64 protein-coding genes and 1 riboswitch (1 of these 65 running past the window's edge) are annotated in these 57671 nt (G+C 42.9%); of the genes, 5 read left to right on the top strand and 59 right to left on the bottom strand.

Annotated features, from left to right (window positions below; translation table 11 throughout):
• The 34 genes from HFA01_RS10700 to prsW all read right to left on the bottom strand — a co-directional run.
• Window positions 1-311, bottom strand: the 5' portion of a protein-coding gene (locus tag HFA01_RS10700; protein ID WP_146816064.1) for a ReoY family proteolytic degradation factor. It extends 250 nt beyond the left edge of the window; only the first 311 of its 561 coding nucleotides appear in the window; it begins with the start codon at window positions 309-311; the stop codon falls past the left edge of the window.
• Between the two features lie 32 nt (window positions 312-343).
• Complete coding sequence (locus HFA01_RS10695; protein WP_146816062.1) at window positions 344-1597, bottom strand: tetratricopeptide repeat protein; 1254 nt, start codon at window positions 1595-1597, stop codon at window positions 344-346.
• 17 nt (window positions 1598-1614) lie between these two features.
• Window positions 1615-2487, bottom strand: a complete 873-nt coding sequence (locus tag HFA01_RS10690) for a hypothetical protein (RefSeq protein ID WP_146816060.1) — start codon at window positions 2485-2487, stop codon at window positions 1615-1617.
• A 65-nt stretch (window positions 2488-2552) separates the two neighbouring features.
• A complete protein-coding gene (gene aroA / locus HFA01_RS10685) occupies window positions 2553-3842 on the bottom strand; it encodes a 3-phosphoshikimate 1-carboxyvinyltransferase (RefSeq protein WP_146816058.1) in 1290 nt (429 codons plus the stop codon).
• 12 nt (window positions 3843-3854) lie between these two features.
• On the bottom strand, window positions 3855-4955 hold the full coding sequence (locus HFA01_RS10680) for a prephenate dehydrogenase (RefSeq protein WP_146816057.1): 1101 nt from the start codon (window positions 4953-4955) through the stop codon (window positions 3855-3857).
• The gene (gene hisC, locus HFA01_RS10675; RefSeq protein WP_146816055.1) at window positions 4952-6049 is read right to left on the bottom strand and encodes a histidinol-phosphate transaminase; all 1098 of its coding nucleotides are present in this window, start codon (window positions 6047-6049) and stop codon (window positions 4952-4954) included. The genes HFA01_RS10680 and hisC overlap by 4 nt, the downstream gene beginning before the upstream one ends.
• 13 nt (window positions 6050-6062) lie before the next feature.
• On the bottom strand, window positions 6063-6425 hold the full coding sequence (aroH, locus tag HFA01_RS10670; protein WP_146816151.1) for a chorismate mutase: 363 nt from the start codon (window positions 6423-6425) through the stop codon (window positions 6063-6065).
• Window positions 6425-7504 (bottom strand): 3-dehydroquinate synthase, encoded by a 1080-nt coding sequence (gene aroB / locus HFA01_RS10665; RefSeq protein ID WP_146816053.1) that lies wholly within the window; start codon window positions 7502-7504, stop codon window positions 6425-6427. Before aroB ends, aroH begins: the two co-directional genes overlap by 1 nt.
• The gene (aroC, locus tag HFA01_RS10660; protein WP_146816051.1) at window positions 7504-8673 is read right to left on the bottom strand and encodes a chorismate synthase; all 1170 of its coding nucleotides are present in this window, start codon (window positions 8671-8673) and stop codon (window positions 7504-7506) included. The genes aroB and aroC overlap by 1 nt, the downstream gene beginning before the upstream one ends.
• Before the next feature lie 117 nt (window positions 8674-8790).
• Complete coding sequence (locus tag HFA01_RS10655) at window positions 8791-9591, bottom strand: CheR family methyltransferase (protein ID WP_146816049.1); 801 nt, start codon at window positions 9589-9591, stop codon at window positions 8791-8793.
• A gap of 282 nt (window positions 9592-9873) precedes the next feature.
• Window positions 9874-10320, bottom strand: a complete 447-nt coding sequence (ndk, locus tag HFA01_RS10650; RefSeq protein WP_089652579.1) for a nucleoside-diphosphate kinase — start codon at window positions 10318-10320, stop codon at window positions 9874-9876.
• Window positions 10321-10411: 91 nt separating this feature from the next.
• Window positions 10412-11383, bottom strand: a complete 972-nt coding sequence (hepT, locus tag HFA01_RS10645) for a heptaprenyl diphosphate synthase component II (RefSeq protein WP_146816047.1) — start codon at window positions 11381-11383, stop codon at window positions 10412-10414.
• Window positions 11384-11399: 16 nt separating this feature from the next.
• Window positions 11400-12107 carry a demethylmenaquinone methyltransferase gene (locus HFA01_RS10640; RefSeq protein WP_146816045.1) on the bottom strand — a complete coding sequence of 236 codons (708 nt, stop codon included), beginning with the start codon at window positions 12105-12107 and terminating at the stop codon, window positions 11400-11402.
• 2 nt (window positions 12108-12109) lie between these two features.
• Window positions 12110-12913, bottom strand: a complete 804-nt coding sequence (locus HFA01_RS10635) for a heptaprenyl diphosphate synthase component 1 (protein ID WP_146816043.1) — start codon at window positions 12911-12913, stop codon at window positions 12110-12112.
• Window positions 12914-13004: 91 nt separating this feature from the next.
• Window positions 13005-13229 carry a trp RNA-binding attenuation protein MtrB gene (gene mtrB / locus HFA01_RS10630; protein WP_146816041.1) on the bottom strand — a complete coding sequence of 75 codons (225 nt, stop codon included), beginning with the start codon at window positions 13227-13229 and terminating at the stop codon, window positions 13005-13007.
• A gap of 184 nt (window positions 13230-13413) precedes the next feature.
• Window positions 13414-13686: a non-specific DNA-binding protein Hbs gene (hbs, locus tag HFA01_RS10625; protein ID WP_008638574.1), complete on the bottom strand. Its 273-nt coding sequence runs from the start codon at window positions 13684-13686 to the stop codon at window positions 13414-13416.
• Window positions 13687-13747: 61 nt separating this feature from the next.
• Window positions 13748-14086 (bottom strand): hypothetical protein, encoded by a 339-nt coding sequence (locus HFA01_RS10620; protein WP_146816039.1) that lies wholly within the window; start codon window positions 14084-14086, stop codon window positions 13748-13750.
• 120 nt (window positions 14087-14206) lie between these two features.
• On the bottom strand, window positions 14207-15685 hold the full coding sequence (gene spoIVA, locus HFA01_RS10615) for a stage IV sporulation protein A (protein WP_146816037.1): 1479 nt from the start codon (window positions 15683-15685) through the stop codon (window positions 14207-14209).
• Window positions 15686-15929: 244 nt separating this feature from the next.
• Window positions 15930-16658, bottom strand: coding sequence for a YphF family lipoprotein (locus tag HFA01_RS10610; RefSeq protein ID WP_146816035.1), 729 nt, complete (start codon window positions 16656-16658; stop codon window positions 15930-15932).
• 17 nt (window positions 16659-16675) lie between these two features.
• A complete protein-coding gene (locus tag HFA01_RS10605) occupies window positions 16676-16873 on the bottom strand; it encodes a DUF2768 domain-containing protein (RefSeq protein WP_146816033.1) in 198 nt (65 codons plus the stop codon).
• A gap of 644 nt (window positions 16874-17517) precedes the next feature.
• Window positions 17518-17775 (bottom strand): stage VI sporulation protein F, encoded by a 258-nt coding sequence (locus tag HFA01_RS10600; RefSeq protein WP_089652586.1) that lies wholly within the window; start codon window positions 17773-17775, stop codon window positions 17518-17520.
• A gap of 61 nt (window positions 17776-17836) precedes the next feature.
• Complete coding sequence (locus HFA01_RS10595; protein ID WP_146816031.1) at window positions 17837-18877, bottom strand: NAD(P)H-dependent glycerol-3-phosphate dehydrogenase; 1041 nt, start codon at window positions 18875-18877, stop codon at window positions 17837-17839.
• A 25-nt stretch (window positions 18878-18902) separates the two neighbouring features.
• On the bottom strand, window positions 18903-20213 hold the full coding sequence (gene der, locus HFA01_RS10590; protein WP_146816029.1) for a ribosome biogenesis GTPase Der: 1311 nt from the start codon (window positions 20211-20213) through the stop codon (window positions 18903-18905).
• Between the two features lie 177 nt (window positions 20214-20390).
• Complete coding sequence (locus tag HFA01_RS10585) at window positions 20391-20576, bottom strand: capping complex subunit for YIEGIA (protein WP_146816027.1); 186 nt, start codon at window positions 20574-20576, stop codon at window positions 20391-20393.
• Complete coding sequence (locus HFA01_RS10580; RefSeq protein WP_146816025.1) at window positions 20573-21457, bottom strand: YIEGIA family protein; 885 nt, start codon at window positions 21455-21457, stop codon at window positions 20573-20575. Before HFA01_RS10580 ends, HFA01_RS10585 begins: the two co-directional genes overlap by 4 nt.
• The gene (locus HFA01_RS10575; RefSeq protein WP_146816023.1) at window positions 21454-22047 is read right to left on the bottom strand and encodes a YphA family membrane protein; all 594 of its coding nucleotides are present in this window, start codon (window positions 22045-22047) and stop codon (window positions 21454-21456) included. Before HFA01_RS10575 ends, HFA01_RS10580 begins: the two co-directional genes overlap by 4 nt.
• Before the next feature lie 354 nt (window positions 22048-22401).
• The gene (fni, locus tag HFA01_RS10570) at window positions 22402-23424 is read right to left on the bottom strand and encodes a type 2 isopentenyl-diphosphate Delta-isomerase (RefSeq protein ID WP_146816021.1); all 1023 of its coding nucleotides are present in this window, start codon (window positions 23422-23424) and stop codon (window positions 22402-22404) included.
• A 72-nt stretch (window positions 23425-23496) separates the two neighbouring features.
• Window positions 23497-24639, bottom strand: a complete 1143-nt coding sequence (gene rpsA / locus HFA01_RS10565) for a 30S ribosomal protein S1 (RefSeq protein WP_146816019.1) — start codon at window positions 24637-24639, stop codon at window positions 23497-23499.
• Window positions 24640-24742: 103 nt separating this feature from the next.
• Complete coding sequence (locus HFA01_RS10560; RefSeq protein WP_146816017.1) at window positions 24743-25324, bottom strand: lysophospholipid acyltransferase family protein; 582 nt, start codon at window positions 25322-25324, stop codon at window positions 24743-24745.
• Window positions 25321-26007 carry a (d)CMP kinase gene (cmk, locus tag HFA01_RS10555; protein WP_146816015.1) on the bottom strand — a complete coding sequence of 229 codons (687 nt, stop codon included), beginning with the start codon at window positions 26005-26007 and terminating at the stop codon, window positions 25321-25323. The genes HFA01_RS10560 and cmk overlap by 4 nt, the downstream gene beginning before the upstream one ends.
• 122 nt (window positions 26008-26129) lie before the next feature.
• Window positions 26130-26792: a flagellar brake protein gene (locus HFA01_RS10550; protein ID WP_167506222.1), complete on the bottom strand. Its 663-nt coding sequence runs from the start codon at window positions 26790-26792 to the stop codon at window positions 26130-26132.
• Window positions 26793-26900: 108 nt separating this feature from the next.
• Entirely contained in the window at window positions 26901-28241 is a 1341-nt protein-coding gene (gene ypeB, locus HFA01_RS10545; protein ID WP_146816011.1) for a germination protein YpeB, read from the bottom strand.
• Window positions 28242-28252: 11 nt separating this feature from the next.
• Window positions 28253-29104: a spore cortex-lytic enzyme gene (gene sleB / locus HFA01_RS10540; protein ID WP_146816009.1), complete on the bottom strand. Its 852-nt coding sequence runs from the start codon at window positions 29102-29104 to the stop codon at window positions 28253-28255.
• 218 nt (window positions 29105-29322) lie between these two features.
• The gene (gene prsW, locus HFA01_RS10535; protein WP_146816006.1) at window positions 29323-29982 is read right to left on the bottom strand and encodes a glutamic-type intramembrane protease PrsW; all 660 of its coding nucleotides are present in this window, start codon (window positions 29980-29982) and stop codon (window positions 29323-29325) included.
• Window positions 29983-30073: 91 nt separating this feature from the next.
• Here prsW and HFA01_RS10530 point away from each other — a divergent pair, with 91 nt between their 5' ends.
• A complete protein-coding gene (locus HFA01_RS10530) occupies window positions 30074-31042 on the top strand; it encodes an asparaginase (protein ID WP_146816004.1) in 969 nt (322 codons plus the stop codon).
• Between the two features lie 73 nt (window positions 31043-31115).
• On the opposite strand, the gene HFA01_RS10525 is transcribed toward HFA01_RS10530, so the two are convergent.
• The 7 genes from HFA01_RS10525 to HFA01_RS10495 all read right to left on the bottom strand — a co-directional run bounded on the left by HFA01_RS10525 (window position 31116) and on the right by HFA01_RS10495 (window position 38607).
• Entirely contained in the window at window positions 31116-32090 is a 975-nt protein-coding gene (locus HFA01_RS10525; RefSeq protein ID WP_146816002.1) for a YpdA family putative bacillithiol disulfide reductase, read from the bottom strand.
• 233 nt (window positions 32091-32323) lie between these two features.
• The gene (locus HFA01_RS10520) at window positions 32324-33604 is read right to left on the bottom strand and encodes a Glu/Leu/Phe/Val family dehydrogenase (RefSeq protein ID WP_146816000.1); all 1281 of its coding nucleotides are present in this window, start codon (window positions 33602-33604) and stop codon (window positions 32324-32326) included.
• A 153-nt stretch (window positions 33605-33757) separates the two neighbouring features.
• The gene (locus tag HFA01_RS10515) at window positions 33758-34678 is read right to left on the bottom strand and encodes a D-alanine--D-alanine ligase (RefSeq protein WP_146815998.1); all 921 of its coding nucleotides are present in this window, start codon (window positions 34676-34678) and stop codon (window positions 33758-33760) included.
• A gap of 373 nt (window positions 34679-35051) precedes the next feature.
• The gene (locus tag HFA01_RS10510) at window positions 35052-35633 is read right to left on the bottom strand and encodes a genetic competence negative regulator (protein ID WP_146815996.1); all 582 of its coding nucleotides are present in this window, start codon (window positions 35631-35633) and stop codon (window positions 35052-35054) included.
• Between the two features lie 332 nt (window positions 35634-35965).
• Entirely contained in the window at window positions 35966-36868 is a 903-nt protein-coding gene (locus HFA01_RS10505; RefSeq protein ID WP_146815994.1) for a MerR family transcriptional regulator, read from the bottom strand.
• 95 nt (window positions 36869-36963) lie between these two features.
• Complete coding sequence (locus HFA01_RS10500) at window positions 36964-37731, bottom strand: metallophosphoesterase (RefSeq protein WP_167506221.1); 768 nt, start codon at window positions 37729-37731, stop codon at window positions 36964-36966.
• A gap of 237 nt (window positions 37732-37968) precedes the next feature.
• Complete coding sequence (locus tag HFA01_RS10495) at window positions 37969-38607, bottom strand: CBS domain-containing protein (protein WP_146815990.1); 639 nt, start codon at window positions 38605-38607, stop codon at window positions 37969-37971.
• 124 nt (window positions 38608-38731) lie between these two features.
• Here HFA01_RS10495 and HFA01_RS10490 point away from each other — a divergent pair, with 124 nt between their 5' ends.
• From HFA01_RS10490 to HFA01_RS10480, 3 genes are read left to right on the top strand one after another with little or no spacing between them, the layout of a single operon-like run.
• Window positions 38732-38953: a spore coat associated protein CotJA gene (locus HFA01_RS10490; RefSeq protein WP_146815988.1), complete on the top strand. Its 222-nt coding sequence runs from the start codon at window positions 38732-38734 to the stop codon at window positions 38951-38953.
• Window positions 38950-39219 carry a spore coat protein CotJB gene (locus HFA01_RS10485; protein WP_146815986.1) on the top strand — a complete coding sequence of 90 codons (270 nt, stop codon included), beginning with the start codon at window positions 38950-38952 and terminating at the stop codon, window positions 39217-39219. The genes HFA01_RS10490 and HFA01_RS10485 overlap by 4 nt, the downstream gene beginning before the upstream one ends.
• A gap of 33 nt (window positions 39220-39252) precedes the next feature.
• Window positions 39253-39822 carry a manganese catalase family protein gene (locus tag HFA01_RS10480; protein WP_146815984.1) on the top strand — a complete coding sequence of 190 codons (570 nt, stop codon included), beginning with the start codon at window positions 39253-39255 and terminating at the stop codon, window positions 39820-39822.
• A gap of 3 nt (window positions 39823-39825) precedes the next feature.
• Here HFA01_RS10480 and HFA01_RS10475 read toward each other — a convergent pair whose 3' ends face one another.
• The 4 genes from HFA01_RS10475 to HFA01_RS10460 are packed head-to-tail and all read right to left on the bottom strand — an operon-like array spanning window position 39826 to window position 43294.
• Window positions 39826-40137, bottom strand: coding sequence for a hypothetical protein (locus HFA01_RS10475; RefSeq protein WP_146815982.1), 312 nt, complete (start codon window positions 40135-40137; stop codon window positions 39826-39828).
• Window positions 40130-40726 carry a CPBP family intramembrane glutamic endopeptidase gene (locus tag HFA01_RS10470; RefSeq protein WP_146815980.1) on the bottom strand — a complete coding sequence of 199 codons (597 nt, stop codon included), beginning with the start codon at window positions 40724-40726 and terminating at the stop codon, window positions 40130-40132. Before HFA01_RS10470 ends, HFA01_RS10475 begins: the two co-directional genes overlap by 8 nt.
• Window positions 40723-42234, bottom strand: a complete 1512-nt coding sequence (locus HFA01_RS10465) for a RecQ family ATP-dependent DNA helicase (protein ID WP_146815978.1) — start codon at window positions 42232-42234, stop codon at window positions 40723-40725. Before HFA01_RS10465 ends, HFA01_RS10470 begins: the two co-directional genes overlap by 4 nt.
• The gene (locus HFA01_RS10460; protein WP_146815976.1) at window positions 42224-43294 is read right to left on the bottom strand and encodes a YpbB family protein; all 1071 of its coding nucleotides are present in this window, start codon (window positions 43292-43294) and stop codon (window positions 42224-42226) included. The genes HFA01_RS10465 and HFA01_RS10460 overlap by 11 nt, the downstream gene beginning before the upstream one ends.
• A gap of 132 nt (window positions 43295-43426) precedes the next feature.
• Here HFA01_RS10460 and HFA01_RS10455 point away from each other — a divergent pair, with 132 nt between their 5' ends.
• Entirely contained in the window at window positions 43427-43678 is a 252-nt protein-coding gene (locus tag HFA01_RS10455; RefSeq protein ID WP_146815974.1) for a ferredoxin, read from the top strand.
• 40 nt (window positions 43679-43718) lie between these two features.
• Here HFA01_RS10455 and HFA01_RS10450 read toward each other — a convergent pair whose 3' ends face one another.
• From HFA01_RS10450 to HFA01_RS10385, 14 genes are all read right to left on the bottom strand, one after another.
• Window positions 43719-44168: a helix-turn-helix transcriptional regulator gene (locus HFA01_RS10450; RefSeq protein WP_146816149.1), complete on the bottom strand. Its 450-nt coding sequence runs from the start codon at window positions 44166-44168 to the stop codon at window positions 43719-43721.
• A 220-nt stretch (window positions 44169-44388) separates the two neighbouring features.
• Window positions 44389-45609 carry a hypothetical protein gene (locus HFA01_RS10445; protein ID WP_146815972.1) on the bottom strand — a complete coding sequence of 407 codons (1221 nt, stop codon included), beginning with the start codon at window positions 45607-45609 and terminating at the stop codon, window positions 44389-44391.
• Entirely contained in the window at window positions 45596-46138 is a 543-nt protein-coding gene (gene sigX / locus HFA01_RS10440) for an RNA polymerase sigma factor SigX (protein ID WP_146815970.1), read from the bottom strand. Before sigX ends, HFA01_RS10445 begins: the two co-directional genes overlap by 14 nt.
• 637 nt (window positions 46139-46775) lie before the next feature.
• Window positions 46776-47288 (bottom strand): ECF transporter S component, encoded by a 513-nt coding sequence (locus HFA01_RS10435; RefSeq protein WP_146815968.1) that lies wholly within the window; start codon window positions 47286-47288, stop codon window positions 46776-46778.
• A 6-nt stretch (window positions 47289-47294) separates the two neighbouring features.
• Window positions 47295-47696 (bottom strand): DUF4430 domain-containing protein, encoded by a 402-nt coding sequence (locus HFA01_RS10430; protein ID WP_146815966.1) that lies wholly within the window; start codon window positions 47694-47696, stop codon window positions 47295-47297.
• 209 nt (window positions 47697-47905) lie between these two features.
• A riboswitch (cobalamin riboswitch) is annotated at window positions 47906-48086 on the bottom strand.
• A 45-nt stretch (window positions 48087-48131) separates the two neighbouring features.
• A complete protein-coding gene (locus HFA01_RS10425) occupies window positions 48132-49916 on the bottom strand; it encodes an ATP-binding protein (RefSeq protein ID WP_174787821.1) in 1785 nt (594 codons plus the stop codon).
• Entirely contained in the window at window positions 49916-50632 is a 717-nt protein-coding gene (locus HFA01_RS10420) for a response regulator transcription factor (RefSeq protein ID WP_146815963.1), read from the bottom strand. Before HFA01_RS10420 ends, HFA01_RS10425 begins: the two co-directional genes overlap by 1 nt.
• Window positions 50633-50736: 104 nt before the next feature.
• Window positions 50737-51924, bottom strand: a complete 1188-nt coding sequence (gene ccsB / locus HFA01_RS10415; protein WP_146815961.1) for a c-type cytochrome biogenesis protein CcsB — start codon at window positions 51922-51924, stop codon at window positions 50737-50739.
• A 17-nt stretch (window positions 51925-51941) separates the two neighbouring features.
• The gene (gene resB / locus HFA01_RS10410) at window positions 51942-53573 is read right to left on the bottom strand and encodes a cytochrome c biogenesis protein ResB (protein ID WP_146815959.1); all 1632 of its coding nucleotides are present in this window, start codon (window positions 53571-53573) and stop codon (window positions 51942-51944) included.
• Window positions 53574-53601: 28 nt separating this feature from the next.
• Window positions 53602-54153, bottom strand: coding sequence for a thiol-disulfide oxidoreductase ResA (gene resA, locus HFA01_RS10405; protein ID WP_146815957.1), 552 nt, complete (start codon window positions 54151-54153; stop codon window positions 53602-53604).
• 54 nt (window positions 54154-54207) lie between these two features.
• A complete protein-coding gene (locus HFA01_RS10400) occupies window positions 54208-54936 on the bottom strand; it encodes a pseudouridine synthase (protein ID WP_146816147.1) in 729 nt (242 codons plus the stop codon).
• Window positions 54937-55072: 136 nt separating this feature from the next.
• Entirely contained in the window at window positions 55073-55588 is a 516-nt protein-coding gene (locus tag HFA01_RS10395; RefSeq protein ID WP_146815955.1) for a spore maturation protein, read from the bottom strand.
• Entirely contained in the window at window positions 55585-56175 is a 591-nt protein-coding gene (locus HFA01_RS10390) for a nucleoside recognition domain-containing protein (protein WP_146815953.1), read from the bottom strand. The genes HFA01_RS10395 and HFA01_RS10390 overlap by 4 nt, the downstream gene beginning before the upstream one ends.
• Window positions 56163-57224, bottom strand: coding sequence for a D-alanyl-D-alanine carboxypeptidase family protein (locus HFA01_RS10385; RefSeq protein WP_146816145.1), 1062 nt, complete (start codon window positions 57222-57224; stop codon window positions 56163-56165). Before HFA01_RS10385 ends, HFA01_RS10390 begins: the two co-directional genes overlap by 13 nt.
• Window positions 57225-57671: the final 447 nt, after the last annotated feature.

Genomic DNA, 57671 nt, shown 5'->3' with positions numbered 1-57671 from the left:
TCAAAGTTCATTTGGATATAGACAGGTTCTCCTTGATTCATCCTTAAGTCATGAAACGATTTCTCGGCATCATTTGTCATAACCTGGCCTTTATAAAAACGGAAAGGTGGGTCAGAAACACCCTGTGCACTGATTTCCATACCACGCGGACAAAACTTCACTTCCTGGACAAAATGGACACTAGACAAAAGAGATTCATGGTTCATTAAATAATTGAGAATCCATACACTCTCTCGCTTTTTCAACTGAAAGTGATTTAAAAACCAGCGGACAAAGTCTTTTTTCTCATCCACAGAGATTGGTGTTTGCATATGGGCGCCCCTCCTGCGCTTTTTTAATCAGCTCATTGTTCTTTCAGCCGCTCAACGAAGTCCTCAATTTCTGTATCTGTAGGGTCAATAGCCAGGTATTCTTCAAAGATCTGTCGTGCTTCAGACATCCTTCCTTCTTCTACAAGGAAATAACCGTAAGATTTCAAGAAATCTGTATCTTCCTTCAATGAAGGGTACGCTTGTTGATACTGCTCATAAGCCTCCTTGAATTTCTCTTCCTCTTCATAAGCTTGAGCAAGTTCCCACAAGTAATTCGGATCTTCCTCTCCAAGAGAGATCAACTCGTTGATCAAATCAATGATTTTGTCATTCATATCATCAGACTTGTAATTTTCAATAAGGAAAAGAATGGCTTCTTTATAACCTGGGTCCAATGCAACCGCTTCTCTCATCCACTTGTATCCCTCTTCTTTGTTTCCCTGTCTATGAGACAAGGTACCGGCGAGATGATAAAGTTCCTTATTGAATTCATCTTTGGCAAGACCATTTTCAGCCATATCCAATGCTTCCTTTGGCATACCTTCTGAATCATAAGCCTGTGCTAAGTGTGGGTAAACAGACTGGAAGTAAGGGTCCTTTTCAATCAACTCTTCCCAGACATGGATCGCAATGTCGTTACGGTTTGCCTGGTAAGCTACGAAACCGTAGCGAAACATTACATCTGGATTATCTTCTTCGACTTTTTGGAAATACTCAAGCGCTTGTTCAAATTCACCATTTGCCGCATAAGCTTCGGCAAGTCTTGTAGCCACTTCAATATCACCTATGACCGGTTGATGATGCATCGCATTTTCATAATAGGGGATACTCTTCGAATATTCCCCATTGGAGAAGGCAAGCTCACCTAAGGCAAAGTCAATGATTGCCGAATTCGGCTCCACTTGTTTAGCCATTAGTAACTTCTGTTCAGCTACTTCATAAAGTCCCTGGGCTTGATAAAGATCGGCAAGCTGCACAAGCGCTTGCAAGTAGTCTTCATCTTCCGGCCCAAATTGGTCAAGCAGTTCAATCGCTTCGTCGTCTTCATCAAGGTCAATGTGGATCTCTGCCATCATGACTTTCAGTTCTTGTTCTTTAGGATAGCGTTGAATGAGTTCGTGCAACACCATTTTCGCTTCCTCGAGCATCCCCCATTGCATGTATAGTTCAGCAATCGTGAATTTCTCTTCTTCGTCAGCCTCTGGTAAATATTGTGTTAGAGTTTTTATAGCATCTTCCGTCTTGTGGGCTTCCATTTGACGGATGGCTTTTTGTATTTCCTCCATGATGACATCCTTTCCATTTAAACAAAATGCTTGTGAATCTTCACTTGTATGTTGGATCCAGGCTTTTCATCGATGACCTTCTGGTTCACCTGTTTCACCTGTCCATTCATAACCGTTACATTCGGAACAGAATCATGATATCTAAAATCGTCTGCCTCTTCAAACGTTCGGTCTTCTGAAAGGCGATAGAGGTTATAATCCGCATGCCCTCCAGGGACGATTCCACCTTTGTGAGGATAGATCCCGCTGTCTTTTAAATTTTTCAGAGAGAGCCTTTCATCATCCTGTACATCTGTTAGCTTTATGATACCATACTGTTCGCAAAGTGAAGACCACAATTCTGCGTAGTTGTTCGACGTATTCTCTGTATCTTTGACGAACATCGTCAACGGCATTCGTTTATAAGCCTGCGCCTGAGCTACCCATTCCCAACAAACCTCGGTAAGGTCTTCTACGGACTGCACTTCCACACATAAAAAGGGGCTTCCTTTTCTGGCAAAAAAACGGACCATTTCAGGCCGAAGAATTTTTGCCGGCACAACAGGGATGACCATATAATCGAGAGGCAGTGATTCACATCGATTTAAAAATTGGTCATATTGACTTCGGTAGTGACGTAAACTAGTCACTAGGTGTTGTGTGAGTAACAAGGTACACCCTCTTTTTATGTAATGATTTCCTGTGTCGGTCACCGAGGGTGAAAAAGCAAGCGGTTCTCTCATATCTACCATCACATGGCCAGGACTGACATGAAATCCATCCACCACCATCAACGTATAGGGCCCTTTTCCGGTTCGATCTCTGACGAACTTTTCTTCTTTAACTGTACATTCGCTAAAACAGGGACCATTGTCATTTTCAACATACCCTTGAAACCAATAAGCTCCCATACGACGAAACCTCCAAATAGGCTTTTTATATCGTATGAGAGCTTTACATAAACTATGAAGTTAATTTAATTCAAGACTTGATTTAAGTCGGTGAAAAACGAAGGATAAGAAATGTTAATGCATTCTTTGTTTTGAACGGTCACTTCTCTTTCACAAATTAAGGAAGCAATTGCCCCCATCATCCCTATACGGTGATCTCCATAAGAATCGATGGTTCCACCATTTAAAGGTGTGCCTCCCTGGATAATCATTCCATCTTCTTGAGCTTCGATATCTGCTCCTAATAAAGAGAGGGTCTCTACCACAGCTTTAATTCGATCCGTCTCCTTGTAACGGAGTTCCTCCGCATCTTTAATGATTGTTTTTCCTTCAGCTTGCGTCGCTGCAAGAGCAAGGATCGGGATTTCATCAATTACATTCGGTATAAGATCGCCTTCTAATGTCATTCCTTTTAGAGGACTGTGACGAACAACAATGTCACCGACAGGTTCACTTCCAATATGAGTATGTACCTGGACTTCTATATTTGCTCCCATACCTTTCAATGCTTTTACGATCCCATCACGGGTCGGGTTGAGCCCAACATCTCGAATCACTAATTCACTATCAGGCACGATTGAAGCGGCTACTAGGAAAAAGGCTGCGGAAGAGATATCACCAGGAACCTTAATATCGGAAGCACTCGGTTCTTGTCCACCCTTGATTTTGATAGATCTGCCTTCCACTTCTACATCCACTCCGAATTCAGGAAGAAGCATTTCCGTGTGGTTTCTTGTTTCCCCAAGCTCTATCACTTCTGTTTCACCCTCTGCAAGCATCCCGGCTAAAAGTAAAGCAGACTTCACTTGAGCACTTTTCACTGTCAATTCGTGCCGTGCCCCCTCAAGCTTTTTACCTCGGAAGGCAAGTGGCAGCAAAGAGTCATGTTCACGCCCCTGGATGTCCGCTCCCATAACACGAAGTGGCTGGATAACCCGGTCCATGGGACGCTTGGACAATGATTCATCACCAAATGCGGTCGTAAATAAAGGAAGTCCTGCAAGCACTCCGCTCATTAATCGTGCCGTTGTCCCTGAATTTCCAAAGTTGATCGGTTGAGAAGGTTCTCTTAAATGGGAAAGGCCTTTTCCATGAACCGTAATCTTATTTCCTGCCTGCTCGATATTTACTCCCATAAGACGGAAGGCTTCAACGGTCCTCAAGCAATCTTCACCCGTAAGAAAATTCGTAATGACAGACGTGCCTTGGGCTAAGGCTGAAAATATCACGGATCGGTGGGAGATGGATTTGTCTCCTGGAACAGATAAGTCTCCGTTCAGTCGTTTATCTGTTGGTTTTAACTCAATGCTAGACATAGGAATCCTCCTTTACTGTTGGATCATCACCTCATATTGGTAGTGATCTAAAATTTCTTTACTCTTCCATTGTTCTTCACTTGTAGCAAAGCTGATTCTCAGCACACCAGTAATCCCTTCTCGAATTTCGAGGATTTGAATATTCTTAATGCTGATGGCTTCTTCTGCTAAAATTCCTATCACATCACGGATCGCACCTGGCTGGTCATGGATATCAACATAGATATCATAGAAAGAAGGAATGGCTCCTTTATCTTTCGTTGGAAGTCCGTCTCTGTACAATTTAGCATCAGATAGATACTGGTATGTCTTCTCTTTCTCCCCTTCGGAAAGGTAGGTCCTGATCCTCTCCATCTCACCAATCCAGTCATCCAGCATAGCAATGAGGAGTTTTTTATTTTGGAAGAAAATATCCTGCCACAATTTAGGGTTGCTGGAGGCGATCCTAGTAATGTCTTTGAACCCTCCCGCAGCCATCTGCTTAATATATGGATGTGTGCCTTCCCACTCTTTTGCCTGATGGACAAGAGAGGAAGCAATCAGATGCGGAAAATGAGAGATGACCGCGGTCATCTCATCATGTTCTTGCGTAGTAAATGTTACGAAACGTGCCTTCGTTTCTGATAACAAATCCTTAATCACATCCGCTTCCTTTTCATCTGCATGAACGGAAGGAGTCAACACATAAATCGCATTCTCGAACAGGTGGGGTTTAGCAGCGGTATAGCCATGTTTGTGTGAACCTGCCATCGGGTGCCCTCCTACGAAGGAGAGAAAAGGATGGGATAATCGGTTCGCCGCTTCCAGCACTTGATTCTTAACAGAAGACACGTCTGTCACAAGTAAAGGTTTGTTTAAATCCATAGATTCAAGTTGATGGATATAGTCGATAGTAATGGAAATGGGTGTAGCAAGAATGCAGATATCGGCTTCCTGCGCGGCTTTTTCAAAATTGAAAGAAGCCTGATCGATGACCCCTTGCTTCAAAGCCATGTTGAGGGTTTCTTCATCCCCGTCCATTCCGATGATAAATACATCTTCTTTTTTAGAGACGTTCATAGCTATAGAACCACCGATGAGTCCTAAACCAACGATCAGAATTTTCTGTTTCATTGTTCACCGACGGAAGCAAGCTTTTGTTTCATCGCTTCCTGGATCTCCTGCATGTCTTCTTTTTTCCCAATCGTCAACCGGATGGTGTTCGGCAAACCTAACGCTTCCCCGGAGCGTACGATAAACCCTTTAGTCAACAAGTATTCAAACATCTCATCACCACTGCAAGGCAAATGAATCAATAAGAAATTGGCCTGGGTATCAAAATAACTCAATCCTTGATCCTCACAAAATTGCATCAAGGCTTTTTTATTTTTTTGGTTTTCTTGAACGGTTTCTTCAATGAACTTTTGGTCATCCAAGGCTAAGAGAGCAGCGGCTTGTGCAACCGTTGAAGTGTTGAATGGCTCACGCGATGGTTCAAGGATTTGAATGACCTCTGGATGGCCGACACCATAGCCGATTCTTAAACCTGCCAAACCGTACGCTTTAGAGAAAGTGCGGAGCACCATCAGGTTCGGGTAGTGATCCAATGCTTCTATAGAATCAAAAGCATCATCCGCTTCCAAATATTCGTAATACGCTTCATCAATGACAACTAGAACGTGATCAGGAGTACGTTCCAGGACTGACTGGAGTGTCGCCTGGTCGATATGGACACCCGTCGGATTATTTGGTGTACAAATCCATAGGACACGTGTTTGTTCATCGATATTTTGAAGCATGCCTTCTAAATCGTGGTGACCATCGACCAGTGGGACTTCCCGGACTTCTGCACCTTCAATTAAAGCATTGTGGCGGTATTGCGGAAACGTCGGTGTCGCCATGACGGTATTAGCACCCGGCTCCAGGAATGTACGGCAAATGATCTGGACCACTTCATCTGAACCATTTCCGAAAATTAACTGGTTCTGTTCCACGCCGATGAAATGTGCGACTTTTTTTCTAATTTCTGCACCATATCCATCAGGATAGATTTCTAAATTTGAAATAAGCTTTGGTAATTCTTTTTCTACCACGGGAGAAAAACCGAATGGATTTTCATTAGAAGCAAGTTTCACGATCCGATCCAAACCGAATTCCTTCTTTACTTCCTCAATCCCTTTCCCTGGCTTGTATGGTTTCATATTTTTTAGAATGTCTTTGGCTTTCATTGGGATGCTCCTCTCAACTCTTTAAATCTGGTCTCAATTGTTTTGCATGATTATGATAGATATGATGGATATCTTTTTGTGCGATCTCTGTCTGTACAGTCACCATAACTCTGATACACTTCTCAAGACTACCAGGAACCGGAATTTCACGCATACACATGACTGGAACATAGGTCCATCCATCTAATTTTCTTAATGACTTTGCAGGAAAGGCATCATTCAAATCCTCTGTCACTGTAAAATAGACGGAAACAACGTCCGTTGCTTCAATATGATTGGAATCTATGACATCTCGAAGCAGTTGATAGGATTGTTCTACAATTTCATCATGTTCATTACGTTCGACCGTTGTCGCTCCCCTTACTCCTCGAATCATCATTCTCCACTCACCTCATTCATTAAAAGAGACATATGTTCTACCAGCTGGTTCTCCTCGATTTCCACAACATAAGGATCACTCAGTTCATGAAGAAGGACAAAATTAATCTTCTGCCGAAGGGTTTTCTTATCCAACTTCATTTTCTCCACCATTTGTTCAGGGTGGATTCTGTTTAAGACGGAAATGGGATAATGATTTCTAATCAGCCACTCCTTATAGTCTTGTAGAGGAAGCTCGGCACCTTTCAGGTCGTTACTTAACTTCATCATCAATAGCAGCCCTACAGCGACAGCTTCCCCATGGGTAATTTCACCGTAACCAAGCTCCGCTTCAATGGCGTGGGCAAGGGTGTGACCTAAATTTAAATATTTCCGGATCCCAGCTTCTCTTTCATCCTTCTCTACAATCGAAGCTTTCACTTGGATTCCTCTCATTAAATCGTTCTCTAACTGATCAACTGAGAGTTCAGAAAGTTTCCCTTTCAACAAGCGGTGCGCCCATTCTGCATCACTGAGAAAAGCATGTTTTATTACTTCCCCATACCCTGAGCGGATTTCACTCTCCGGCAGGGTTTCGATCGTTTCCATGTCATAGATGACTTTCACTGGATGATAAAAGGAACCAATTAAGTTTTTCCCTTTAGGATGATTGATCGCCACTTTCCCACCTACACTACTGTCGTGGGCTAAGATGGTTGTAGGCATCTGAATGTAATCAATCCCACGTAAATAGGTCGATGCCACAAATCCGGCCAAATCCCCGATCATCCCTCCACCTAAAGCGATGATGAGGGAATTGCGATCCAATTTTAGTTCTACACATCGGTCGAGAAGATCTTCATACCGGCCCATGCTTTTCGAAGACTCTCCTGCCGGAACGACTGCCGAAAATACAGGAGCTGCCTCTGCTAAGCTTTCTTGCACATCTTGCAAGTAATAATCCTGAACCGTACTGTCTGTAATGACTAATATAGATGTGTAACCGGATGAGATCACTTCACCCAAATTACGTCGTAGACCTTTTCCAATCAAAACTTCATAGTCATGACTACTGGATCGGACTGTAACAGAGGCCATTAAAATTCACGTACTTCCTTGCGGTAATCATCAACAGCACGTTTTAGGCGAGGGAAGTAGTCAGCTGGAAATTCATCAGTAATGGCTTTAGCCAGCTCAAAAGCTACAATATGCTCCATCACAACAGAAGCTGCCGGGACAGCGCATGAATCGGAGCGTTCGATACTTGCATTAAACGGCTCTTTGGTTTCGATATCCACACTTTGCAACGGTTTGTACAACGTAGGGATTGGTTTCATGACCCCTTTAACGACGATCGGCATCCCCGTTGTCATTCCGCCTTCAAATCCACCAAGGCGATTCGTGCGACGGTAATACCCTCGTTCCTCGCTCCATAAAATCTCATCATGGACTTCACTTCCGTTTCTACGAGCCGCTTCAAAACCGATTCCGAATTCAACCCCCTTATAGGCGTTGATGCTCATAACAGAGCCAGCGATTTTCGCATCCAGCTTTCGATCATACTGTACATAAGAACCGATTCCAGGTGGCATTCCTTCCACATAAACCTCTGTAACCCCACCAATAGAGTCTCCTTCTTTCTTCGCTTCATCGATGGCATGCATCATTTTCTCTGCCGCTTTTTCGTCAAAAGTACGGACAGGTGATGCCTCTGATATTTCTCTCCGTTGCTGCAATGTCAAATTTTCATCAACATCTGACACAATGCCTGCAATTTCACGTACGTAACCTGTCACTTCGATTCCAAGTTCTTTTAAAAGCACCTTGGCAACAGCGCCGGCCCCAACACGAGCTGCTGTTTCCCTTGCTGACGAACGTTCAAGTACGTTCCTCATATCTCGATGACCGTACTTCATTCCACCATTCAAATCCGCATGACCTGGACGAGGCTTCGTCACTGTTCGACGAATTTTTTGTGTGTCCTCAGGTAGAGGATCTTCACCCATAATGTCTGTCCAATGTTTAAAGTCATCATTGCTTACGACGAGAGTGATGGGAGAGCCAAGAGTATATCCATGACGAACCCCACTCGTAATTTCTACTAAGTCTTTTTCGATTTGCATACGTTTCCCACGCCCATATCCGCCTTGACGTCTGATCAGTGATTCATTTATTTGCTCTCTCAATAAAGGAAGATGAGAGGGGATTCCTTCGATAATTGTTGTCAATTGCTTTCCATGTGATTCACCAGCGGTTAAGTAGCGCATAAACGTACCTCCTATGTATTCATCCCCTTGAAGGGGGTGTTCTAAATTTTAGATACTACTATATCATATGGATGTAAGTTTGTGTCGTTAAAATATCGGAATTTTTATAAAATAAGATTAGAAAGCGTTTCCTGTCACTTGTTTCTGCCCTTTTTGATAGAAAAATGCGTCATAAACTTCAAATCCGTGTCTTTGTGGTGAAAAGATCTGCTCTGTACTTCCAACGAAGAAGATCCCCCCATCTACCAGAGAATGGTTGAAGTTTTGATAGATGGTCTTCTTCGCATCTTCTGTAAAATAAATCATCACATTCCGACAGACGATAAGATCAAAATCCTTTTCATAACGGTCAGATAAAAGGTTGTGCTTTTTGAAAGTGACACTTTTTCTTATATCATCAATCACTCGATAAGAGCTTCCTTCTTTTCTAAAGTATTTGCTAAGGATATCAGGTGATACTTCCTTCAACGATCTTTCGTGGTACAAGGCTCCCTCAGCCTTCCTCAACGCATTTACGTCGAGGTCTGTCGCAAGGATCTCCACTTGATGGAGGGGAATATATGGCTGCAAGATCATGGCTAACGTGTACGGTTCTTCGCCCGTGGAACATGCGGCACTCCAAATCCGTAACTTCTTCTTTTTTTGTAATAGATACGGAAGGACTTTATGTTCGAGTACCTCGAACCTCTTTCTGTTCCGGTAAAATTCAGACACATTGATTGTCATACGGTCTAATAATTCCTCCAACAACCATGAATCGCCTTCTAAAGCATCATAATAACTTTTGAAATCATGATGACCGCGCTTCTCCCTTAACGAAGTCAACCGTCGTTTCATTTGAGCTTCCTTGTACTGTGATAAATCGATTCCTGTCTTACGATGGACTTTCTCTATGAATTGTATGTAATCCTGACTCATCCCCAAAACTCCTTCTGCTTATTCCATATAAGCGTACTCTAGCATCGTCAGGTTGTAAACGAAGAACCACCGTGATGTAACAAAGCCTCCCGTTCGTGGAGGACTCCGTTTCGAGACTTTCATGTTAGGAAATGGTGGGTGCGGAAAGCGAGTCATCCCCCTAGCCCTCATGTACTCACACAGATATCTCGCAATTAACTATTTCTCAACCCTCTATATTGTGAATAGCCATTATTATGTTTATAAAATGAAAAAAGCCACCTTTGGAAGGTGGCTTTTTCATTAGTAGATCCAGTTTAGTGAATCTTTTTCGTAATCGACGAGTTCTTTTTCATCAAAGAACAAACCAATTTCTCTTTCAGCACTTTCTTTCGAATCAGAGCCATGGATGACGTTTTTTCCTACTGTTACACCATAATCACCACGGATGGTTCCCGGAGCAGCCTCAGCAGGCTTTGTAGCTCCCATCATTGTACGAGCAGTTGCGATTACATCTTCGCCTTCCCAAACCATAGCGAATACAGGACCTGATGTGATGAAGTCTACGAGCTCACCGAAGAATGGTTTTTCCTTATGTTCACCATAATGCTCCTCTGCAAGTTCTGTAGGAATGGCCATCAACTTGGCCCCTGCCAGTTTAAACCCTTTGCGTTCAAATCTTGCTGTAATGTCACCGATCAAATTGCGTTGTACACCATCTGGCTTAACCATCAAAAATGTCTTTTCCATGACAAACACCTCATCTTATGTATAGTGTGAAAGCGCTTTTAATAAGTGCCATAAAAAAGTCTATCAAACAAAGGGAAGAAAGGCAATAGATTTATGCCCTTCTTTTACCAATATACTTCGCAATTCCTTTGAGTGTCTGTTTGGCACGGTTGGCCGGTAATTTGTCCAAAGCTTCATAAGCTTTTTTCAGATAACGATCACTCAGCTGCAGGGAGCGTTCAATTGAACCATTGGATTGGACGTTCTCAATCAAGGGTTGAAGTTGATCCGCTGTCAAATCTTCTTTCTGCTGGAAAACTAGGTCCAACTCCCTTTTGAACTCATGATTTTCCATTGAAAATAGTACAGGTAAAGTAATATTCCCTTGAAACAGATCACTGCCGGCAGGTTTGCCTAATTCTTTTTCAGATGCCGTGAAATCAAGCACATCATCAATGATTTGGTAAGACATTCCTACATAGTACCCGTACTGATAGAGCGCACGCTCCTGAGCTGGGTCAGCATTCGCGGCTATCGCCCCAAGTCTGCAGCTCGCAGCAATAAGCAGAGCGGTTTTCCTCTTGATTCTCCGTAAGTAGGTCCGGAGATTTTGTTCAATATTATACTTATCCCTGATTTGTTCAATTTCCCCTAAACATAGTTCAACCATTGTACCAGCAAGAATCTGGTGAGCACGTGGGTTTTCAAGCACAGACAAGTTTTCAAGGGATCTTGCAAAAATATAGTCCCCTGTGTACATAGCAATCCGGTTATCCCACCGTGATTTGATCGTAGGTTCCCCGCGTCTCAATTCCGCTTCGTCGATGACATCATCATGAACAAGGGATGCGGTATGTATGAGCTCTAAAGAAACAGCTACTGCCTTCATCCGTTCGATATCATAGTTTCCAAATTTACCTCCAAGCAACACAAAGACAGGACGGATCCGTTTCCCTCCTGCTTGTAACAATTGGCTGGATGCTTCTCTGAGTACTGGATTATCCGATTGAATGGTATCGTTTACAGCCTCTTCGATTACCGCCAGGTCATTTTTAAGAAAAGAGTAAATCATTGCTAGTTTCATGGCATTTCATCCTTAGTTATTGCTTTTCCCCCATATGCATGGCTGCAACGCCGCCCGTATAGGATTTCACTTTTACATTCTTAAATCCGACTTCTTCAAACATCGATTTCAGTTCCGTTTTTCCAGGAAAATCTTTCGCTGATTCGTGGAGCCAGCTGTATTCTTGATAACTTTTGGCAAATAGCTTACCAAATACAGGCATAACCTTCCCAAAATAAAAATAATAGAGCTTCTTGAAGACTGGATTGGTCGGTTGTGATGTTTCTAAACAGACCACTCTGCCGCCAGGTTTTACTACACGATGCAACTCTTTTAGTACTTGGTGGTAATCAGGTACATTCCTTAAACCAAAGCCGATTGTCACAAAGTCGAACTGGTGATCTTCGTACGGCAAGCTCATGGCATTCCCATGTTGAAATTCCACTTGCTTTACACGACCGGCAATTTTTTTCTTAATTCCGACCGATAACATGTTTTCACTGAAATCAAGACCGATCACTTTTCCCTCTGTACCGACTGCATTTGCTAATGCCATCGTCCAGTCACCCGTCCCACAACAGACATCAAGCGCATGGTCACCCTTTTTAACATTCATTCGTTTCATAACGTCTTTTCGCCATAAACGATGTTGTTGGAAGGAAATGATTGAATTCATACTGTCATATCGTTCATAAATCTTTTCAAATACGTGATGTACTCGTTCTTCTTTTGATTGTGGTTCCATGTTCACCCTTCTTCCGCTATCTTTCTATGGTTGAATTGATGGTGAATGGCCGCATGCATATAAGACTTGAGCCAGTTAAAGTGGACGGGAAGCTGAGTAATTGTCATTTCCAACCGATGCATATGGGATTGGAGCATTTGCTCAATGTTCACCAATATTTGTCCACTATTTCCAAGCAAAGCCGGGCGCTTGATGAGTGCATCAATAAGTGGTGAGAAATTCCCTTCCTGATAGCTGCGCTTTTCTTCCAGTAACTTTTTCGCTAATAACCATTCACCTGCCATATCATTAATGGCTGTTTTTTGGACATATGAAGCGACCCTTTGAATAAGAAGGGATTCGATCTTTTTCAAACCTTCTAAGAATTCCTGGAAGGACTCCACATCTTTATAATAAAGTTCCATTTTCAATTCATTGATTTCCTTAATCGCGCCCGCAAGCGTATGAATCATTGGAATGTCGTCTAGCTGGGAGAGCAGATAATAATATAGACCGCTATAATAATCTCCGGCAAGGACCGTCAATTGACGGCTGCGGACGATTTCGCGATCATCGTCTTCATCCGATAAAGTAACGAGATCATGTGTATCAAGGGCAATCTGAACAAGCATGGTCGTAATGATGTATTGTTCTTTTTTCACCGCAGACAAATTCGTGTGATCCATGATTGAAGACAGAATCACGAGCTTGTCTTCATCTATCGTCGGCTCAGGGATAAAACGTACCAAATAAGGGTGGCGAACTTTCGATGCAATTTTTCGTTTGAGTTGTTTGATGTCATTATCTGAAGAATTCAACTTGATCACCTTGTCCCTTCCTGAACACTATTAAACCATTCTTATTATAGCATAATTGACCTACTGCTGTTTATTATGTATACGTTCGCAGAGCGAATAGTCACTCTGCATTGTTCGTCATTTCCCCGTGGCTCGTTTGGATGACAGCTTTCCCACGTACTTTAACGGCCGAAGTATGCTCGGTAAACTGAGCGATCATTACTTCTCCGCTGTCAAGCTTTTCTGAGTGGTGGAAACGCGTATCCGTACCTCGGGTCAAACCGATGACATTCACGCCATCTTCAAGCGCTTTTATGACGAAGAAATCATTGTTGGATGTAGTCATAAGGATCGCCTCCTTCTAGTATCATTACTATCTCTTACAAAGGGGACTTTTGTCAAAACATCCACCTTGTTGAACACTGAAAATAAACGGCCTTTCCATCATTATGGCCTCATTGCAGGTTTTTTAATAAAAATAAAAAGAAAAAGGGTGCACATGCACCCTTTTTCGAAGCCCTATGTAGCTATTATTTAACCGCATCTTTAAGGGCTTTACCAGGTTTGAAAGCTGGTACTTTGCTCGCGGAGATTTCGATTTCTTCTCCAGTTTGTGGGTTACGGCCTTTACGTGCCGCGCGCTCACGTACTTCGAAGTTACCGAATCCAATTAGTTGGACTTTGTCACCGTCTTTAAGTGAATCCATGATAGATTCGAATACAGAATCCACAGCTTGTGTAGCATCTTTCTTAGAAAGATCAGCTTTTTCAGATACAGCGTTGATTAGATCTGTTTTATTCATGCCATTCACCTCCTCCCAAGAAGGTTTAACTCATTCAAGTGGTTTCATCCACTTCAAATGTTTATTTAGGTGCCATCTTTTGATGACAAGCCTTATAATAAACGAGTTTAAAGCGAAATTCAATAGACAATCGTGTTAAAAACGCGTAACAACGCGACTTACGGGCTGAATTCCGCTTCATTTCCGGTGTAGCCTGCCATAATCTTCTTCCAGTGGCAAACCCTCTAAAACCTTGATATGACGGGGTTTTCACAACTTTTTTGATCTCCACATAGGTAATTACGACATCTACCTTGAAAAATCCTTTAAACTTCGCAATTTTTTTCTTGAAAACACTGAAAAATAAGCATTTCTGGTGTTTTTGAAAATGAAAACCAAGAGAATCATGCACTTTTCTCAAGTGAAAATATCACCCATATTTTTCTCCATCACACCCATCAAGTGTCAAGAAAAACCCTTGGAAACTTGCGGATGTGCTTTGGTCAAAAAAACAAAATTAAAAACGGCTCACACGGAGCCGTTATAAAATAATTGCGATCATACCACCTGATCCTTCATTGATGATACGCTCGAGCGTTTCTTGAAGTTTGTACCTTGCATTTTCCGGCATGAGTGCCAGTTTGGCCTGGATGCCCTCACGAACGATTGAACTTAAGGACCTGCCAAAGATATCTGAATTCCAGATAGACAGTGGATCTTCTTCAAAGTCCTGCATGAGATATCTGACAAGTTCTTCACTCTGTTTTTCTGTTCCAATAATCGGTGAAAATTCAGATTGAACATCCACTTTCACCATATGGATCGACGGTGCGACAGCTTTCAACCTTACTCCAAACCTCGAGCCCTGCCTAATGATTTCCGGCTCATCTAAAGTCATATCCTCTAAGGTCGGTGCAGCGATTCCATACCCCGTCTGTTTGACCATCTGTAAAGCGTCTGCCACTTGGTCATACTCTCTCTTCGCATGTGAGAAATCCTGCATAATCTCAAGCAAATGATCTTTCCCTCGGATTTCTTCACCGACAATTTCTTTTAACACATGATCATATAAATGTTCCGGCGCTTGAAGATCGATTTCAGCAATGCCTTCCCCAAGGTCCATCCCTGAAATATGAGCACCCGTAATGTATTCATATTGATCGAAGTTCCCTACGACGGTATCCACATCTCGTAAGCGTTTGATGTCCTTAACCGTATCTTCAATCGCCTCTTGAAGGTTGTTTCTTAACCAGTGTCGTGAATCAAGGACCATCACCCAGCTCGGTAAATTCACATTCACTTCCAGCACAGGGAATTCGAATAATGCTTCTCGCAAAACATTCTGTACATCATTTTCCCGCATGCTTTCAACGGATAGTGCAAGGACGGGAATATCGTACTTCTCAGACAGGTTCGCTCTCAGTTTTTCCGTATTCGGATGATGAGGCTGTGCGGAGTTCACAATCATGATGAAAGGTTTTCCGACTTCTCTCAACTCTTCCACGATTTTCTCTTCGGCTTCCACATAATCCGACCGGGCGATTTCACCGATGGTCCCATCTGTAGTCACAACGATTCCAATGGTCGAATGCTCCTGGATTACTTTTTGCGTACCGATTTCCGCTGCTTCATGAAAAGGAATGGCCTCTTCATACCAAGGTGTATGAATCATTCTTGGTCCGTGCTCATCTTCATACCCGACCGCCCCATTCACAGCATAGCCAACACAATCGACCATTCGGACGCGGATATCGAGGTGATCATCAATATTGATGTTTGCCGCTTGATTAGGGACAAACTTAGGTTCTGTTGTCATAATCGTCTTTCCAGCCGCACTTTGAGGCAGTTCATCTAACGCACGCTCACGCTCTGATTCTTCCTCCATATTGGGTAAAACAACGAGCTCCATGAATTTTTTTATAAAAGTAGATTTCCCAGTACGAACAGCCCCCACGACTCCTAAATAAATATCTCCATTTGTCCGTTTGGAAATATCACTGAAGATATCAACCTTTTCCAAAGGATCCCCTCCCAAATAAAATTTCACCTTCATACAAGCCTAGACAATCTAATTCTATGACGTTGTCCTAGTGAAATATGCAAGAAATTATAAGTACCGAAACTCATAATGGACGAACAATCATAGATGATTCGCATAAACAGGAGAAGAGAAACGCTGGATAGGTATGGTGTAATCAAGTATAGTTTATGCTCATTAAAAATCTATGAAAAAAACCGTCCCTCTATGCAGGAACGGTTCACAATCATGTCGATGGTTGAGCTTTTGAAAACACAGGCTCACCATTTTCCACTGTATAAGTCGTCGAATAGGCAGGAACAAAGGGGGTATGATCAGTCAGTAAGTAACGGATATCTTCTCCTTGCTCGTAACTATGCTCTTCTTCTCTTAAATACGTGTATAAGTCTTTTCGGTAATCAATATACACTCTCCCCAGTTCATCAAGGTACACGGGAAGTTTCTGGTCGGAATATGGACTATTGACCATGGGAGGCTCGTCCATTCCAATTTTCTCATGATCCAATTCATACACCCCGGGAGCTACGAAATCCCCGAACGGAGGGTATTTATTGTTATCTCTGTAAAACTTCACTTTGACCTGTAAGGAACGAACCTCTTCTGTCGTACGGAGGTCCAGCACTTTTACGGTCGGATCTGTTTCTGGATGGATGATGACGTATTGATAATGACCGCCGTTCTCAAAGGATGTACCCGGTAAATCACTAAGAAGGTTCATTTCCTTCAACTTACTGAATTCAATAGGATACTTTTGAAAGATCGGCGTATCTTGATCTTTTGTTTTGATTGGCAGGAGACCGTTCTTCTTCTCCTGATAGGCGTCCACAGCATTTTGAACCATCTCAAGCTGCTGATCATTCGGCACCTGATTCTTAGCCAAGTTACTCTGAGGATATAGACATCCGGAAAGCAGCAATGCCGTAAAGGGCAATAATATGAATAAAAAGCGTTTCATGTTGTTTCTCCCTCCTGTTATGCTGTCGGTCCGCTCAGGACGATATAAAGAATGATGATTCCTCCGAAAATCATAAATAAATAAGCGAAAACAGCAATCAATATTGATAGAAAACCCTTTATTTTATACCTGCTTAAGTAAATTAAACCAACAGCCAGGAACAACGAAATAATCCCTGCGAAGGATATGTACATTTTGAGCATGGACTCTGACACAGCTCTTCCTCCTTCAAACACACTTTGCTGATGGTATTATACCACAAGTATCCATAAACGGACAGATGAGAAAACAGAGTCTATCAGTCTTTTTATTCATTCTTACTACCTTTTTTAAGATGTCTCTGTCTAACACTGTGTCGATGATAAATGATTAAAGTATATGTCAAGGTTGTTGAGAATTCTATTATGAGATGTATGCGGGTTTCGAAGCCTTGTTGAGCTTCAGGGGTGGTTGGGAAGCTACTCGTCTAGCTCCATCGCCCACGGGAGTCTCGCAGCTTCAAAATTCCCCCATTCCATGATTGTGAGAAATGACAGCAAGAGTCGTTTCCCATTTTGTGGCTATACTGAAAAAATAAGGAAGATCACCGCGCTCCCGCTGAAAGCGAGCCACTCCCCGGAGCCCCATTCACTCAACAAAAGTCTCGAAATGGAGTCTTAAACATTTATGCGCTTATATGAAATGGACATTGAGAGTTACCAAGCCATTCAACTGAAAATAAGCATAAAAAATCCGGGGCAAAATGGTTTGCCCCGGGTGACTAAACAATTCCCTGACCAGCTCATGTGTAATGATTGCTGCGTAATATCTTATGCATACGAATGAAGGACCGCCTCCTCAGGCGCCTATTGGTTCGTAATCATTTTAAAAACTTACCTAAGGTATTCATATCCAGAGGCATGTTTTGTTTGGTGATTGCTTCAACGATTTTATCTTCCTTCGATTTTGACACGTTTTTATTAGCAACCTTTGCGAGCTGGCGAACAAGACGTCTGACCGTCTTCTCATCACTGAAATCAGCATTCTGTACAGAATTCGCCACTTTGAAGACATCTTCTGGGTCGATGTTTGCTTTTTTCTTCAGATGATCAAAAATATTCTTTTGAAAATCATTCATGAACAATTGACCTCCTCGTGCGTTAGGTTCTGTGTAGTATATGCACGAGAGTCGATATGTGTCAGTCATTCATCTTTTCATCAAGAATATTTGTCAAATCCTCCATTTCATGACGACGAATCCTTGTCATCAGTTCGTCCACGACATCTCTCGGGTCAGCAGATTCAAATAGAATTCTATAGATCCCGGAAGTAATCGGCATTTCCACCCCTTGTTCCTTAGCAAGTTGAAAAGCGGCTTTTGTCGTCCTTACACCTTCTACGACCATTCCCATTTGCTCCAGAACATCATCCAATGGGTACCCTTGTCCTAGTTTATTCCCTGCTCTCCAATTTCGGCTGTGAGAGCTCGTACAAGTTACAATTAGGTCACCGATTCCTGTCAAGCCGGAAAAGGTAAGCGGATTTGCTCCCATCGAAGTTCCAAGCCGGGCAATTTCAGCAAGCCCTCTAGTAATAAGAGCCGCTTTGGCGTTATCCCCGTAACCAAGCCCATCAGAAATACCAGCACCAAGAGCGATGATATTTTTTAAAGCGCCACCGAGTTCCACACCTACAAGGTCTGGAGATGTGTAGACACGGAATTGGCGGTTAATGAAGAGGTCCTGTACTTTCTCCGCAACTTCTAATTCATCTGAAGAAACCGTTACGGTTGTCGGCTGTCTGAGACTCACTTCTTCCGCATGACTTGGACCGGAAAGGACGACGATGTCCTCATATTTTTCTTCTGGGATCTCTTCGGAAATCACTTCCGAAACACGCTTGTAAGAGCCAGGCTCTATCCCTTTTGAGGCGTGTGTGATGATTACTTTTTCGTTTAGTACTTGCTTCATTTGACCGCATACTTCTCTCATTGCTTTTGTAGGAACGACTAAAATGACATGTTTAGCACCTTCTACAACCGCTTCTAGATCATGGCTTGCCTTTATCGAATGAGGAAGATCAATATCTTTCAAATATTTTTCATTTCGATGTGTTCTGTTGATTTCTTCAGCGAGATTCTCTCTGTGTGTCCAGAGATGAACCTCATGGCCATTATCAGCCAGAACGAGGGCAAGAGCTGTGCCCCAGCTCCCCGCACCAAGTACAGCTACTTTCTCCATGCTACCTACTCCCTTCCTGAATGAATCAGCTACGTTTTCTTGCAAAGATCTTGATTGGTGTTCCTTCAAAACCAAAAGCTTCGCGGATCCTATTTTCCAAGAATCGCTCATAGGTGAAGTGCATCAATTCAGGTTCATTAACGAATACGACAAAACTTGGCGGTTTAACAGAAACCTGAGTGGCATAAAAGATCTTCAGTTTCTGCCCCTTGATGGATGGAGAAGGATTCATAGCAAGAGCGTCCATGATTACCTCGTTAAGCAGATTCGTCTGCACACGCTTCGCATGGTTCTCACTTGCTTCCAGTACTTTAGGAATCAATGTATGAATCCGTTTTTTTGTTTTGGCAGATAAAAAGACAATCGGAGCGTAGTCAAGGAATCGGAATTGATCCCGAACCTTGTCTTCAAACTCTTTCATCGTTTTTTCTTCCTTCTCTACGGTATCCCATTTGTTGACGACAATAATAACCGCTTTTCCAGCTTCATGGGCATAGCCAGCGATCTTTTTGTCCTGTTCATGAATGCCTGCATCTGCATCAATTAACGTCAGGACAACATCAGAACGTTCAATCGCCTTCAGTGCCCTCATAATGCTGTATTTTTCGGTCGTTTCATAAACTTTGCCTCGTTTTCTCATGCCAGCTGTATCAATGATCACATAATCCCGTTCATCTTTTGTAAACGGAGTATCGATTGCATCCCTTGTCGTACCTGCGATATCACTGACAATGACGCGCTCCTGACCGAGGAGACTGTTAACGAGCGAAGATTTCCCTACATTCGGTCGGCCAATTAGACTGAAACGAATGGTATCATCATCGATCTCTTCCTGAATTTTTTCAGGGAAGTGTTTCACTACTTCATCCAGCATATCTCCAAGTCCAAGCCCGTGTGTACCCGAAATTGGGAAAGGTTCCCCAAAACCGAGAGAGTAAAATTCATAAATGTTTTCTCTCATTTCAGGATTATCTACCTTGTTCACCGCAAGGACTACCGGTTTATTCGATTTAAATAGAAGTTTGGCAACTTCTTCGTCAGCCCCTGTAATTCCATCACGGCCGTTCACCATAAAAACAATGACATCCGCTTCATCGATCGCTACTTGGGCCTGGGCTCTCATTTGTACGAGCAACGGCTCGTCCCCCAGTTCAATCCCACCGGTATCAATGACATTAAAACTTGTGGTCAGCCATTCGGCTTCTGCATAAATCCGGTCTCTAGTGACACCGGGCGTATCTTCTACAATAGAGATTCTTTCTCCGACCAGTCGGTTAAATATGGTTGATTTCCCAACGTTCGGTCGTCCTACAATAGCAATTACTGATTTTCTCATGAAAGGATCATCCTTTCTTTATTTCTATTTTCATTATTCCATGTTTCCTCAGTAGTGAAAAGCAAAAAAATACTGCTCTCCCCCGGGCGATGGTTTAACAGCCCATCTTCCGAAGAACAGCAGGAAGCCATTAACTTTATTATCTTAGCAAACTTTAGAAAAAGAAACAATTCTTTCTCAATGCTTGACAATAATATATAGTTGATCGCTTAATGCATGAGCGATTCCATCTAAAATGGCTTCCAGGTTTGCCGCAATCGCTTCCATCTCTTCCTTCGTGTCGCATTTAAACACAGCTGCACTGCCATGGACCCGATCATCCTCCGTAGTCACGGCTGCCAATATGGCCTTCTCCATTTTCATGAATGATTCCTCCTACCCTTTCTCGAAGGCATTTGAATTGCGTTTTCCAGTACAGGTACGTGTTCAATAATCTCTTTCGCTCGTTTTGAATCCTTTTCTTGAGGAAGAATAAACACTCCAATCCTTCCATCATTCAAATCTCTTTTGATCAATGGCACAAGAGCAGGCGTACCGGAATCCCTGAAAACCCCCAGGGTGACGGATACATCATGCAAGATGGCCTGCCTTTGCCCGAGGTTTGCAATCGTAGAACGGACGCTGAATTCCTTAGGAGTCAATACAAAGCCCATTCCATATTTCAGAATCTCTTCCTGGCGCTCAGGTAAACCGATGTTCATGATATAAATATTATCGACATATAAACCAGCTCCGTCGAAAGAAATGGTCTTCTCTTCTACTGTTACGATATCCGAAAGCTTCGAACCACTCATCAACATCCTTGAGAGAAGAAAACATACAACAGCTGCCCCTAAAGCGACCCAAATATTAAGCGCTAGATAACAAAGGGTGACTACGAAAGAAGTAAAAATGACGAGGTAATTCCTACTCTCAAAAGCAACGGCTATTCCTTCAATATACGTATTGCCTCGCGGGACAAGTTCATAGGAGTCCATTTCCGTCAATGTGTTCCTCTCCATATTGCGTACTTCCCGAAATTGGGAAGCCGCTAACGTCAAGAAAGTGACAGCGGTAAATTCTTTTTCCATAATAGAAGGAATGGCGATCGTTCCAAGCGCTGCGGCAATAAACCCTAAAGATAAGTGGATGATTTTCCCGTGAAGATAAGTCGGATACTGCCTGTAATCCGTACGCAGCATGAAGACGCGAAGAGCTGTACCGACTAGGATTCCTAATATAATTGGATAGGTGTACTCATTCACACAAAAGCAGCTCCTTTTGATATGGATTTTCTTTTTTTACGTATCGATCTCTTCAATTGATCCACCCCGTGGAAAAGGAGCAGCACAAACATCCCTTTGATCGAGAGAGAGAGCATCGCATGTGTATCAATCAGGCCTTCATTTTGGTAAAGGGCGAAGATAAGGAAAGAGAACAAAGTGCCTCCGGCGTTTGTTAACACCCACAACCCCATCTGGCCGCCTACATCCTTAACAAACATCCGAAGGAGACCCACAATCACAAGGAGAAACAGAGAAACTCCCGGGAAGTTCACCCACACTGGATGGACAACAAGAAACATCCAAACCGCTGCGTAACCAACGCTAAGGATGAAAGGCCAAAAATAATCAAACATCGACCTTCTGATCGATATAAAAAGATAAGTTCCGAAAACGAGGAGGATACAAATGTGAAAATAAAATTGTCCATTTGGGCTCCAAGAAAGCCAATCATATGTACACATAAACACACCCAAAACCAATAACAAGTCGCGTTTCAGTTTCCTTCGTTGAATAAAAAAGACGGCTATAACCGTTAATGACCAAGCAAACCAATAAAACGTTGCCTCCAAGACCCCACACCTCCCAAGCTTCACCACTTATTATGTGTGGTTCATGAAAGCTTTAAACATTTTATAAAAAGAATTGGTCTGTTAGCTAGCGGTTGTGTTAAAGAATATTGCAGGATTGCGTGAGGCTTAATTTCGAGACTTTTGTGGGAGTTTATGGTCTACGGGAAAAGGGTCCGGGAAACGTCCGGACTATAAGAGACTCAGTTTCGTGACGTTTGTGGTGTGGGTGGGATTCTGGGATGGGTAGCCTACCGATAGAGAGAATAGAGCACGTCCCAAGGATCCCCGGAGAAGTGTTTGGTGAGCATAATAGGGGTTCTACATAAAAAAGCCTATGACCAGCTGGTCATAGGCTTAAATCATCCTTTGGTCATACCATTGTTTCGTATAACCCAACATAACGTGTGCTTTTCCATTTAATTCTTTAGGTTGGAGAGCGTTTTGAAGCATCATAGCTATCTTGAATTCATGTAGAACATGATGGATTTCTTCGACCAACGCTTCTCTACCCTCATTGACTAGTACCTTTAGTAGTGATCCGGCCATACCGAAACCCTTCGCACCAAGCACCATGGCTTTTGCTCCATCAAGGCCGTTGCGAACACCTCCTGATGCAAAAACATGCAAATCATTATAAATAGAAGCTTCAAGCACAGAAACCGGAGTGGGGATACCCCAATTGTTAAACGAAGTGAACGCACGCTCACGCCTCATGTTTTCCACTTTAGAGAAATTTGTTCCGCCTCTTCCTCCTACATCAAGGTGACGAAATCCCATTTGATAAAGAGTATCAGCGGTTTCTTTAGACATCCCATAGCCCACTTCTTTTACAATAACTGGAACATCAATGTGATCAATCATGTCTTGAATTCTATGCATCCGTTGGGAAAAGTCACGATCCCCTTCAGGCATAATCATTTCCTGAAGGGTGTTGATATGGATTTGAAGCGCATCAGCATGGAGCATACGCACCGCTTCTCTTGCCTGTTCTAAAGTAGCTTCACTTCCAACATTGGCAAAGATGATTCCTTCTGGATTCATTTCTCGAACAATTTCATATGTTTTCCGTTCTTCGGCATTTTTCAAGGCTGACATTTGGGAACCGACAGCCATTCCAATGCCAGTCTCTTTGGCAGCTATAGCCAAATTACGGTTAATGGCCATAGTCTCATCTCCGCCACCGCCAGTCATCGCATTAACAAAAAGAGGGGAACTTAAATAAAGTTCCCCTACTTGTATATTCATCTGTATATCCTCAAAATTGAGACGGGCAAGACTTTGATGAACAATCTCAATATCATCAAAATGATTATGAATCTCCCGTTCGTGACTGATGGCATGGCGGATATGGTCAATCTTCCTTTCAGATCTACTCATATCCATCCCTACTTCTTTTCAACTCTTTCGAATGATTCTGGTTCAAAGACCAGTTTTCCATTGTTCTAGAGCTTATTTTTTATATTTGTCTAGTTTATCCCCGATCATATCACTTAAAGAGAAACCGGAATTGTCATCTTCTTTTTCATACTGTTGAATTTCAGCTCGAGTTTCGTCACGCTCCAACTCTTTCATGCTTAATGAAAGGCGCTTAGCGTCCTCGTCAACGTCCAGAACTTTCACTTCAACCGTTTGTCCTTCTTCTAACACTTCATCAGGTGTACCGATGTGGCGGTTGGAAATTTGAGAAATGTGGACAAGACCTTCCACTCCCGGGAACACTTCAACGAAAGCCCCGAAACTTACGAGACGACGAACCGTCCCTTCAAGAGTTTCACCAGGGTTCACTTTTGAAGTGATCTCATGCCATGGTCCTGGCTGTGTAGCTTTCAATGAAAGAGAAATTCTTTCATTGTCACGATCGACGGAAAGTACTTTGACTTTAACTTCCTGGCCTTCTTCAACAACATCAGATGCTTTTTCCACATGCTGATGGGATAGCTGGGAGATATGTACAAGTCCGTCAATACCTCCAAGGTTTACAAAAGCACCAAAGTCTGTCAAACGTTGTACAGTACCTTCGATAACTTGTCCTTCTTCCAGGGATTGTAGCACTTCATGCTTTTTCGCTGATTCTTCTTGTTCAACGACGGCACGGTGGGAAAGGATTACACGATTTTGCTCACGATCCAATTCCACGACTTTAAGGGAAAGTGTTTTTCCTTTGTAGTCTTCAAAATCTTCAACGTAATACGTTTCTACCAAAGAAGCTGGAATGAATCCACGCAGGCCGATGTCTACGACAAGCCCACCTTTGACAACATCTTTAACTTCAGCTTCAAAGATTTCTCCGCTTTCGAACTTAGCTTCCAAATCTTCCCATGCCTGATCAGCATCAACGGCACGCTTAGAAAGTACGATTTCATCATCTTCCACTTTCTTGACTTGCAGAGTAAGCTCGTCTCCTTCGCTCACTGCATCCGAAGCTTTTTCTACATGAAGGCTGGATAATTCACTGATAGGTACAATACCTTCGACTTTATATCCAACATCTACGAGGACCTGTTTTTCTTCAATCTTCACGACTTTACCAGTCACGATGTCCCCTGCAGAGAATTCTTTCATTCCAGATACTTCTTGATTCATTTCATCCATACCAAGCTACCTCCTTCAAATTCCGACACAACCTAATAATACAGAAATGCCCTTTTGTCTAACTTCTAATATTTAGAGCATTTTGTCAAGTGATTACGCCTCATCATTGGTGAATTTTATGCAATTGTCTGATTTCTTCCATGATCCGATCTGTAACAACCTGGGCAGAAGCCTTCTGCTCACGATATTCTGTCATATCAATCGGTTCACCATACACCACTTTCAGTTTCTTGAACTTTTGATATGGCCCGATGATCGCACAAGGAACAATGGAAGCTTCGGATCTCAACGCAAAGAAACCAGCGCCGGCAAGGCCTTTGCCGATTTCGCCGTTTTTCTGCCTCGTCCCTTCAGGGAATAGTCCCAAAGCATGGCCATCCTTCAATATATCCAGCCCTTTTCTTAAGGCATTCCTATCCCTCATGCCACGCTTGATCGGAAAAGCATGGACTTTTTTCAATATACCCCCGATGACTGGGTTTTTAAACAACTCTTCTTTCGCAAGGAAGTAAATATTCCGACTGCTCGTTATACCTACAACGGGCGGGTCCAGATTAGAGATATGGTTGGAGCATATAATGACTGGACCTTCTGCAGGAATGTTCTTTTTTCCGACAATGTTTATTCTGTACATCGGAAATAAGATGATGCTGCACAAGGCTTTCCCAATTTTGTATAAATTCATCCCTGCTCACCTTTCTCCCAATTCTCTTTTACAATATTTAGAATTTGACTAACTACTTCGTCAATATTCATAGATGTTGTGTCGATCTCGATTGCATCCTCTGCTTTTACTAAGGGAGCAATTTCTCGATTGGAGTCAATTTCATCACGCTTTCGGATTTCTTCTTTCAATTGATTCAAATCGGAAGGGTAACCCTTCTCCAGGTTTTCTTTATGGCGTCTCTCTGCCCTTTCTTCCACGGAAGCAATCATAAAGATCTTCACTTCCGCGTCTGGAAGCACATGGGTTCCAATGTCGCGGCCATCCATAACAACACCCTTGTCCTTGACGAGTTCCTGTTGTCTCTGCACCATTTCTTCGCGTACATGTTTGTGTTTAGCCACGATTGAAACTTGATTGGTTACCTCCGCTGTCCTGATCTCCTCTGACACATCGCGCTGGTCGAGGATGACCCTTTGTCCAGCGTCACTTTGAACAAGGTTCAAATCTGATTGACTCAGTAGATGAGAAAGACCAGCCTCATCTTCAAGCGAAATGCCTTGTTTTAGAGCCTTCCATGTCAGAGCTCGATACATAGCACCTGTATCCACATAAATAAAAGAGAGTTTTTCTGCGACTTTTTTTGCTACAGTACTTTTTCCGGCTGCCGCTGGGCCGTCAATGGCAATTGTCATAGTGTTCATACGATCCGTATCCTCCATCTGTCTTATCAAAGAGAAAACGCACTGGCACAGCGCGTTTCCTCTAAAATTTTTGCTTAATGATCACAGTCAAGAATAACACAAATCTATGATGAAAATCTATTCTAATTACGTGTTCTCATTCTTGACTGCATTTGTCGTTCAAAGCAATATTTTATGATCATTTGCCTATCCTTTTCATGAATGTCTATAAATTCCACAGAAACCCTCTCCGGTTGGGAATCTTTTGCCGGAATGACGCGGATCACCTGACCCTTCGCAAATACGTAATGGGTCTCTCCTGTATTCATAGGCAGGACAAGCGTTAAGCCGATCTTTTCCTCTTCTGTCAGTTTTTCAAAAGGCGATTGTTTCAACATCACGCCTCCACCACTGATATCATTCGTTATGGTAGGAAAAGAACCAGAATTCCTTTCTACCGCTGCATCAACAGAGGCTTCGACGCGTACATATTTGCGTCTTTGGACCCTATTTAACTCTTCCAATCCTGGAAAAAATAATCCGATCACAGGGATATTCCTTTTCTCCCTTGCCATCACCTCGGTTTTAAACCAATAAACGGATTGGTCTTGACCAACGAAACTTGCTTGGAATTGTGTCCCATTCAAAAAGAAGCCAGTCCGGCCAGTTTTGGTATGTACAGGATAATCAATGTAAATATTACTACCTTCAAAATCCACCAATTTGCACTTGTATTGATCGACTTCATCCACCTCTGGCTTTTTTAACTCTAGTGTCAGAGGGGTACCCACCTTTAGATTCTCCATCATGCTCCTCCTCTATGAACATGATTCTATTATCTCATGTCTTTTTTAAAAAAGGAAGATAATAGGTCTAAAGATAGAGAAAAAGAACCCTCATCAGAGGGTTCTTTTTTAGACTTCTTGATTAAATTTCATCTCTGCTTTTTTCAACGTTTCTACTTTTTCTTCTTGTCCATTGGTCGCATTTATGAAAATACGATAGGTCGTATTTTCCATCGTAGCAAGAAATTCATAGCAAAGGACTTGTTCGTTGATATCATTTTCAATTACAGAAAGGTGATTCTCCTGGATCTCAACATTCGGGTTTACTTTTCCTCTTGCTTCTTCCAGTGAAATTTCAGGTTCATTCAGTTCTCGCTCACTATGGAAATTATAATACTCACGCGCACTCATTCCCAGTACTTCGCCATTATCAAGCGCTACTTTTACCACAACGGAATCAGGGAAGAACCGAACATCATTTTGAGTGTAAAGAAAACGGAACACTCCCATATTATCGTATTGATTGCTTTCCACGAGCTCTAGATTTGATATTTCCAAACCTTTGGCATACTCTTTCGCCTTTTCAGAAGCTTCGTAAAGTGAAATTTTCGGCTCTCCCACTTTACGGCTAATCATAATGGTCAAAGGATGTCCACCTTTTTCTGTCAAGTCGATGTATCCATTCTTATCACCGTTTTGGAAAGAAGCGGTGTACATGGGTACATCGGCGCCTTTCCCTGATTTAGTGACCGTGAGCTTATCCGTGGATACTTTCTCTAGCCATTGACTGGCGATTTTCGTCGCCTGCTTTTTATCAATCTTTTCACCTTTAAGGTGTCGGAAACTTTTCTCCGGGCCGGAGGTACCAAGACTGGTTTGAGTCACGGATCCCTCAAATCCATCCACGGATTTTTCTACTGTCTTAAAACCATTGACGATGGTATTATCTCCGACCTCATCATTCGTAGCTAACGCAAGTTCAACGTCCATCCACCTTAGATTATCCTTCATGACAACATTTTGTACTTTTCTAAGTTCCCCTTCGATTTCACCCGACTTTTGGTGAAGATCTTCCAGCATTTGAATCTCCTCTTCACTGAGGGGTTTCTTTTCCAGGTCTCGAACAGCTGTCCGATAAGTAAACTCACCGATGTCGTGTAAGAATTCTTCCGTTTTATTAAAAGGGAGAAGCGTCAGAGGCAGTTGGCCTACATCTGAACTTGCATCAGAAGAAATCTTCCATATTTCAGCGAGTTGGGGTGATAACCGGTCTCGAGAGTTCATCGCTAAGCTTGAACCGATCTTGTCATGGAGAAGATCGACATTGTAAGTCAGTTCATGAAATGCCCTTTGATAACTGTTTTCAGCCTGGATCAAGACAGCATTTTTATCCTGATTTTCTTTATAGCCCCAAATACCTGCACCGACCGTAGTTATACTTAGTATTATGATGGCGATCCATTTACCCATACGCCCACCTCCTATTTACAGAAAATATGTTTACCGATTTGCTTGATTTGCGGTCTGGACCAGATCCAGTCCGAGGTAGCTGTGACCGGATTGAAATAGTATAGAGCCTGACCAGAAGGGTCCCAACCATTAATTGCATCCATAACCGCTTCTTTCGCCTGATCATTAGGCTCAAGCCAAATTTGACCATCAGCTACGGCTGTAAAAGCACGTGGTTCAAAAATGACTCCAGAAGCATTGTTGGGGAATGAAGCACTCTTAATTCTGTTAAGGATAACAGCTGCTACCGCCACTTGACCTACATAAGGCTCACCGCGTGCTTCACCATAAACAGCATTCGCCATCAATTGAATATCATTTTGTGAATAGCCACTTGGAACATTGACGGCTGTAGGTTCCTCCGGCTGTTGTTGCTGCTGGTTTTGTTGTTGCTGATTTTGCTGGTTTTGCTGCTGTTGATTTCCTTGTTCGGTTTGTTGTGATTTAGGAGTGCCTCCATAATGTGTGAAGTCATTTCCTTTTCTAATCTGTTCTTTCACGTAACCCTCATCATAGTTACTTGCTTTGTTGAGCTTATTTTTCACTTCCTGCCCTACAAGTCCATCGATTTCCAGACCAAATTCGTACTGGAAATTACGGACAGCCCAGTAGGTTCCCCATCCAAAAACTCCATCAATTTCTCCATTGTAAAAACCTAAGTACTGCAGCCTGGATTGAAGTTCAATGACATCATCACCCGTGGCCCCTTGCTGAATGACCTGATTTGAGAAACCTAGGACAGGTTTGACATAGGTCAACTCTGATAAAGGGAAAAGCAACAAAGCTAAACCCAAAAAAACGACCATCGTCTTCTTCCATACCATCCAATATCCACCCCTGACCCAAAAGTTTTGTTATAGGGGTAGTTTTTAACAGAACCAAAAGATTATGCATATTTTCATTTCTGGACTCAGCAACGATGAAGGAAACATGATCATCCGTGATTTTCCTATAAGCTCCCGAGCGTGGAAGACTCATGTATGTCAGAAATAGTATTTAATAATACTTGTTAATAAAAAAAGAACAGCTATGTGGCTGTTCTTCATGGTTTTAATAATTTTTCATGATGCTGATTCGCTATTTTAATTTTACGGAGACCATTCACCCATAAGATAATCATAAAAGGTGTAATCCAATACATCCATGTCATTTCTTTTACAGTAATAATATAATCATAAATTACGTGCAATCCTACAGGAATCACCAGCCCTAAGGCTAAGCACCAGTTCGACCGGCTTGTTCTGAACTTTGCTTTCCCCATATAAAATCCCATGATAATACCAAAAAGGGCGTGGGATGAAACTGGAAAAACAGCACGTAATATGGCAATTTCAATTCCATTTTGGAAGATATAGATAATATTCTCAATCGTTGCAAATCCTAAACTGACGGCCACTCCGTATATGATTCCATCATAATGATGATCAAAATCAGAGTGACGATAGGCCACGAATAATAAAAAGAACCATTTAAAGAATTCTTCAAGGAATCCTGCAAGGAAAAAAGATTTCAAAAATGAAGAATGAAATACGTTTTCAGTTTCGAAAGCATATTGAATGAACATGATAGGAAAAACCATGATTACGCCTATGATGAACATACGGATAATCAGAGGAAGGGGCTCTAATTCGATCCGTTTACTTAAGTATATAAATGTCATGATGGCCACGGCAGGAGATATAGCGACAGTCAATATGGCCATGTTTCTCAACCCTCTCTCTTTCATTCACCTACGTTTCATCGTATCATGAAGATATGATAAAAGGAACATTTGAATGGAAGATGGTGTAAATATGAAGCGAATACTAGTCATTCACACGGGTGGCACAATATCTATGAAGGAAAACAAAGAAACAGGTGAAGTGAACACTTCGTCCAAGCACCCACTGGATGAGATCTCAACCATGCTAAAAGGGAACACGGTCATTGAAGATGAGATTTTGTTTTATCTCCCTTCCCCACATATCCGGCCAGACCACATGTTGAAACTAGGCCGATCCATTCATGAGAAAATGTCCAGAAAAAACTATGATGGCATTGTTATCACTCATGGTACAGACACTTTAGAAGAAACCGCTTATTTTCTGGATTTATTTTTGCAAACGAGAAAACCAGTAGTCGTCACCGGCGCCATGCGGTCAAGTAATGAAATTGGATCCGATGGTCTGTATAACTTATTAAGCGCAATCAGGGTAGCCAATTGTGATGAGGCTCAAGACAAAGGTGTACTTGTTGTCATGAACGATGAGATTCATACCGCTAAGAACGTGACCAAAACCAGTACGAGTAATGTAGCGACGTTTCAAAGCCCTCAATACGGTCCCATTGGAATTACTACAAAATCGGACGTGTTCTTCCATCACAAAATGACGCGCCGTGATTCCTACCCCATTCAAGACATAGGGAAGCAAGTGGCCCTCATTAAAGCTTACGCAGGCATGGATGGGACCTTGATCGATGCCGTTCGAGAAAGCCATGTAGATGGTCTTGTTATCGAGGCTTTAGGACAAGGAAACCTCCCACCAGAAACAGTAGATGCTTTAAAGCGCACGCTTGAGGATGGCATCCCCATTGTCTTAGTCTCCCGTTGTTATCAAGGTATTGTACAGGATACATACGGTTATCCAGGCGGCGGGCGACAACTGAAGGAAATGGGAATGATCTTTGCCAATGGACTTACTGGACCAAAAGCGCGCATCAAGCTGATGGTCGCACTTGAAATGACCACAAATATGACCGAACTGGAACATATGTTCAGCTGAAGAATTCGGTCAAAAATAGAATACCTCCCTATGAAAAAGCCTGAAGTTGATAAACTTCAGGCTTCTTTTGACCTTATTTTGTAGTGATCGCTTTTGCTATTTTTCCTCCATGATGACGACCATTTTCAATGAAGATTTCATTGTTGTTATAACCTGCTGCTATGACACCAGCAATATAAATCCCCTGAATATTTGTCTCCATCGTATCCTCATCAAACGTTGGCCTTCCCGTTTCCTCATCCATTTCTACTCCCATTTTTGTAAGAAACGCATGATCAGGTCTGTAACCAGTCATAGCAAATACGAAATCATTTTCGATTCGTTTTTCTTCGCCATGACATTCATAGACCACTTCATCCTTCGTGATTTCTTTAACGTGTGCACAAAACTCCATATCGATGATGCCTTTTCTCACCAATGCTTCAAATTGAGGAAGAATCCATGGTTTGATACTTTTCGAGTAATCCTCACCACGGTAAAGAACAGTAATGTGAGCTCCTGATTTTTCTAACTCCAGGGCAGCATCGGCTGCGGAATTTTTCCCACCTACAATGACGACGTTCTTTTTATAATACGGATGGCCCTCTTTGAAATAGTGCATAACTTTTGGCAGCTCTTCACCCTTGACATTCATATAATTCGGTTGATCATAATATCCGGTAGCGATGACGATTTGGTCTGCGCGATAACTTTTCGTTTCACCGTCTCTTCTTTCAGAATGGATGACAAAACCATGCTCATCCTGTTCCACTTGAGTTACTTTTTCGTACGTGTTCACTCGAAGGTCTTCTCGTCCAGCAACGGCTCTGTAATAAGCCAATGCCTCATTACGGACCGGCTTTTGGCGTTCTGTTATGAAGGGGATCTTCCCAATTTCAAGTTTTTCACTCGAACTGAAAAATGTCTGATGCGTAGGATAATGATAAATTGAGTTGACAATGTTCCCTTTTTCTATAATCAGTGGTTCTATTCCTTCTTTTTGCAATTCGATGGCTGCACTCATTCCGCATGGTCCACCACCGATAATGATGACTTTTTCTTCTTGCACGACCAACACTCCTCTTTCATTCCGATACAGGTCAATCCTTTAATTCAAACCTCTTCAGATCTGGGATGGTTTCCATAAGACAATGACTCCATCTATAATCCGTTCTCATTTAATACTCGTGTTTTTGCCCCACGAGTGATCATCTTACAGAGGAAAGACTTTATTAAGAGTTTTTTATAAAAAATGAATCTCCTATCATAACCATGATAGGAGATTGCATTCTTAGAATCAAGTTAGATCCATCCACGGAACCTGGATGCTTCCGCCATTTTTCTAACCCCGACCATATAAGCTGCGAGGCGCATATCTACACGACGCGTCTCAGATGTACGGTAAACGTTATCAAAGCCTTTGACGATCACTTTGTGAAGCTTTTCATCCACTTCTTCTTCCGTCCAATAATAACCTTGGTTGTTTTGTACCCATTCAAAGTAGGATACGGTCACTCCACCTGAAGAAGCTAAAACATCAGGTACAAGTAGAATTCCTCGTTCAGATAGGATTCTTGTAGCATCCAATGTCGTCGGTCCATTAGCTGCTTCAACAACAATGCTTGCTTTTATGTTATGGGCATTATCTTCCGTGATTTGATTCTCAATCGCTGCAGGTACAAGAATGTCACAATCAAGCTCCAATAGCTGCTCATTTGTAATCGTATTCTTGAATAAATTCGTGACTGTACCAAAACTGTCACGGCGATCTAGTAAGTAGTCAATATCGAGTCCATCTGGATCGTGAAGCCCACCGTAGGCGTCTGAAATACCAATCACTTTCGCTCCGCGATCATGCATGAATTTCGCTAGGAAACTTCCTGCATTACCAAAGCCCTGGACTACGACTCTGGCGCCTTCTACGTTGATCCCTTTTTTCTTTGCAGCTTCTTCAATACATATGGTCACACCTTTGGCCGTTGCCGTTTCACGCCCATGTGAACCGCCAAGAACCAGAGGCTTACCTGTAATAAATCCAGGATTATTAAATTCATCAATTCGACTGTACTCATCCATCATCCAGGCCATGATTTGAGAATTTGTAAATACATCTGGTGCAGGAATATCTTTTGTAGGTCCTACAATTTGACTGATCGCACGCACGTATCCACGGCTGACTCCTTCAAGTTCACGGAAGGACATTTCGCGAGGATCACACACGATTCCGCCTTTACCTCCACCGTAAGGAAGATCAACAATCCCTGCTTTCAAACTCATCCAAATCGAGAGTGCTTTTACTTCTTTTTCAGATACGTTCGGGTGGAAACGGACGCCCCCTTTCGTTGGACCGACCGCGTCATTATGCTGTGAACGATAGCCTGTGAAGATTTTGATCTGATCATTATCCATACGAACTGGAATTCTTACCGTCATCATTCTTACAGGTTCTTTCATCAACTCATATACTTCATTGGGATAACCTAATTTATCAAGTGCTTTTTTGACCACCGTCTGAGTGGATTTCAATACATCGAGTTTGTCATTATTTTGGTTTGTAGAATCTGTTGGCTTATCGGCTACCATCCATTTACCTCCTATATCAATCCATTCGATTAGGGCTCGTTCTTCAGTGATTAGTATACACGTTCACTACTAATTAGGAAAGCTGAATGCGGCTTTTTCTAACCGTTTTCAAAGAAAAAATGTAAACGTTTACACCTGTGCAGCTTTATTTAGTTACGATAGCTCTACGAATTTTTGGATAAGGTCGTCATAGCTTAAGCCGATTGCCTGAGCAGAATCAGGGAAAAGGCTTGTCGGTGTCATTCCCGGCAGTGTGTTCACTTCTAGTATGACCGGCTCTTCCTTTTCATTGATGATGAAGTCGACACGTGAATAAACGTCACACCCAAGCAGCTGATGGGCCAGCACAGCATCTTGCTGCAATTGCGCAGTCAACTTGTCATTCACTTTAGCAGGTACGATATGTTCACTGCCTCCAGGTTTATATTTTGAATCAAAATCATAATAATCATTCTTAGGAATGATCTCAATGACAGGAAGTGCCTGTTCTTTCCCTTTGTAACCCATAACAGGTACGGTCACTTCTCTTCCTTTTACATAATCTTCGACTAGAATCATAGAATCCGAATGTGCAGCCGTTTCAATCGCTTGCTGTATATCCTCTTCATTCTTCACGATGGTTAAACCTAGAGTAGAACCTTCCTGATTCGGTTTTATGACGAATGGGAGAGTGAATGTTCGTTTGATTTCATCCTCGATTTCTGAGAATTCATGAGGATCTGTAACATCGAACACTTCACTTTTCGCTGTGTGTAAACCATTCAAGGAGAATATTTGTTTAGACTTTGCTTTGTCCATGGCCAGAGCTGAAGCTAAAACGCCTGAGCCGACATAAGGAATGCCGAGCATATCTAAAAGACCTTGGATCCTTCCGTCTTCCCCGAACCGCCCATGCAACCCGATGAAAACGAGGTCCACGTCTAAATTCAGGACTTCTTCCATTTTCTCAGGAGAAAAGTCGATCGGCGTAATATCGTGTCCCTTGTTCTCCAATGCTTTTATGATTCCCTTTCCAGTTGAGAGAGAAACTTCTCGTTCCCCTGACGTACCACCATATAAAACCGCAATCTTCATTTGTTACACTCCATTTCATTGACCACTAAATAATAATTAACTTACACCAACTCTTATCTTAACATGTTCCCTTTCAAGCTTCTATTTAAAAATAAAGCACTGAACTTTTTTATATTCCTCTAAAAACCCTAAGCCTTCAACTCTAACATTCGCTCCAGATTGTGTAAGACACTGTTTCGAAACGTTTGTGTGAGCTGGATCGTCGGGGGGATGACTCGCTTTCCTACCATCCTAGCCTCATACTACGGAAAACGAACCCCGGTTAACTAGAAATTAAGGCTAAACCAATTTTGTTAGATCGTGGAATAACGTTCTAGTTACATCGTTATGTCATAAAAAAAGAACGACTCTTACGAAGCGTCGCTCTTGCAGTTTATGAAAAATGTTTATAGATGGTTCGGCATGCATCTTTGTCCATGATTTGTTTTCCATATTCAATCAAGCGGTGCGAAGTCGCTGCTGTAGCCGAAGCAAATTCAGACAATAGTGCGATCACTTGATCTTGATCCAAATGAAAGATCTCTTCATCTTCAAGAAGCATATAATAGGAGTCATGATAAAAGAAAACACTGCCTCCGGTTACATCAAGCTGATACAGTTGTTGCCCTGCTCGGATGACATGTTCGAAGTCGTCAAAGGAGAACATCATTTCTTTACTTTCATCCAAAGTGACTTTCATTTCAATGTAATCTTCATCGTCTTCTATATCGGCGGGCTCTGTTTTCGTTACGACCACTAACATGCCCTGTGCTTGCAGGAGATATACCTGCACCAACAGGACGCCTGACAGTTCGACACCTAGTTCAATTCCTGCATCATACATCATATCGCTGAAAATACGATGCACCCTAGGTAAATCACTCCAAAGCTCCTCACGAGACAACCCTCGGTCCATTAGATCATCAAACGTAAGGAAAATCTTAAATTTCTCGTTCGTCATTCTTTCCACTCGCACATGATCGCCCCCCCTGTCACGATGTGTTATCTATATCTTATGATGACTGATGCGATTATGGCACCTTTTTTCAAATTATATCTAACGATTTGGGCGCGGGCAAACATTTTCCAAGCCCACTTAAAGTCATATGTAGAAAAATCATTCTCTAAAAAAGGTTCTGAGCATCGATGGACAGCTCATCGATTCAACCACCCTAACACTGCCCGATCACATTACTTGGCTCATAGGTGCGAACACTCTTCAAAGTTAAAAAGGAACGGTCCCTCTTTTAATAAGGGGCCGTTCCATTATCAAAGGTCCATGCTCTTTTAAATGTAAATTTAAGCGCGTTAAGTCGCCTGCAACCAACGTTCCCACGCCTTTTTGGAGTTTCCTACGATAAATGGCTGGATACGTTTTTTGTCAAGCTCAGAAAGGCGGTCATAAGCATATCCACCAAGACCAATTTTCAAATCTGGATATTGTTTTTGTAATGATTCTGCAAGCCTTACTGTGATAGGGATATTCTTTTTAAGGGTACACGACATGAACATGTATGTGGGTTCAATCTCATCAATGACAATATCAATATCTCCGCCTGCAATACTTTGACCGAGATAAATGACATCATATCCTTTCCGTTTCAAGAACAGGGCAAAGATGAGCAACCCTAATTCATGACGTTCATTAGGACCACACACAAGCAATGCTTTCGGCAGCATTCCATCCACGGGAATAGACAGAAGCATCATACCTACCCTTGAACGGATGAACTGGCTGGCGAAATGCTCATGGGCACTCGTAATCCGGTTCTCTTCCCACAAGTCACCGACCTTCACAAGAATAGGACCGATAATATCGATGGCAACCGTTTCTGGCGTAAATAAACTAAACGCATGATCCAGGTGACGCTGTGCATCGTTTTCATTAAAAGAGAGAAGGCTGTTCAACAGCTCATCCCCTATTTTATCCAACTCTGATTTATGCTCAGACTGATGAGTTGAACTCGATACCGCTTCTTGGTTACTTTCTAACAAGGAAACGGCTTGCGATATGGTGAACCCTTTGTTCACTTTTTCCATCAGCCATTTTAAAATTCGGACATGATCATCGGTGTACAGACGATGGCCAGCCTCATTTCTTGATGGGCGGATCATTTTATATCTTCTTTCCCAGGCACGGAGCGTACCCGGCTGAATTCCTAATAACTGTGACACAGCTTTAATATTATATTTTGCTTTTGTTGTCGCCATAAGTCTGCCTCCACCTGTCCATTTTCTTCTATTATATAGGAAGTCAAGAATGTGTGTAAAATTTCAATATTCTCCTAAATGCTTTGAAAGTAGGCCTAATTTTTTGGAGTTAATTCGATCCAGTGGCATTCCGCTCTCGTCCCAAGACGTAGAGGCAGCAATGATGTTCCATATCCTTCACTGACAAGGAAAGGCTGGTCTTCATTGGTCTTCCAGCCGCCCCGTTCATAAGGTCCGAAACCAAGCAGCCGGATTTGTCCACCATGTGTGTGTCCACTTAAAACCAGATCAAACCTTCCCTTGGCCTCCCGATTGATCCGTTTGAAAACATACGGATCATGGACACAAAGAATCTGCAGGCACTCTTCATCCTCTAAGTAGGAGGCATTCCGATTTGGTTTCATAAAATAAGGATCCAGAGCACTTAATACCACGGGTGTTCCATTTGACAACTCTACACGCTCATCCTCATTGGAGAGGGGAATGACATCTTGCTTCATTAATTCATCCAGGAATGATCCAAACTTCCACTCATGATCATTATTACCAGGAACGAAATAAACAGGCGCCCCCCATTTCTTTAATATAGATAGGTTGTACATAAAGCGTTCGTAAGATGTCCGATTATCCACAAAATCTCCCCCGATGATAACGAGATCAACGGATTGTATTTTTTTGAACGTCTCTTTTTTTAATCTACGGTTATGTATATCACTAATGAATAATAGTTGAACCTTTTGGTGAGCACTCACCCCTCTACAGGGCAGTCGTTTTTCTCGTAAATGATCGTGTTCTGCCAAAAGAAACATATAAACCAACAGAATGACTCCACCTATGAGGACAAAAAACAGAACCTCCAGCATAGCGCACCCCCTCACCATCGTTTTAGAACTTTTATATTATCATAAACGACAGAGTCTAATAAAACCTAAACATAAGAATTCTAACACGGATCCCTGAAATGCCTTTGTAACAAGAAGTAAGGTATGGATGCTGGCTGAATATTTGATATAAGAAAACCGCTCCTCATGACACATGGAGAGCGGTTTTGATCCATTCTTATGTCTTGATAAAAATTTGCACGTAAGGTTCGCACTCCCTCATACGTACTTTACGCTCAAAATTCTAAAGCCTGTCTTTTCCAGTTTCCTCGTAAACGCATCAATATTATCATTATCTTCAATTTTTAAGACAATTCTTCTGGCAAGCTTATCGGATTCATCAAAAGTGGCAAGTGAAATCACGTTTTCATGGTAACTTTTAATAATATCCCCAAGTCTTTCGATCCTGCCTGATGATTCCTCAGAAGTGAAGGCAATCCTTACCCCTTTTTTATTGACCCCGAACGCGCTTTCGAACTGTTCGATGACATCAAATCTTGTCACAAGACCGAGAAACTTCTTGGATGGGGTGACGACAGCCAGTACGGAAAAACCTTTGAACATAGGAAGTGTTCGTTCAAAAACCTCTTCATCGTGAATAAAATAATCTTCATGCATGGCAACATCACCCGCAGTGGTCTCACTAAGAAACGTTCTGCGATCCATTCCTTCTTCTGAATTAAAGTGAGCCCGGAAAATAATTTCTTTAGAAATCATTCCTATAAATTGACCAGATGTCAAGACAGGCATGGCCTCAATATCTTTCTCATCAAGCACTTTCAAAATCTCTGAAAGTGAAGCGGATGATTCAGCCGTGAAAGATTTGTGGGCGGGTTTCATAATTCCTTTAACAAACATACACTCACCTCTTCTTTTGATTTGCACGGTAATCATTTCGCCACGAGAGGGGGAATCTCCTCCCTTAGTCGAATAGGACAAGAAAGGTGCACATAAAATTCCAAGGAAAAGGATGTGATTTTGGATGTACACACCAATTAAATGCTATCAGCCTTACCACGGCCCTTTTGATCCTTGTCCACCAAGAGGGACGGTTTGTTACCAGACACCACCTAACCTTTACCTGGGTTTTCAGCCTCCAAACTTGCAGCAATTTCCAATTAAAGAAGCCTTGTATAAAGGAACACTTTGGCCGGCTTTGTACGATCCATACCCTACACCTTCAGAGAAAGGAGCAAAAAGATGAAACAGGCGACCGATCCTGCGAAAGAGCGGTATGCTTTAATGGAAAAAATTCAGATGGTGGATTTCGCTTTAGTGGAACTTACTCTTTACCTGGACACACATCCACAGGACACTCAGGCGATCCAGCAGTTCAATCAGCTCGCCGTAGAGAGCAGGGATCTTAAATCTGCCTATGAGCAGCGCTTCGGGCCGTTAAGACAATATGGAGGCAGCTTTTCAGGATATCCTTGGAACTGGGGAGACAGCCCGTGGCCATGGCAGTTATAACCCTTCATTTATGAAGGAAATAGGAGGGCGCATATGTGGTATTATGAAAAGAAGCTGCAATATCCTGTCAAAGTAACGGAATGCAACCCGAGGCTTGCAAAATATTTAATCGAACAGTATGGAGGAGCGGACGGCGAATTATCCGCAGCCCTTCGTTACTTGAACCAGCGGTATAGTATTCCAGATAAAGTGATTGGACTCTTGACAGACATTGGGACAGAGGAATTCGCCCATTTGGAAATGATTGCGACGATGATCTATAAACTTACGAAAGATGCGACACCGGAACAAATGAAAGCGGCTGGTCTTGGTGCCCATTATGCAAACCACGATCATGCCTTGTATTATAATAACGCGGCAGGGAGCCCGTGGACAGCCACTTACATCCAGGCGAAAGGGGATCCGATTGCGGACCTTTATGAGGATATTGCTGCTGAAGAGAAAGCTCGGGCTACCTATCAGTGGATCATCAACATGTCGGATGACCCATGCTTGAATGACAGTTTGAAATTTTTACGCGAACGAGAAGTGGTTCATTCTCAAAGGTTCAGAGAAGCTGTCGAGATACTTAAGTTCGAAAGGGATCGAAAACAATTTTTCTAACCGTTACCGCTCTACCGTGATTCGTTCATGGTAGGGCGATTCTTCTATGATAGACGGTTCGGGTAATGGTTGTCCGAACCACTCATCCCAGTATGGATAGGACAGAATCACAATGATCAAGATAAGAAGAATGACTAAAAGGAAGCGCATCCAAATCGCATGGATCCTCCATCTCGTCTTCTCTTTCTTGCCTTCGTGGACATCCTTTCTTGGTGGCAGATCCAGGATGTCCAATTCTTCTTTTTCTAACCCACCCTTTTCTCTGTGTTCCCTCATATTTTCTGATTGATCTTCTGATGAATGCTGCTCACTCATCGACTTCCCCCCATTTTCCGAAACGTATCCAAAAGGCTAATACAACATCAATAAGGAAATGTGCCACTATGGTCACCAGTAAATTACCTGTAACCTCATACATATAACCAATAAAGAAACTAACGAATAATACTGAAACAAGTAACACGATTTTCGTTAAATAACGAATGTGCATGACGGCAAAAAGCACGCTTGCCACGACATACCCAAACTCTGCGTGGAGGACCCCTCGGAATAACATTTCTTCACTCACCGCTACCAACAAAGTAATTCCGATGATACTTATACTGGAACGGTTCTTAAATACTTTGACATTAATCCCGCCATCATCGTACATCCTTTGAGGTAAACGATACACGAGAAAAAGGTCGATGAGAAGCACCATAAGTCCTGGTATAACACCGTAAACGAGCAGTTCGGTCGTGTGAAAATCAAATTGACTGCTCCAATCGGCCCAAAAGGCATCAAATAAAAATGCGCTGCCAATGAGAGCGAGGATTAGAATACTCAACTGCGTAAGAATTAATTGTAATGTAATTTCCCTGTCGTTCATTTCCATGATCAATTCGGATTGACTCTTTCGTTTCATAAACCGTCTCCTTGTTTAAAAATCAGCTTTAACCGATCTTCCCAGCTGAATGTATCACAGGTTTGACTCTCTTCTTGGAAAGATAAATCCTCCATTCGAAAATCACATTCATCACAACATGGGACGGTCGGCTTTCTAACCATATCCTGAAACGGTTCATACAACGCCTCTCTGCGACAATCGGATACATGAATCCACTTCAACATTTCATTCAATTTGTTATGTTTATACATCCATCGCTCCTCTAAGAAGCGATCAATTTCCTGAATGAATTCAGGCGTCACACCTACTAATCTCCCATCTTGTAACGCCCCTTCTTCCTCTAATTGAAACTTGATAAAATTCCATTGTGACTCGGACAATTCAAAGTGTTCGATCATAACATCATCTTCCGGTACTTCTTCGCCTTCCTTTTTCGATAAAAAGGAAAATACACGTTGAAGATCGTTTTTCTCCGGTAATTCACTCTGTATGAGCCGCTGGGGAAGATAATGGTCCTGACGTGTGAAGAGCAGTAGACTGACAGCCGCTCCTCCGTCTCTTCCTGCCCGGCCAACCTCCTGGATAAAAGATTCCAGTTGAGGGGGCAGATGAAAGTGTATAACGATTCTAATATCTTTTTTGTCAACGCCCATTCCGAAGGCGCTCGTACAACAAATGACATCCAATTGATTGTTCATGAATTGCTGCTGCACCAGCATTCGATCCGTTTGTTCCATGCCCCCATGATAAAAAGCGACTCTCTGCTTCAACCGGTCCCGTAGTTCAAAACTGACTTTTTCTGCCCACTGCCGGCTGGAAAAATAGATCATCGTCGGGGCTTGGTTTTTCTTAAGGACTTCAACAATCCGATCTGTTTTTTCTTCTGGACTTGTGCATTCTTCCACAGCGAAACTGATATTTTGTTTATCCATCGGATAGATTCTCTTTTTCATGTGGGGAATCTTCAGCTTTTCCATAATGTCCTGCTGCACATCAGGGGTTGCTGTTGCACTCAGGGCCATCACGGTTGGATGTCCCAGGTTTTCTATGACCTGATGAAGTTTGAGATAATCCGTTCTGAATTCATGTCCCCACTGAGATATGCAGTGGGCTTCGTCTATAACAAAGAGATTGACGCGCATGCGCTTAAACCGTTGCTGCACCCAATCGTTCTGCAGCATTTCTGGAGAAATATAAACGAGAGAGTATTTATGAAGGTTCCTTAATACTGCATTCCTTTCAGGCTGATCCATGAAGCTGTTTACAGCTGTGACTGCTTTATATCCGGACGCTTTCAATTGCTTCACCTGATCCACCATCAAAGATATGAGTGGAGATACGACAAGCGTTGTTCCACCAAGGACCTTAGCAGGAAGTTGATAGCATAGCGATTTACCTGTTCCGGTAGGTAGGATGCCTAATACATCTTTGCCTTCAAGGACATCTGTAATCACTTCCCTCTGTCCTTCCCGGAATTCGTCAAAACCGAAATTCTCTTTCAATATTGCACTAAGATCATGCCTCATCCTGCGTCATACCTTCCTTTATTGCGTGCTGTCCTTTCGCTAATGCGAGGCGCAATTCGAAATAATCATACTTTCCATCCAGAGCTTCATAGATTTGCTTTAGCTTTTTTGTATTCAATTGACTTCCTATTTTATTTATCTCTCGAACGTCTTCCTCATTCAAGAAAGAGGTGATCGAAAAATCAGGAATGATTAAGGCTGATTCTACAATGTGGTCCTGGATCGTGCTTTTTTTCAATCTTCTTATCTTTATGATTTCCTGCATGCTTAATCCTTGTTGAATATATTGATACGTCTTTCTTGCCGACCTTGTGATCAGATGGGTGGCATCAAGACCTTTTGTACAAAGGTGCAGCACAGGATAGTGCTCTTTCCTCTTTTTCGATTCAAGGAATAAATAATAGTAAGTGTGCTGCAGCATAACCTCGACATCTTCTATAGTCAATTCGAACTCCCGCTTTAGCTGATCAATGGTCATTCCAATGACGCCTCCCCCTGTGAGACGATAGACGAACAAATCCGCTTGAATCGAGGGATGCTTTTTTAATAAATGTTGGATTTCTTCATACATGGATCCCACCATCTTAGGTAGTTTATCCTGGAATTGATGATAGACCGTCCGCACCCATTGCTGTGTGCCAAAGTCATCAACGATGGGCACATAATGGAGAATGCCTGCCTTGGAGTTCGCCATCATTTGTAATAAAAGATGGACTCTTTTGACGAAGGTAGGAATCACATCATGCCAGACCATACCATCAAAATAATTCATCTCTTGAACCGGGACCGAAGCCAGCCGCTGAACCCCTTTCTGTGTCATAGATGGGAAGGATTGTTCATTGATTTGGATCAGCCCCTCATCCTTCAATGATTGGACCAGACTTTCCAATTGCTCGCGCTTTAGCGATGGATAGATCCCAAAAAGTCTGTCCAGTTCATATCCTTTGGCATCCTGTAATGTCTGTGAAGACCGTTTTCCGTTCAATAAATGATAAATCCCAGAGACGGTCCGCTCCCCTCTGAACCGATCCACACATATCAAAACCAAATGTTCGAACATATTCTCCCCCCTTTTTCCAACTTGTCCAACCTGGTATAGTTGAAAACCATTCACCTGCGTTTTACAATAAACGTTGTACTTATGTAATGAATGCCTCGATCATACAGAATGTCCCATGAAGGAGGTCGTTTTATGGCCAAATATACAATCGTAGATAAGGAAACCTGCATTGCATGCGGGGCGTGCGGTGCTGCTGCCCCTGATTTATATGATTACGACGATGAAGGAATCGCTTATGCGGTTCTTGATGATAATGAGGGAACGGAAGAGGTTCCTGAGCTGTACGAAGAGGATATGGAGGATGCACTGGAAGGGTGTCCCACAGATTCCATCAAAATTTCTTCTGCTCCATTTCACGGGGACCCTTTAAAATACGAAGAGTGATGTACCTGTTGATGAAAAGCCCCTTAGCAAAGGGGCTTTTTTATTTGACTAATTCTTCAAAACGGATTTCCGCTTCGGTCCGGTCAATGGTAGAGAACATACGAAAGTCTTCTGAATCAATGATTCTATAATGGTGACTGATCAAATTCTGCTGAAGAATATAGTTCTCTCCTTCGGCAATCGTTTGCCACCATACTTTCCCTCCAAGCGTCTTCTTCCCTTGTGGTTCCACTTGCTCATGAGCAATGGTTTCCACGATTTCTACAGGAGCATCCCCTAATATGCCTTTTAAAACATCGCTTTCTTGAAAAAGCGCACAAACGGCGACAACGGTTGTCCAGCCTGCCATTGTCCTTTGCTTCTCAATTTGGACAAGGGTTTTTTTTGATAACCCGAGGATTTCTGCCATCCTGTCCTGCGTATATCCATGTTCGACACGAATCAATTTAATCTTCTCGGAAACCTGTTTCCTCACTTCGTGTTTATCCATCACCTATCGTCCCCTTTTCTACGTTCCTTTATTTTAACATGAGCATGAGAGGCATTCCTAGAACAAAGCCTCGGTGGTGGCTCGAATCGACCCATAGACTTTTATCGATTTAATGGGGAGGGTTTTATCCTTCCATAGCTTATATCTCTAGGAAATAATTAATGATTTTCTCACCGAGTAAAAAGAACCCTCCACAAAATCTGCAGAGGGTTTCAGGTTCTTATTCGGCAACAGGATTGATTCCTTGCGGGACATCGATGGGCTCCTCAAGATCATAGGTGGAAAACTTGCTTACATTCACCCCATTGAACTTCACTTTTTCAAAACCGAATTGACCTGCAGTTGCAAGGATGGCTTCAACCATCGTCAAGAGCTGCTGCTCACTCGCCCATGATTCATGTTGAAGATCAATACTTACAACGCCTTCATCTATTGTCGCTGTAGTGAACTGAACATGTTCTGGGACAGCCGGGGTTACAAAGAGACCTCTTCCTCTTTCCTTCATCATAGAGAGAGCATCCTGAAACGTTGGAGAACCGTCCACCGTTATTGGAGCCAGTAAACGTTCAGGTGAATCTTCGTATTGATACAATTGAAAGATGTACTCTCCTTCTTGAATGACAGGAACTTCAGATATTTCTCCGTAACTTCCTAGTGAAACAGGATGACCAGACTCGGTTTGAACCATGATTTCATCCAAATTGAAGTTTTCCAAGTCCCAACGAATGCTTTCAACGATTGCGCTCGCCCATGCAGAGCCACTAACGTTGTAACCATCAGGAAACGTAACGACAGCCAAACCTTCTGTTTCATCTACCTGATATTCCAGTTCTCCCATAGCTCTCTCTGCTAAACCGTACCTTTCTAGTGAAAATGACGCCTCTTGCTTTTGAAGAATAGGAAGGATGACTTCCGCATTTTTCCCTGGATACGAACGTGTTGTATATCCATCTTGTTCATTACTTAAAACAAGTGATTCAAGCCCTGTGTCAGGCTCTTCTTGTTTTTCTTCGAGTTTTGATGCGTTCTCTTGACTCTGATCTTCATCATTATCTTCAGAAGGGAGATTTTTTTCCTCACTTGAAGGTTCAGTTTCCTTGATTTCAGCATTTTCTTCTCCACTTTCTTTAGGGGGAGAATCATAAGAAGGAGTTGTTTCTTCATTTGCTGTTGATGATTCTGCATTCTCATTCGCACGATCAGCCGACTCTTCTACCGTAAGCATTCCATTGTTACTGAAAAAGACAGGAATGAATACGGCAAGCACTAGCAAAACAGCGATGGTAGCTAAACCTGGAAACAGCCATGGAGCTGCTTTTCTTTTGGGCTTATTTACGCGTGAGGAAACCTTTTGATAGAGCATGTCTTTCGTTTGGCGGTCTTCCATAGAAGGGAGGTTACCTAATGCTTTCTTAATATCTTCATCACTACGCTTCTTCACGATTTCCCCTCCCTTCTTCCATTTCATCTAGTATTGTTTTCAGAGCTTTCATGGCGCGATGCTGAGTCGTCTTCACTTTACTCTCACTCCAGCTTAAGATTTCTGCTGTTTCCATTATGGACAGGCCCTGAATGAAACGAAAAATCAACACACTTCGCTGATCGACCGTACATTTGTCCAACGCTTGATAGACTTGTTGAATTTCATCATTCTGAATAGCAATCTCTTCAGGCATTTTATTTTGATCTTTAATCTGTTCGCCTTTCTCCGTCCAGTCAAAGAACTCCAGGAAGCGGTTTCTCTTTCTCTTTTGTTTACGAAAATAATCTATGGCTACGTGTCTGGCTATGGAAAACAACCATGTTTTCTCAGAGCTCTTCCCATTAAATGAATCGTATGATTTCATGACCCTTACATAAACATCCTGAACCAAGTCCTCGGCAAGACTTCTGTCCTTGACCATATAGATCAGAAACTGAAACAGGTCATGGTGGTAGTTTTCATATAGTTCGTCAAAGAACGTTCGCAATGGTGGTACCTCCTGGGTCACTTTAGTAGTCGTTTTATGTATGAAAAAGTTACACTATCTATCTTAATATGCAAAAAAAGAAAAAGGAACCGCGTTTCCCAAAGAAAATCACCTGCCTCCCCCCCTTCACAACTTCAATTATAGCTCTTGATTGTGGAAGACTCAGTTCGATACTATTGTTGAGCGAGTGGGGGCTGCGGGGAATAGCTCGCTTTGCCAAATAAGTATCTCGTAACCACTGCCTGAAAAGCAGCTCCCCGGCATAAAAGAGGTGTTGGACATCCCAGTCAGGATATCGTTTTGAGAGCTTATTATAGAGTCCTTTCCAATGATAAAACAGTGATTATGGGTGACGGTCCAACGATTTATGGGGGCATTTCTCAAATGTATCGAAAGGGATGGTTGGGAAGCTGCGAGACTCCCGTGGGAGAAGGAGATAGGCGAGATCCCGCAGGACGAAGTCCGAGGAAGCTCGCCACTCCCCACTGGAAAGCGAGTAGCTTCCCAGCCAGCCCTGACTCTCAATACAGCAAACGAACCCCAAAACATCTCGAATTCGAGTCTTCTACAATCCTGCCATTACCTTGACTATATGACAAGGTTAAGATAGCAAAAAAGCTACCCTTGGTTTGGGTAGCTAAGATACTTTCGATATGGCGTTTCTTTTTTCATAGCGTTGGAAGAGTGTTCCGAGTATTGGAGATAAAGCCAATATGAATACAGTATTCGATATGGCATGATTGATATCCATCGGGAGGCCGGCTAAATAATACGCCCAAAATGGCTGTCCGGCTGCCCGCATTGTCAGGGAAAGGATGACCCCGAAGAAAAGTCCACTGATAAAGCCATAGATGGAGAGACCCCAGGATGGCAATTTAGACCAATATTTCCCTAGTAGTCCAGCAATGATTCCTATGATCGACCAGGCGATGATCTGCCAAATCGTCCATACTCCCATGCCCAGCAATACATTGGATACAAAGGTGGTAAGCAAAGCTATAAGGATCCCAGCACTAGGCCCGAGCCAGAAACCAGCGATAATGATGATCGCGGTCACCGGCTGGATGTTTGGCAAATGAGCGAAGGCCATCCTTCCTGCAATGGCTAAGGATGCGAGCATGGCAATCAATGTGAGCTTATACGTATTCATGATGCATCATTCCCAGGATTGATAATCAAAAACGATTTCGTCTCCATCCTCTACTTCGTACTCATTAGCTCCAACCATGGCTTCTTCCCCGTTAATCGTGTACATCCAAGCCATTTTTTCTTCTTGATTACCAGCAACCCCTTCGATGCTGTTGATAAAACCTTCGGATTGTTCCACTTCATAGTTATCTTCCATGACTTCCATGAGGGTGGTTCCTTCTTCTACCGTAATTTCATCTTCTGCCATCATTTCTTCGCCATCGTTTTTAGATAGTTGAACTTGTACCGTAACTTCCTGTACTTGTTCTTCCTGTGTGGCGGATGTTTCATTTTCCTCTTGTGTTCCACATCCAGCTAGTACGGCAACAGCTAGAATCATGGCTGTTAAAACAGTGTTCCATTTTTTCATGACAATCTCTCCCTTTTTATTGTTTTTCACGGCCAGGAGGAGAGAAGAGTGAAGACAACCATGTGACATGTATGTAGTAATCGGAAAGTGCTTTCCTTCCATAAAAAAAGCTTACCCTTCTACAAGGGTAAGCTTAAGACAAGCGAAAGGATAAGATCTAAGTTACACGTCATACCGATCGGTTGTCTCAAATGCTCAATCCCCGAAGCTTTGAAACATTGGATCAGGCAGGTCTACTGACTTGTGCGTCATCCTAATCAGGACCCTTCCCATGCCAGACAGCACAGTGGAAATTCCTTTTCGTCTACACTTACAGTTGCGAGGACAGTTCTGGTTTTGCACCAGATTCCCTATCAAGTCTTTTCAGACACCTGAATCCTCTTCATATGAAGTTTCCATAGACAAGATTACAACAATTTTCCGAATATAGCAACATTATTTTTCCTTCTGAGAAAAAGGAATCTTAAAAGTGAAGGTTGTCCCTTCTTTCAATTTGCTATGCACACTAATGGTCCCATCATGGGCTTCTACGATGTTCTTCGCAATGGCAAGCCCGAGTCCTGTGCCTTTTTTGTAGTTTTTATTTTCACGTTTTCTCGATTTATCCGCTTTATAAAAACGCTCGAATACGAATGGAAGATCTTCTTCCGCAATTCCGTACCCCGCGTCTTTGACACTCGCAACCCACTCATTCTCATCTTTTTCAAGAATCACCTGGACCTCACTGCCTGGGTCGGAATGTCGGATCGCATTATCAATCAAGTTTGTGAACACTTGTTCAATACGATCAGGATCAAAATTGAGGAACCCGAACTCTCCTTCTACCTTCAACTGCAGGTCTACGGACTTTTCTTTGGCGATCCCGCTGAATTTACGTATGATTTTGTTGAGAAAAGGCTCGATTTCCACGGATTCTTCATTCAACTGAATATGCCCCGCTTCCATTCGCGCTATATCCAGAAGCTCGTTTACGAGCCGGCCGATTCTCAACGATTCATCATGAATAATTTGTGCGAGCTCATTTTTGTCCTCTTTTGATTCTGCAATGTCATCCACGATGGCTTCACTGTAACCTTGAAGCATGGATATCGGGGTTCGCAATTCATGAGATACATTTGCGATAAAGTCTTTGCGTAACTTGTTCAGTCGCCTTTCTTCTGTCATGTCCCGAAGAACCGCAACGGCTCCACGTACTTTTTCCTTGTCATATAATGGGGTCATGATGATCACCCAGGACCTGCCCTGTAACGTCATTTCGATCATGGATTCATTCTCATCTGTAATGACATCGTTGAACAACTCCCTCAATGGTTCTGGAAGGGATGTCTGATCAGCGTTGGGCGATGGAGCGTCCGTTTCAAATTCGTAGGCTTCTAAATATTGTTGCGCAGGAGGATTGGAAATGAGCACATCCCCCTCACGATTAAATGTAATGACGCCGTCTGCCATCGATCTCAAAATTCCTGAAAGCTGCTCTTTTTCCTGATTCAAAGCATTGATATGAAACTTCAACTCCCGCCCCATCCGGTTAAAGGCCATCGCCAATTCACCAATTTCGTCATGGGTACGTATAGGGATTTTCGTGTTGAATTCGCCTTTAGCGAGTTCGAGTGCGCCTTCTCTCATTTTAATTAAAGGAGCCGTGATACGCGTCGATAGGAAAAAAGCGAAGATGGTCGTTAATACGATGGCAATGCCAGCACCAAGGAATATGATTTTTGTCGTCTGCTCGGATGTTTCTTCAATCGTATCCAGGGATTGATAGACAAAGACCGCTCCATTCTGGTTATTGAGCGGCGTTCCGACAACCATGACTCCTGTTTCCCCATTTCCTAGATCCGCAACTTTTTTTACATCTGCGCCTTCTTTCAGAACGGTTGCTGTATCTTCGTCATTTTCAAACCATGCATAGTCAAGCACGGGAAGAGAATCGGAATCACTTTCCGAAACCAGCTGCTCCCCCTCTCCCATTACAATAACCGCACGACTCGCCGGATCTTTGACAAGGGCGGTCGTTGAAAGTAAGAGGTCTTCCTCTTGTTCATAGCGATCCACCACATCTGAAATTCGATCCGCCGTTTGCAGCAAATGCCTTTCTGCTTCAACAACATGATAGTTTTGAAAGAACTCGAGGAGGAGAACAGTTAAAATGAATAAGACAAAACAAACCAACAGTAAGATGGTGAACCATAACTTCCCGACTACACTACGCCAGAACATCAGTCACCAGATACCTCAAACTTATAGCCGATTCCCCAAACCGTAACAATCATCCCGGCTGCTTCTGCAGAGACTTTGCTTAATTTTTCGCGAAGACGTTTGACATGTGTATCCACCGTCCGAAGATCACCGAAGAATTCATACTGCCATACTTCTTTCAGCAATTGTTCCCTGTCGAAAACTTTATCCGGAGACTGCGCCATGTAGTGAAGAAGTTCGTACTCTTTCGGTGTCAAAGCCACTTCCTTCCCATCAGCCGTCACACGATGGGCGTCATTATCAATGGTCATATGAGGGAAAACAAGCACGTTGCGGGCGGATGTTTCCGTCTCTAAGAACTTCGTTGAAGAAGAACGGCGCAGGAGTGCTTTCACTCGTAGAACGACTTCTCTTGGACTGAATGGTTTAACGATATAGTCGTCCGTCCCGACTTCAAAACCTTGCACGCGATTGGCCTCTTCTCCTTTTGCCGTAAGCATGATAACAGGAGTCGCTTTCTTTTCACGGAGCTCTTTGCACACTTCAATCCCATCTTTACCAGGAAGCATCAAGTCGAGCAAGATCACATCATATTCATTCTGAAGGGCTTTTTGCAGGGCTTCTTCCCCATCTTCCGCTTCATCTATAACATAATCTTCTCTTTCAAGGTACATGCGAATCAGACGTCGGATTCGTTCTTCGTCATCCACTACTAACACTTTCGCTTCTTGATCCATATAAAAACCTCCAAATCGTAGAAATGGTACTCCTATGGTGCCATGATCTTTATCCTTTACACAAAGGGCAGGCGGAGTTTATAAAATCTCGCCTGCCTTTTGTTTTATGCATAAGAATGTAAGCCTGAAATAATTAGGTTGACCGCAATCAAATTGAACATAATGATTCCAAACCCACCGACTGCGAGCCATGCGGACTTCATTCCCTGCCATCCTCTGGACAGACGTAAATGAAGGTAGGCCGCATAGAAGAAGAAAGTAATCAGGGCCCAGACTTCTTTCGGGTCCCATCCCCAGAATCTATCCCAGGCCTGTTGAGCCCATATCATGGCAAAGATGAGTGCTCCCAGTGTAAATACAGGGAAACCGATGGCAACGGCGCGGTAGCTTACTTCATCAACAAGTTCAGGATTCACCTTTTTGTTTAAGAGTGGTTGAATAGCTGCTGCGATCCGCTTTCTTAAGATCAGCCTTGTCCCCCAGTATATGACCACTCCACCAAGAAGTGCCCACAGGAAGGTGTTGAATTTCTTAGCCGCATCCTCTCCGCGCATCCATTCCGGCGCCTGGAACAACGGCGACATAGTATCTTCACTAATCAATTCTCCATTATAAGGTCCTGTAATGGCTGGCATATTGTACGTAATCTCTGCCTGTTGCCCTTCAATCGGTGCTTCAAAGGTCGCTTCGTAATTCATGGCACTGAATGAAGATGAAACGATAATGAAAGCAAGAGTTACGGCAATAATATAAATGACAACTTCGAGCCAAATCGTATGTTTAGATCGTTTGCTCTGGTCCACCTGGCTGATTAAGAAAATCAAACCTGCCACAAAACTAACGGATAAAATTCCTTGACCAAGAGATGCCGTTGTTACGTGGATGTATAACCAGTGTGACTGCAACGATGGCACCAGGGGTGAAATCTCTGTCGGGAACATACTTGCGAATGCAATCAGTAAGAGGGCAATCGGTAAGGCAAATAATCCTAAGAGATCCACTTTGTAAATAAAGTAGAGAACGATGAATGCAAATACAAGCATCATTCCAAAAAACGTCGTGTACTCAAACAGGTTACTGATCGGGGCGTGACCACTTGCGATCCACCTGGTAATAAAGTAACCGATTTGAGTGGTAAAACCGATGATTGCAAGCGTAATTCCGATATTTCCAGCGACGCGGCTCGTTCCTTTCTTTTTGTCGCGTATGGTGCCCGCGAAGAAGAAAGTCGCAATTAAATAGATGAAAAAAGCAGCGTACAGCAGATTGCCACTTATGGCTGTCCAATCCATATTTCATCCTCCTGACTCTATGATTTCATTTCATACTGGTCCTGAGGGGCCTCGATGTGTGTGCCTTCAATTGACTTATCAATTTCCATTCTCAAGGCGTACCAGTTTTTATTCGTATGTCCTGCAATCCAGGCTCCGTCTGACCTTGGCTGGAGCCAGATCCGGCGATGGTTCCAATACATTCCCTGGATCACACCGATCATAAAGATCGCGCCTCCCAGGGAAATGATTCCTAATGTATGATCCTTTTTCACGGTCAAGCCTGTGACGTCACGCGTATCGAAACCTGTAAGGCCAAGTTTATATTGGTTATTTTCCCCAGCGCCGATATTCGCTCCTATACCTAGGAAACTAGTTTCTGGCGTTTCTTCACCAGGTGGGTACAAATTGAATACGAAAGCTGGGTTCTTTGGATACTTGGATACGGAAGCGGGCTGACCATCCTGCATTTCATACTCTGGAAAATAATTCACGACCTCTATTCGGAACCCGCCGTCCAGCTCATATGTAGATTGAGGGTCCGTTAAATCGACTGTGAACTCGCCATAGTTGGTATCTTCATCATCCTGATCATGGATTTTGAAAGACATTTCACTAAACTCGTCCAATTGATAACTCGCCTGATAAAGGGCAAAGTCATCAAACTTCAATGGATTATTTAACGTGGCTGAACCTTCTTTGATCACGTCAAGCTCCGGATCAGCTCCAGCGACTCCCTGATTCGTCCGCTCATAAATAACAGCGTCTGTCCGGAACGTTTTCGGAATCGGTCCATCCTGATTTTCAATGGCTTCTTTAAATTTTGCATCATCCGGGTTGTCTTTATCATAGGTTTCTAGAGTAAAGGACTCATTTTTTATATAGTACTCGCCTTCCGTACCAGGGATCAATGTGGTTTCCCCTTCTCTCACCCAAACATGTTCATCGACATAAAAAGCAGGAATGAACCGGAGTAATGCACCTAATAGGAAAATAATAAGACCGATATGATTGACATAAGGCCCCCACCTTGCAAAGCGGTTCTTCTCTGCCAGTATATGCCCATCTTGTTCATAAACCTTGAAGCGTCTTTTTTTCAAATTGGCTTTGAATGTTTCATAATCGATAGAATCCGATTTCGTCTCTCCGAACACCCGCTGTTTTTTCATGAAGAGTTCATGACGCTTTGGCTTCTGCCTTTTCAGAGTTTTATAAAGCGGGAAGAAACGGTCGATCGATGCAATGACGATGGATATGCCAATCATAGCAATCAACAGCATATACCACCACGAGCTGAAAAGGTCATGAAATCCGAGTTGATAATAAATCTGCCCGGCTATCCCGTATTGATCCTTATAATGGGTGGCAGGATCTGCCCCGCCAATAAACACGGACTGAGGGAAAATCGTACCGATGGCAGATGCCACGACAGTGATAAAGATCAGGGTGACCCCTACTTTTACGGAAGAGAAAAAGTTCCATATTTTATCAACGATCGTACGATTATAGGTTTGAGAACGACGGGCACTTCCATCGTAGCGCATGTTAAGCAGCTTTTTGTCTTCATTACCGTCGATGTGCTGGTTCTGCTCCACAGGTTTCCCGCAAGCTTCACAAAGCACTGTGCCTTCAGGATTCACATGACCACATTCACAGGTAATCTCTTTCATAGTAAAACCTCACAATGTCAAGTAGACTCTATTCCTCCGGTGCGATCTCTTGCAAGTGGCCTTCAAGTTTGTCTAGCGTCAGTGGGCCAATGACTTGCTCTTCGATTTCACCTTCAGGATTGATGAATAGCGTGGAAGGAATCGGACCGATGTTATAAAGATCCATCACTTCTCCATTTTTGTCTTGCAGAATAGGAAAGGTCAGGTTGTATTCGTTCACAAAATTCTCCACTACAAGTTCAGTCGAATCCAAATTGACAGCTAGAATTTCGACACCCTTCTCTTTGTACTCCGGATACAACTCTTCCATATAAGGCATTTCATCTTTACATGGCTTACAATACGTCGCCCAAAAGTTGACCATCACGCCTTTTCCTCTGAGTTCACTTAATTGAACTGTCTCGTCTGTGCCGAATTTTTTCAATTGAAAGTCAGGGGCTTTCTCCCCTTTGGCAATCACTGACTGTTCATCCTTGCCGTTCGCGACGAGAGCGAACACGACGAGTCCGACCATCACGGCGAGCATAGCTGTTCTAAAGATCAGGCGCTTTCTTTTTTTCCTAATGGTTTCTTCCTTCATTATGACTCACTCCCAAACCATTATAACATTGATCGAAGGCTGTAAATTTGAACGTTATTCAACAGTTTTTTCTGCAAGTGCACGAAGCTGCTTCACTTCAAACGGCTTCAATGGACGATAGTCTCCTGCGTTCATACCATGCAGGTCCAGCGTTCCATACCGTTCGCGCTTCAATTTGTCGACAGGATATCCTAGGGATTCGAACATCCGACGGACTTGACGGTTTTTCCCTTCATGAAGAATGATTTGCACGATGGCCGTATTCTTCTTCGAATCCGTCGAGTTAACTTTAGCATGGACGGCTTTCAAATATTCCCCGTCCACAGTCATTCCTTTCTTCAACTGCTTCAGTTGCTCTTTGGTAGGAATGCCTTTGGTTTTTGCGATATACACTTTGTCCACTTCATGACTTGGGTGCATGAGTAAATTAGCAAATTCCCCATCGTTCGTTAACAAAATCAATCCTGACGTATCGTAATCCAGCCGGCCAATCGGGAAAATCCGCTCCCGAACTTCCGGTAAGAAGTCTGTAACTACTTTACGTCCTTTATCATCACTGACACTCGAAATGACACCGCGCGGTTTATATAACAAATAGTAGACAGGCTCTTCTTTATCAATCAGTACGCCTTCTACTTCAACATCGTCGTTTTTACCAACCTTGGTTCCTAATTCGGTTACTACTTTGCCATTGACTGTCACCTTACCGTCAACAATCAACTTTTCTGCTTTTCTTCGTGATGCGACACCTGCGTGGGCGATCACCTTTTGTAGTCGTTCCATATCTGCCATACGACCGTCACCAACCTTCTTTGAAATCACTTTTTTTCATGAAACGAAGCCACGCTCTCAAAGCGCGGCTTGTCCGTTCCTCTACATTATACACATTCTATAAAGTTTTGAACAAAAAATCACCCTATTAACCAAATAGGATGATTACAATGACAATTGATGCTATTATACCAACCAAATCGGCCATCAGTCCAACTTTCAAAGCATCTCCCATTCTTTTGATCCCCACAGCACCAAAATAGACCGTGATAATATAGAGCGTTGTATCGGTACTTCCCTGCATCACAGATGCGAGGTGGCCGATGAACGAGTCAGGACCAAACGTGCGGATCAGCTCTGTCGTCATACTGAGTGCGGCTGTGCCTGAAATAGGCCGGATGAAAGCCAGAGGGAGAATTTCAGCTGGAGCTCCAACCAGAGACATAAGAGGTTCAAAAAGTTTCACGATCGCCCCCATGGCACCCGATGCCTGAAACACAGCAATCGACACCATCATCCCTAATAGAAAAGGAAGTAAGCTGATGGCAATTTGAATCCCCTCTTTACTCCCTTCCACAAATACTTCGTAAGAAGGCACCTTTTTGATAGTTGCTGTAACCAGCACAAGCAGGATGATCGATGGGATAAGCCATATGCTGATCATAAGCGCATCGCCCTCTCCCTTTTATAATGAAAATAACGGTCGATTAATAAAGCGGCGATGGTAGAAATGATGGTAGCCAAAATGGTAGCACCTACGATGGAAGTCGGGTCCGCTGAATCGTACTTCATCCGGATTGCGATGACGGTCGTCGGAACAAGCGTCAGGGATGAAGTGTTGATGGCAAGGAGTGTGATCATGGACCGGCTCGCTGTATCAGAACCTGACAGTTTTTTTAGTTCCTTCATCGCTTTCAATCCCATCGGTGTGGCTGCATTGCCAAGACCGAACATATTGGCCGTCATATTGGACAGAATGTAACCAAGCGCCGGGTGGTCTTTAGGTATTTCAGGGAAAAGGCGTGTGACAAGAGGACGGAAGATTTTTGCCAAACCGGCAAGGAGCCCTGCTTCTTCGGCAATTTTCATTAGTCCCAGCCAAAAAATGAGAACACCTGCAAGGCTCAACGTAATCATAATCGCCTCATCCAATGTCGAAAAAATCGCTTTATTCACGTCCTCCATCGTCCCATTAAAAGCCGCATAGATAATACCTGTGACAGCAAGGAATGCCCAAATTAAGTTGACCATGGCGCAACCCCCATCATCCTGTTCAAGAAGTTTTTCACTTCTGAAAAGAAGGATTGAGAAGGGCGTTCATTCCACACAGGCGCTTCAACTAATGGGGTCTGTCCGACCATGAAGTACGTGACACCCGCTAAATTTGACTCCCCGTGCTGATTATATCGATAGAATGTTGCCTGAAGATCTTCTTTTTCAGATAAAGTAAGAGGGTAATAGATGTCTCTTGGGATATATAAAGATTGACCGTTCACTTCCACGGTACCTTCACTTTGAAGTTTTACCGTTTCAAAATGATCGAACCCCCACTCGAACATCCTTGTATGATCATTCCAATCATCAGGAGCATTTAAAGTGACAGCGATCAGCTCCATGCCATCTTTTTGGGCACTTGTCACCAAGGTCCGTCCAGCAGCTTTTGTGAATCCAGTTTTACCGCCGTTCGTAGGTTCATAATATTGAGTCAGCATTTTATTTTTATTCTTCCATGAGTATTCACGATTTTCCGAACGATACATTTCGCTGCCGGTCACTTCACGGAACGTATCATTTTTCATAGAGTACGCCATAAGCAAACCCAAATCATAGGCACTTGAATAATGGGTTTCTCCATCCAAACCGTGGGGATTTTCGAAATGGCTGTTATTCATTCCGAGCCATGCCGCTTTTTCATTCATCAGCTGCACAAAACCTTCGACGCTCCCGCCCACATGTTCGGCAATCGCTACAGCGGAATCATTTCCGGACCTCAGCATTAACCCATATACCAAATCTTTCAAAGGGATTTTTTCTTTCTCTGTTAAATAAATGGAGGACCCTTCTGTATAAACGGCCCTTTTACTTACTTTCACTTTTTCTTCCATCATCCCTGATTCAATCGCTATGATTGCGGTCATGATTTTGGTGGTACTGGCAATCAGTGTTGGATCATAGGCATTCTTTTCATATAAAACCCGGCCCGATTCCGCATCCATTAAAACGGCCCGCTCGGCAGATACCGATAGATTAGGATTCGCTTGTACCTGATCCATCATAAAGGTTGGAAGTAGTAAAGTCATTGCCACAGCTACATAAAAGAACCTTCTCAAGAGGACTTCCTCCTATTCACATCATTTGCTTCAACTTATGCAAAAGCGTACAAGCTTATGAGTAATAGAAAAATCCAAACACAGCAGGGTTGTGGATGACTTGAGTTCAAGATACCCGTGGTTCGTTTGCTGTATTGTGCGTTAGGGGTGGTTAGGAAGCTACTCATTCGATCCATGTGAGTAACGAACACCTTTACCTAGTAGGGGGGTGATCCAACATCAACGGGTATAAGAATAATACGCTCTGAAGTAGGCTTTCAAAATAGAAAGTACACCCTTTGTACCTTCACGTTACTATTGCAAACTTCGATACTTGTTGAAGGGGTTTCGAGAAAAACACATATGTCAAGGGGCGGAGGGGGATGGCGAGACTCCTGCGGGAAAAGAGTGCTAGGTGAGACCCCGCAAGGCGAGAGC

It is taken from the genome of Halobacillus faecis (assembly GCF_007991335.1).
Lineage (GTDB): Bacteria > Bacillota > Bacilli > Bacillales > Halobacillaceae > Halobacillus > Halobacillus faecis.
This window is presented reverse-complemented; position numbering and strand designations above follow the sequence as displayed.

Excerpts from the sequence above, each read along its gene's own strand:
- HFA01_RS10695 (WP_146816062.1), bottom strand. The coding sequence starts at position 1,597 with ATGGAGGAAATACAAAAAGCCATCCGTCAAATGGAAGCCCACAAGACG.
- HFA01_RS10690 (WP_146816060.1), bottom strand. The coding sequence starts at position 2,487 with ATGGGAGCTTATTGGTTTCAAGGGTATGTTGAAAATGACAATGGTCCC.
- aroA (WP_146816058.1), bottom strand. The coding sequence starts at position 3,842 with ATGTCTAGCATTGAGTTAAAACCAACAGATAAACGACTGAACGGAGAC.
- HFA01_RS10680 (WP_146816057.1), bottom strand. The coding sequence starts at position 4,955 with ATGAAACAGAAAATTCTGATCGTTGGTTTAGGACTCATCGGTGGTTCT.
- hisC (WP_146816055.1), bottom strand. The coding sequence starts at position 6,049 with ATGAAAGCCAAAGACATTCTAAAAAATATGAAACCATACAAGCCAGGG.
- aroH (WP_146816151.1), bottom strand. The coding sequence starts at position 6,425 with ATGATTCGAGGAGTAAGGGGAGCGACAACGGTCGAACGTAATGAACAT.
- aroB (WP_146816053.1), bottom strand. The coding sequence starts at position 7,504 with ATGGCCTCTGTTACAGTCCGATCCAGTAGTCATGACTATGAAGTTTTG.
- aroC (WP_146816051.1), bottom strand. The coding sequence starts at position 8,673 with ATGCGCTACTTAACCGCTGGTGAATCACATGGAAAGCAATTGACAACA.
- HFA01_RS10655 (WP_146816049.1), bottom strand. The coding sequence starts at position 9,591 with ATGAGTCAGGATTACATACAATTCATAGAGAAAGTCCATCGTAAGACA.
- ndk (WP_089652579.1), bottom strand. The coding sequence starts at position 10,320 with ATGGAAAAGACATTTTTGATGGTTAAGCCAGATGGTGTACAACGCAAT.
- hepT (WP_146816047.1), bottom strand. The coding sequence starts at position 11,383 with ATGAAACTAGCAATGATTTACTCTTTTCTTAAAAATGACCTGGCGGTA.
- HFA01_RS10640 (WP_146816045.1), bottom strand. The coding sequence starts at position 12,107 with ATGGAACCACAATCAAAAGAAGAACGAGTACATCACGTATTTGAAAAG.
- mtrB (WP_146816041.1), bottom strand. The coding sequence starts at position 13,229 with ATGACTACATCCAACAATGATTTCTTCGTCATAAAAGCGCTTGAAGAT.
- hbs (WP_008638574.1), bottom strand. The coding sequence starts at position 13,686 with ATGAATAAAACAGATCTAATCAACGCTGTATCTGAAAAAGCTGATCTT.
- HFA01_RS10610 (WP_146816035.1), bottom strand. The coding sequence starts at position 16,658 with ATGAAACGCTTTTTATTCATATTATTGCCCTTTACGGCATTGCTGCTT.
- HFA01_RS10600 (WP_089652586.1), bottom strand. The coding sequence starts at position 17,775 with ATGAATGATTTTCAAAAGAATATTTTTGATCATCTGAAGAAAAAAGCA.
- HFA01_RS10595 (WP_146816031.1), bottom strand. The coding sequence starts at position 18,877 with ATGGAGAAAGTAGCTGTACTTGGTGCGGGGAGCTGGGGCACAGCTCTT.
- der (WP_146816029.1), bottom strand. The coding sequence starts at position 20,213 with ATGAGAAAATCAGTAATTGCTATTGTAGGACGACCGAACGTTGGGAAA.
- HFA01_RS10585 (WP_146816027.1), bottom strand. The coding sequence starts at position 20,576 with ATGAAAATGGAGAAGGCCATATTGGCAGCCGTGACTACGGAGGATGAT.
- fni (WP_146816021.1), bottom strand. The coding sequence starts at position 23,424 with ATGAGTAGATCTGAAAGGAAGATTGACCATATCCGCCATGCCATCAGT.
- rpsA (WP_146816019.1), bottom strand. The coding sequence starts at position 24,639 with ATGGATGAAATGAATCAAGAAGTATCTGGAATGAAAGAATTCTCTGCA.
- HFA01_RS10560 (WP_146816017.1), bottom strand. The coding sequence starts at position 25,324 with ATGAATTTATACAAAATTGGGAAAGCCTTGTGCAGCATCATCTTATTT.
- cmk (WP_146816015.1), bottom strand. The coding sequence starts at position 26,007 with ATGAACACTATGACAATTGCCATTGACGGCCCAGCGGCAGCCGGAAAA.
- HFA01_RS10550 (WP_167506222.1), bottom strand. The coding sequence starts at position 26,792 with ATGGAGAATCTAAAGGTGGGTACCCCTCTGACACTAGAGTTAAAAAAG.
- ypeB (WP_146816011.1), bottom strand. The coding sequence starts at position 28,241 with ATGGGTAAATGGATCGCCATCATAATACTAAGTATAACTACGGTCGGT.
- sleB (WP_146816009.1), bottom strand. The coding sequence starts at position 29,104 with ATGGTATGGAAGAAGACGATGGTCGTTTTTTTGGGTTTAGCTTTGTTG.
- prsW (WP_146816006.1), bottom strand. The coding sequence starts at position 29,982 with ATGGCCATATTGACTGTCGCTATATCTCCTGCCGTGGCCATCATGACA.
- HFA01_RS10530 (WP_146816004.1), top strand. The coding sequence starts at position 30,074 with ATGAAGCGAATACTAGTCATTCACACGGGTGGCACAATATCTATGAAG.
- HFA01_RS10520 (WP_146816000.1), bottom strand. The coding sequence starts at position 33,604 with ATGGTAGCCGATAAGCCAACAGATTCTACAAACCAAAATAATGACAAA.
- HFA01_RS10515 (WP_146815998.1), bottom strand. The coding sequence starts at position 34,678 with ATGAAGATTGCGGTTTTATATGGTGGTACGTCAGGGGAACGAGAAGTT.
- HFA01_RS10505 (WP_146815994.1), bottom strand. The coding sequence starts at position 36,868 with ATGGCGACAACAAAAGCAAAATATAATATTAAAGCTGTGTCACAGTTA.
- HFA01_RS10500 (WP_167506221.1), bottom strand. The coding sequence starts at position 37,731 with ATGCTGGAGGTTCTGTTTTTTGTCCTCATAGGTGGAGTCATTCTGTTG.
- HFA01_RS10495 (WP_146815990.1), bottom strand. The coding sequence starts at position 38,607 with ATGTTTGTTAAAGGAATTATGAAACCCGCCCACAAATCTTTCACGGCT.
- HFA01_RS10490 (WP_146815988.1), top strand. The coding sequence starts at position 38,732 with ATGTACACACCAATTAAATGCTATCAGCCTTACCACGGCCCTTTTGAT.
- HFA01_RS10485 (WP_146815986.1), top strand. The coding sequence starts at position 38,950 with ATGAAACAGGCGACCGATCCTGCGAAAGAGCGGTATGCTTTAATGGAA.
- HFA01_RS10480 (WP_146815984.1), top strand. The coding sequence starts at position 39,253 with ATGTGGTATTATGAAAAGAAGCTGCAATATCCTGTCAAAGTAACGGAA.
- HFA01_RS10475 (WP_146815982.1), bottom strand. The coding sequence starts at position 40,137 with ATGAGTGAGCAGCATTCATCAGAAGATCAATCAGAAAATATGAGGGAA.
- HFA01_RS10470 (WP_146815980.1), bottom strand. The coding sequence starts at position 40,726 with ATGAAACGAAAGAGTCAATCCGAATTGATCATGGAAATGAACGACAGG.
- HFA01_RS10465 (WP_146815978.1), bottom strand. The coding sequence starts at position 42,234 with ATGAGGCATGATCTTAGTGCAATATTGAAAGAGAATTTCGGTTTTGAC.
- HFA01_RS10460 (WP_146815976.1), bottom strand. The coding sequence starts at position 43,294 with ATGTTCGAACATTTGGTTTTGATATGTGTGGATCGGTTCAGAGGGGAG.
- HFA01_RS10455 (WP_146815974.1), top strand. The coding sequence starts at position 43,427 with ATGGCCAAATATACAATCGTAGATAAGGAAACCTGCATTGCATGCGGG.
- HFA01_RS10450 (WP_146816149.1), bottom strand. The coding sequence starts at position 44,168 with ATGGATAAACACGAAGTGAGGAAACAGGTTTCCGAGAAGATTAAATTG.
- HFA01_RS10435 (WP_146815968.1), bottom strand. The coding sequence starts at position 47,288 with ATGAATACGTATAAGCTCACATTGATTGCCATGCTCGCATCCTTAGCC.
- HFA01_RS10430 (WP_146815966.1), bottom strand. The coding sequence starts at position 47,696 with ATGAAAAAATGGAACACTGTTTTAACAGCCATGATTCTAGCTGTTGCC.
- HFA01_RS10425 (WP_174787821.1), bottom strand. The coding sequence starts at position 49,916 with ATGTTCTGGCGTAGTGTAGTCGGGAAGTTATGGTTCACCATCTTACTG.
- HFA01_RS10420 (WP_146815963.1), bottom strand. The coding sequence starts at position 50,632 with ATGGATCAAGAAGCGAAAGTGTTAGTAGTGGATGACGAAGAACGAATC.
- ccsB (WP_146815961.1), bottom strand. The coding sequence starts at position 51,924 with ATGGATTGGACAGCCATAAGTGGCAATCTGCTGTACGCTGCTTTTTTC.
- resB (WP_146815959.1), bottom strand. The coding sequence starts at position 53,573 with ATGAAAGAGATTACCTGTGAATGTGGTCATGTGAATCCTGAAGGCACA.
- resA (WP_146815957.1), bottom strand. The coding sequence starts at position 54,153 with ATGAAGGAAGAAACCATTAGGAAAAAAAGAAAGCGCCTGATCTTTAGA.
- HFA01_RS10400 (WP_146816147.1), bottom strand. The coding sequence starts at position 54,936 with ATGGAACGACTACAAAAGGTGATCGCCCACGCAGGTGTCGCATCACGA.
- HFA01_RS10395 (WP_146815955.1), bottom strand. The coding sequence starts at position 55,588 with ATGATCAGCATATGGCTTATCCCATCGATCATCCTGCTTGTGCTGGTT.
- HFA01_RS10390 (WP_146815953.1), bottom strand. The coding sequence starts at position 56,175 with ATGGTCAACTTAATTTGGGCATTCCTTGCTGTCACAGGTATTATCTAT.
- HFA01_RS10385 (WP_146816145.1), bottom strand. The coding sequence starts at position 57,224 with ATGACTTTACTACTTCCAACCTTTATGATGGATCAGGTACAAGCGAAT.